The 56,437-nt window shown below is 45.7% G+C and carries 61 protein-coding genes and 2 riboswitches (2 of these 63 cut by a window edge); of the genes, 37 read left to right on the top strand and 24 right to left on the bottom strand.

Translation table 11 applies throughout. The annotated features are described in order from the left end of the window. The 7 genes from DMO16_RS13560 to DMO16_RS13530 form a co-directional block, all read left to right on the top strand. Positions 1 to 271 carry the 3' portion of an aldose 1-epimerase family protein gene (locus DMO16_RS13560; protein ID WP_129478040.1) on the top strand. It extends 743 nt beyond the left edge of the window, so 271 of the gene's 1,014 nt are visible here — the last part of the coding sequence; the start codon falls outside the window, past its left edge; the stop codon is at positions 269 to 271. Between the two features lie 12 nt (positions 272 to 283). Further along, the gene (gene rbsK, locus DMO16_RS13555; RefSeq protein WP_129478039.1) at positions 284 to 1,204 is read left to right on the top strand and encodes a ribokinase; all 921 of its coding nucleotides are present in this window, start codon (positions 284 to 286) and stop codon (positions 1,202 to 1,204) included. A gap of 129 nt (positions 1,205 to 1,333) precedes the next feature. After that, positions 1,334 to 2,353 (top strand): LacI family DNA-binding transcriptional regulator, encoded by a 1,020-nt coding sequence (locus tag DMO16_RS13550; RefSeq protein WP_129478038.1) that lies wholly within the window; start codon positions 1,334 to 1,336, stop codon positions 2,351 to 2,353. 108 nt (positions 2,354 to 2,461) lie between these two features. Next, the gene (locus DMO16_RS13545) at positions 2,462 to 3,316 is read left to right on the top strand and encodes an amidohydrolase family protein (RefSeq protein ID WP_164988924.1); all 855 of its coding nucleotides are present in this window, start codon (positions 2,462 to 2,464) and stop codon (positions 3,314 to 3,316) included. Beyond that, positions 3,313 to 4,128: an SDR family NAD(P)-dependent oxidoreductase gene (locus DMO16_RS13540; protein WP_129478033.1), complete on the top strand. Its 816-nt coding sequence runs from the start codon at positions 3,313 to 3,315 to the stop codon at positions 4,126 to 4,128. Before DMO16_RS13545 ends, DMO16_RS13540 begins: the two co-directional genes overlap by 4 nt. Positions 4,129 to 4,152: 24 nt before the next feature. After that, entirely contained in the window at positions 4,153 to 4,584 is a 432-nt protein-coding gene (locus DMO16_RS13535; protein ID WP_061974773.1) for an RbsD/FucU family protein, read from the top strand. A gap of 69 nt (positions 4,585 to 4,653) precedes the next feature. Beyond that, on the top strand, positions 4,654 to 4,905 hold the full coding sequence (locus DMO16_RS13530) for a hypothetical protein (RefSeq protein ID WP_129478031.1): 252 nt from the start codon (positions 4,654 to 4,656) through the stop codon (positions 4,903 to 4,905). Between the two features lie 133 nt (positions 4,906 to 5,038). On the opposite strand, the gene DMO16_RS13525 is transcribed toward DMO16_RS13530, so the two are convergent. Continuing rightward, entirely contained in the window at positions 5,039 to 6,568 is a 1,530-nt protein-coding gene (locus DMO16_RS13525; RefSeq protein ID WP_129478029.1) for a malate:quinone oxidoreductase, read from the bottom strand. Positions 6,569 to 7,045: 477 nt separating this feature from the next. On the opposite strand from DMO16_RS13525, the gene DMO16_RS25440 reads away from it, so the two are divergent. The 4 genes from DMO16_RS25440 (at position 7,046) to DMO16_RS13505 (ending at position 10,190) form a co-directional block, all read left to right on the top strand. Continuing rightward, positions 7,046 to 7,327 carry an immunity protein YezG family protein gene (locus tag DMO16_RS25440; protein ID WP_129480395.1) on the top strand — a complete coding sequence of 94 codons (282 nt, stop codon included), beginning with the start codon at positions 7,046 to 7,048 and terminating at the stop codon, positions 7,325 to 7,327. A gap of 160 nt (positions 7,328 to 7,487) precedes the next feature. After that, positions 7,488 to 7,592, top strand: a riboswitch (SAM riboswitch). A gap of 79 nt (positions 7,593 to 7,671) precedes the next feature. After that, positions 7,672 to 8,685: a methionine ABC transporter ATP-binding protein gene (locus DMO16_RS13515; protein ID WP_129478027.1), complete on the top strand. Its 1,014-nt coding sequence runs from the start codon at positions 7,672 to 7,674 to the stop codon at positions 8,683 to 8,685. Beyond that, complete coding sequence (locus DMO16_RS13510; RefSeq protein ID WP_090237535.1) at positions 8,675 to 9,340, top strand: methionine ABC transporter permease; 666 nt, start codon at positions 8,675 to 8,677, stop codon at positions 9,338 to 9,340. The genes DMO16_RS13515 and DMO16_RS13510 overlap by 11 nt, the downstream gene beginning before the upstream one ends. Positions 9,341 to 9,362: 22 nt before the next feature. After that, a complete protein-coding gene (locus tag DMO16_RS13505) occupies positions 9,363 to 10,190 on the top strand; it encodes a MetQ/NlpA family ABC transporter substrate-binding protein (protein ID WP_061974767.1) in 828 nt (275 codons plus the stop codon). Positions 10,191 to 10,358: 168 nt separating this feature from the next. Here DMO16_RS13505 and DMO16_RS13500 read toward each other — a convergent pair whose 3' ends face one another. The 7 genes from DMO16_RS13500 to DMO16_RS13470 all read right to left on the bottom strand — a co-directional run bounded on the left by DMO16_RS13500 (position 10,359) and on the right by DMO16_RS13470 (position 20,864). Further along, positions 10,359 to 11,870: a SagB family peptide dehydrogenase gene (locus DMO16_RS13500; RefSeq protein ID WP_129478025.1), complete on the bottom strand. Its 1,512-nt coding sequence runs from the start codon at positions 11,868 to 11,870 to the stop codon at positions 10,359 to 10,361. 22 nt (positions 11,871 to 11,892) lie between these two features. Beyond that, a complete protein-coding gene (locus DMO16_RS13495; RefSeq protein ID WP_129478023.1) occupies positions 11,893 to 13,833 on the bottom strand; it encodes a TOMM precursor leader peptide-binding protein in 1,941 nt (646 codons plus the stop codon). Then, on the bottom strand, positions 13,830 to 15,716 hold the full coding sequence (locus DMO16_RS13490) for a bacteriocin maturation protein (RefSeq protein WP_129478021.1): 1,887 nt from the start codon (positions 15,714 to 15,716) through the stop codon (positions 13,830 to 13,832). The genes DMO16_RS13495 and DMO16_RS13490 overlap by 4 nt, the downstream gene beginning before the upstream one ends. 144 nt (positions 15,717 to 15,860) lie before the next feature. Further along, positions 15,861 to 16,172: a heterocycloanthracin/sonorensin family bacteriocin gene (locus DMO16_RS13485; protein ID WP_164988923.1), complete on the bottom strand. Its 312-nt coding sequence runs from the start codon at positions 16,170 to 16,172 to the stop codon at positions 15,861 to 15,863. Between the two features lie 357 nt (positions 16,173 to 16,529). After that, entirely contained in the window at positions 16,530 to 17,966 is a 1,437-nt protein-coding gene (locus tag DMO16_RS13480) for a M20 family metallopeptidase (RefSeq protein WP_129478017.1), read from the bottom strand. Positions 17,967 to 17,978: 12 nt separating this feature from the next. After that, positions 17,979 to 19,292, bottom strand: a complete 1,314-nt coding sequence (locus tag DMO16_RS13475; RefSeq protein WP_129478015.1) for a M20 family metallo-hydrolase — start codon at positions 19,290 to 19,292, stop codon at positions 17,979 to 17,981. Positions 19,293 to 19,322: 30 nt separating this feature from the next. Continuing rightward, positions 19,323 to 20,864 carry an AbgT family transporter gene (locus DMO16_RS13470; protein ID WP_061974755.1) on the bottom strand — a complete coding sequence of 514 codons (1,542 nt, stop codon included), beginning with the start codon at positions 20,862 to 20,864 and terminating at the stop codon, positions 19,323 to 19,325. Positions 20,865 to 21,127: 263 nt separating this feature from the next. On the opposite strand from DMO16_RS13470, the gene DMO16_RS24600 reads away from it, so the two are divergent. Further along, positions 21,128 to 21,358 (top strand): hypothetical protein, encoded by a 231-nt coding sequence (locus DMO16_RS24600; protein ID WP_206738103.1) that lies wholly within the window; start codon positions 21,128 to 21,130, stop codon positions 21,356 to 21,358. Positions 21,359 to 21,716: 358 nt separating this feature from the next. Here DMO16_RS24600 and DMO16_RS13465 read toward each other — a convergent pair whose 3' ends face one another. After that, the gene (locus DMO16_RS13465; protein WP_129478013.1) at positions 21,717 to 23,018 is read right to left on the bottom strand and encodes a hypothetical protein; all 1,302 of its coding nucleotides are present in this window, start codon (positions 23,016 to 23,018) and stop codon (positions 21,717 to 21,719) included. Between the two features lie 191 nt (positions 23,019 to 23,209). Between DMO16_RS13465 and DMO16_RS13460 the strand changes: the two genes are divergently transcribed. Further along, positions 23,210 to 23,995 (top strand): SDR family oxidoreductase, encoded by a 786-nt coding sequence (locus DMO16_RS13460; RefSeq protein WP_061974751.1) that lies wholly within the window; start codon positions 23,210 to 23,212, stop codon positions 23,993 to 23,995. Positions 23,996 to 24,138: 143 nt separating this feature from the next. Next, positions 24,139 to 24,888, top strand: coding sequence for an SDR family oxidoreductase (locus DMO16_RS13455; RefSeq protein WP_129478011.1), 750 nt, complete (start codon positions 24,139 to 24,141; stop codon positions 24,886 to 24,888). A 132-nt stretch (positions 24,889 to 25,020) separates the two neighbouring features. Here the strand turns inward: DMO16_RS13455 and DMO16_RS13450 are convergent, their stop codons facing one another. Continuing rightward, positions 25,021 to 25,200, bottom strand: coding sequence for an anti-repressor SinI family protein (locus DMO16_RS13450; protein WP_061974747.1), 180 nt, complete (start codon positions 25,198 to 25,200; stop codon positions 25,021 to 25,023). Positions 25,201 to 25,461: 261 nt separating this feature from the next. Between DMO16_RS13450 and DMO16_RS13445 the strand changes: the two genes are divergently transcribed. Both DMO16_RS13445 and DMO16_RS13440 read left to right on the top strand, forming a co-directional pair. After that, entirely contained in the window at positions 25,462 to 26,763 is a 1,302-nt protein-coding gene (locus DMO16_RS13445) for an MFS transporter (RefSeq protein ID WP_129480394.1), read from the top strand. A gap of 13 nt (positions 26,764 to 26,776) precedes the next feature. Continuing rightward, positions 26,777 to 28,210: an amidase gene (locus DMO16_RS13440; protein WP_129478009.1), complete on the top strand. Its 1,434-nt coding sequence runs from the start codon at positions 26,777 to 26,779 to the stop codon at positions 28,208 to 28,210. An 87-nt stretch (positions 28,211 to 28,297) separates the two neighbouring features. Here DMO16_RS13440 and DMO16_RS13435 read toward each other — a convergent pair whose 3' ends face one another. Beyond that, entirely contained in the window at positions 28,298 to 28,915 is a 618-nt protein-coding gene (locus tag DMO16_RS13435) for a GntR family transcriptional regulator (protein WP_061975054.1), read from the bottom strand. A gap of 210 nt (positions 28,916 to 29,125) precedes the next feature. Here DMO16_RS13435 and garR point away from each other — a divergent pair, with 210 nt between their 5' ends. The 3 genes from garR (at position 29,126) to DMO16_RS13420 (ending at position 32,849) form a co-directional block, all read left to right on the top strand. Beyond that, positions 29,126 to 30,052 (top strand): 2-hydroxy-3-oxopropionate reductase, encoded by a 927-nt coding sequence (gene garR, locus DMO16_RS13430; protein ID WP_129478007.1) that lies wholly within the window; start codon positions 29,126 to 29,128, stop codon positions 30,050 to 30,052. After that, positions 30,024 to 31,460 (top strand): four-carbon acid sugar kinase family protein, encoded by a 1,437-nt coding sequence (locus DMO16_RS13425; RefSeq protein WP_061974740.1) that lies wholly within the window; start codon positions 30,024 to 30,026, stop codon positions 31,458 to 31,460. Before garR ends, DMO16_RS13425 begins: the two co-directional genes overlap by 29 nt. Positions 31,461 to 31,526: 66 nt before the next feature. Next, positions 31,527 to 32,849, top strand: a complete 1,323-nt coding sequence (locus DMO16_RS13420) for a gluconate:H+ symporter (RefSeq protein WP_061974739.1) — start codon at positions 31,527 to 31,529, stop codon at positions 32,847 to 32,849. A 44-nt stretch (positions 32,850 to 32,893) separates the two neighbouring features. On the opposite strand, the gene DMO16_RS13415 is transcribed toward DMO16_RS13420, so the two are convergent. Further along, positions 32,894 to 34,054: an ROK family transcriptional regulator gene (locus DMO16_RS13415; protein WP_129478005.1), complete on the bottom strand. Its 1,161-nt coding sequence runs from the start codon at positions 34,052 to 34,054 to the stop codon at positions 32,894 to 32,896. A 192-nt stretch (positions 34,055 to 34,246) separates the two neighbouring features. On the opposite strand from DMO16_RS13415, the gene DMO16_RS25320 reads away from it, so the two are divergent. Genes DMO16_RS25320 through DMO16_RS24340 form a run of 3 tightly spaced genes read left to right on the top strand, consistent with a single transcriptional unit; the run spans position 34,247 to position 35,417 of the window. Continuing rightward, positions 34,247 to 34,531, top strand: coding sequence for a Gfo/Idh/MocA family oxidoreductase (locus DMO16_RS25320; protein WP_347232836.1), 285 nt, complete (start codon positions 34,247 to 34,249; stop codon positions 34,529 to 34,531). Further along, the gene (locus DMO16_RS13410; RefSeq protein WP_347232835.1) at positions 34,443 to 35,237 is read left to right on the top strand and encodes a Gfo/Idh/MocA family oxidoreductase; all 795 of its coding nucleotides are present in this window, start codon (positions 34,443 to 34,445) and stop codon (positions 35,235 to 35,237) included. Before DMO16_RS25320 ends, DMO16_RS13410 begins: the two co-directional genes overlap by 89 nt. 33 nt (positions 35,238 to 35,270) lie before the next feature. Beyond that, positions 35,271 to 35,417 carry a hypothetical protein gene (locus DMO16_RS24340; protein ID WP_164988820.1) on the top strand — a complete coding sequence of 49 codons (147 nt, stop codon included), beginning with the start codon at positions 35,271 to 35,273 and terminating at the stop codon, positions 35,415 to 35,417. An 80-nt stretch (positions 35,418 to 35,497) separates the two neighbouring features. On the opposite strand, the gene DMO16_RS13405 is transcribed toward DMO16_RS24340, so the two are convergent. The 3 genes from DMO16_RS13405 to DMO16_RS13400 all read right to left on the bottom strand — a co-directional run bounded on the left by DMO16_RS13405 (position 35,498) and on the right by DMO16_RS13400 (position 36,985). Continuing rightward, the gene (locus DMO16_RS13405) at positions 35,498 to 36,244 is read right to left on the bottom strand and encodes a sulfite exporter TauE/SafE family protein (RefSeq protein ID WP_061974735.1); all 747 of its coding nucleotides are present in this window, start codon (positions 36,242 to 36,244) and stop codon (positions 35,498 to 35,500) included. A gap of 148 nt (positions 36,245 to 36,392) precedes the next feature. Beyond that, on the bottom strand, positions 36,393 to 36,551 hold the full coding sequence (locus DMO16_RS24335) for a hypothetical protein (protein ID WP_164988922.1): 159 nt from the start codon (positions 36,549 to 36,551) through the stop codon (positions 36,393 to 36,395). 2 nt (positions 36,552 to 36,553) lie between these two features. Further along, a complete protein-coding gene (locus DMO16_RS13400; protein ID WP_061974733.1) occupies positions 36,554 to 36,985 on the bottom strand; it encodes a MarR family winged helix-turn-helix transcriptional regulator in 432 nt (143 codons plus the stop codon). A gap of 417 nt (positions 36,986 to 37,402) precedes the next feature. Between DMO16_RS13400 and xylA the strand changes: the two genes are divergently transcribed. The 5 genes from xylA (at position 37,403) to DMO16_RS13375 (ending at position 43,657) form a co-directional block, all read left to right on the top strand. Beyond that, positions 37,403 to 38,734 (top strand): xylose isomerase, encoded by a 1,332-nt coding sequence (gene xylA, locus DMO16_RS13395; protein ID WP_129478003.1) that lies wholly within the window; start codon positions 37,403 to 37,405, stop codon positions 38,732 to 38,734. An 89-nt stretch (positions 38,735 to 38,823) separates the two neighbouring features. Beyond that, positions 38,824 to 40,323: a xylulokinase gene (gene xylB / locus DMO16_RS13390; RefSeq protein WP_129478001.1), complete on the top strand. Its 1,500-nt coding sequence runs from the start codon at positions 38,824 to 38,826 to the stop codon at positions 40,321 to 40,323. A 159-nt stretch (positions 40,324 to 40,482) separates the two neighbouring features. Next, positions 40,483 to 42,141, top strand: a complete 1,659-nt coding sequence (locus DMO16_RS13385; protein WP_129477999.1) for a glycoside hydrolase family 43 protein — start codon at positions 40,483 to 40,485, stop codon at positions 42,139 to 42,141. A gap of 21 nt (positions 42,142 to 42,162) precedes the next feature. Continuing rightward, on the top strand, positions 42,163 to 42,363 hold the full coding sequence (locus DMO16_RS13380) for a hypothetical protein (protein WP_129477997.1): 201 nt from the start codon (positions 42,163 to 42,165) through the stop codon (positions 42,361 to 42,363). 247 nt (positions 42,364 to 42,610) lie between these two features. Beyond that, a complete protein-coding gene (locus tag DMO16_RS13375) occupies positions 42,611 to 43,657 on the top strand; it encodes an aldose epimerase family protein (protein WP_129477995.1) in 1,047 nt (348 codons plus the stop codon). 36 nt (positions 43,658 to 43,693) lie between these two features. Here the strand turns inward: DMO16_RS13375 and DMO16_RS13370 are convergent, their stop codons facing one another. Then, positions 43,694 to 44,128 (bottom strand): Lrp/AsnC family transcriptional regulator, encoded by a 435-nt coding sequence (locus tag DMO16_RS13370; protein ID WP_129477993.1) that lies wholly within the window; start codon positions 44,126 to 44,128, stop codon positions 43,694 to 43,696. Positions 44,129 to 44,250: 122 nt separating this feature from the next. Here DMO16_RS13370 and DMO16_RS13365 point away from each other — a divergent pair, with 122 nt between their 5' ends. Then, entirely contained in the window at positions 44,251 to 44,658 is a 408-nt protein-coding gene (locus tag DMO16_RS13365; protein ID WP_129477991.1) for a carboxymuconolactone decarboxylase family protein, read from the top strand. A 29-nt stretch (positions 44,659 to 44,687) separates the two neighbouring features. On the opposite strand, the gene DMO16_RS13360 is transcribed toward DMO16_RS13365, so the two are convergent. Next, positions 44,688 to 45,203 carry a DinB family protein gene (locus tag DMO16_RS13360; RefSeq protein ID WP_129477989.1) on the bottom strand — a complete coding sequence of 172 codons (516 nt, stop codon included), beginning with the start codon at positions 45,201 to 45,203 and terminating at the stop codon, positions 44,688 to 44,690. 143 nt (positions 45,204 to 45,346) lie between these two features. Between DMO16_RS13360 and DMO16_RS13355 the strand changes: the two genes are divergently transcribed. The 3 genes from DMO16_RS13355 to DMO16_RS13345 all read left to right on the top strand — a co-directional run bounded on the left by DMO16_RS13355 (position 45,347) and on the right by DMO16_RS13345 (position 46,532). Then, a complete protein-coding gene (locus DMO16_RS13355) occupies positions 45,347 to 45,859 on the top strand; it encodes a GNAT family N-acetyltransferase (protein WP_129477987.1) in 513 nt (170 codons plus the stop codon). 98 nt (positions 45,860 to 45,957) lie between these two features. Then, positions 45,958 to 46,170, top strand: a complete 213-nt coding sequence (locus tag DMO16_RS13350; RefSeq protein WP_129477985.1) for a PhzF family phenazine biosynthesis protein — start codon at positions 45,958 to 45,960, stop codon at positions 46,168 to 46,170. A gap of 11 nt (positions 46,171 to 46,181) precedes the next feature. Further along, positions 46,182 to 46,532, top strand: coding sequence for a VOC family protein (locus tag DMO16_RS13345; RefSeq protein WP_129477983.1), 351 nt, complete (start codon positions 46,182 to 46,184; stop codon positions 46,530 to 46,532). Positions 46,533 to 46,576: 44 nt separating this feature from the next. Here the strand turns inward: DMO16_RS13345 and DMO16_RS13340 are convergent, their stop codons facing one another. After that, entirely contained in the window at positions 46,577 to 47,380 is an 804-nt protein-coding gene (locus DMO16_RS13340) for an SDR family NAD(P)-dependent oxidoreductase (protein ID WP_061974710.1), read from the bottom strand. A 94-nt stretch (positions 47,381 to 47,474) separates the two neighbouring features. Between DMO16_RS13340 and DMO16_RS13335 the strand changes: the two genes are divergently transcribed. Next, a complete protein-coding gene (locus DMO16_RS13335) occupies positions 47,475 to 48,026 on the top strand; it encodes an N-acetyltransferase family protein (RefSeq protein WP_425590039.1) in 552 nt (183 codons plus the stop codon). 41 nt (positions 48,027 to 48,067) lie between these two features. Here the strand turns inward: DMO16_RS13335 and DMO16_RS13330 are convergent, their stop codons facing one another. Beyond that, on the bottom strand, positions 48,068 to 49,129 hold the full coding sequence (locus DMO16_RS13330) for a P1 family peptidase (protein ID WP_129477981.1): 1,062 nt from the start codon (positions 49,127 to 49,129) through the stop codon (positions 48,068 to 48,070). 294 nt (positions 49,130 to 49,423) lie between these two features. Beyond that, entirely contained in the window at positions 49,424 to 49,741 is a 318-nt protein-coding gene (locus DMO16_RS13325) for an AbrB/MazE/SpoVT family DNA-binding domain-containing protein (protein ID WP_061974706.1), read from the bottom strand. 239 nt (positions 49,742 to 49,980) lie between these two features. On the opposite strand from DMO16_RS13325, the gene DMO16_RS13320 reads away from it, so the two are divergent. Continuing rightward, positions 49,981 to 50,892, top strand: a complete 912-nt coding sequence (locus DMO16_RS13320; RefSeq protein ID WP_129477979.1) for an SDR family oxidoreductase — start codon at positions 49,981 to 49,983, stop codon at positions 50,890 to 50,892. A gap of 432 nt (positions 50,893 to 51,324) precedes the next feature. Beyond that, complete coding sequence (locus DMO16_RS13315) at positions 51,325 to 52,224, top strand: DMT family transporter (protein WP_338082340.1); 900 nt, start codon at positions 51,325 to 51,327, stop codon at positions 52,222 to 52,224. Positions 52,225 to 52,416: 192 nt separating this feature from the next. Here DMO16_RS13315 and DMO16_RS13310 read toward each other — a convergent pair whose 3' ends face one another. The 3 genes from DMO16_RS13310 to DMO16_RS24330 all read right to left on the bottom strand — a co-directional run bounded on the left by DMO16_RS13310 (position 52,417) and on the right by DMO16_RS24330 (position 53,633). Next, complete coding sequence (locus DMO16_RS13310) at positions 52,417 to 52,998, bottom strand: TIGR00730 family Rossman fold protein (protein WP_129477977.1); 582 nt, start codon at positions 52,996 to 52,998, stop codon at positions 52,417 to 52,419. 21 nt (positions 52,999 to 53,019) lie between these two features. Further along, on the bottom strand, positions 53,020 to 53,307 hold the full coding sequence (locus DMO16_RS13305; RefSeq protein ID WP_241840676.1) for a VOC family protein: 288 nt from the start codon (positions 53,305 to 53,307) through the stop codon (positions 53,020 to 53,022). A gap of 173 nt (positions 53,308 to 53,480) precedes the next feature. Beyond that, a complete protein-coding gene (locus DMO16_RS24330; RefSeq protein ID WP_164988921.1) occupies positions 53,481 to 53,633 on the bottom strand; it encodes a hypothetical protein in 153 nt (50 codons plus the stop codon). Positions 53,634 to 53,855: 222 nt separating this feature from the next. Next, a riboswitch (Lysine riboswitch) is annotated at positions 53,856 to 54,045 on the top strand. A 95-nt stretch (positions 54,046 to 54,140) separates the two neighbouring features. Between DMO16_RS24330 and DMO16_RS13300 the strand changes: the two genes are divergently transcribed. From DMO16_RS13300 to DMO16_RS13295, 3 genes are all read left to right on the top strand, one after another. Beyond that, positions 54,141 to 55,592, top strand: coding sequence for an amino acid permease (locus DMO16_RS13300; RefSeq protein ID WP_061974694.1), 1,452 nt, complete (start codon positions 54,141 to 54,143; stop codon positions 55,590 to 55,592). 116 nt (positions 55,593 to 55,708) lie between these two features. After that, positions 55,709 to 55,960, top strand: a complete 252-nt coding sequence (locus tag DMO16_RS24325) for a hypothetical protein (protein WP_164988920.1) — start codon at positions 55,709 to 55,711, stop codon at positions 55,958 to 55,960. Beyond that, the gene (locus DMO16_RS13295; RefSeq protein ID WP_129477975.1) at positions 55,896 to 56,279 is read left to right on the top strand and encodes an MEDS domain-containing protein; all 384 of its coding nucleotides are present in this window, start codon (positions 55,896 to 55,898) and stop codon (positions 56,277 to 56,279) included. Before DMO16_RS24325 ends, DMO16_RS13295 begins: the two co-directional genes overlap by 65 nt. A gap of 50 nt (positions 56,280 to 56,329) precedes the next feature. Here DMO16_RS13295 and DMO16_RS13290 read toward each other — a convergent pair whose 3' ends face one another. Continuing rightward, positions 56,330 to 56,437: the 3' end of a hypothetical protein gene (locus tag DMO16_RS13290; RefSeq protein WP_129477973.1), read on the bottom strand. The gene runs 429 nt beyond the window's last position; the window shows 108 of its 537 coding nt (coding positions 430-537); the start codon falls outside the window, past its right edge; its stop codon occupies positions 56,330 to 56,332.

The raw sequence follows: 56,437 nt of genomic DNA, 5'->3' as shown, positions 1-56,437 counted from the left end.
TTTTGCTGACCGACTGGATCAATACGGGGAAGAAGTGGAATTTGAAATGCAATCCCCCGACGGCACGGCCTTTTTCACGAGATTTTCAACAGCCGAGCTTAACTATGCCACACGCTGGCTTCTGTACAACAGCGATCAGCAGGTAGGAGCTTTCGTGCTGCCAGCCACCTGCCGGCCGGAAGGGTTTAAAGCGGCAGAAAAGGCAGGAACTCAGATCAAGCTTGGTGCAGGAGAGGAACGTTCCTTTACCGTCGTTACCGGAAAGAAATAGGGAGGAAGAACAATGGATATTGCAGTGATTGGATCCAACATGGTGGATTTGATTTCGTACATTGATAAAATGCCAAAAGAAGGAGAAACACTGGAAGCGCCGGACTTTGAAATCGGCTGCGGAGGAAAAGGGTGCAACCAGGCGGTAGCCGCGGCCAAGCTCGGTTCCGACGTCATGATGGTGACAAAAGTCGGGGATGATTTGTTTGCCGACAACACGATTAATAACCTCGGGAAGTATGGCATCGATACGGAATATACCGTTAAAGTGCCCGGTACGTCCAGCGGCGTGGCGCCAATTTTTGTGGATCCGGATTCCAAAAACCGTATCTTGATCATTAAAGGAGCGAATAAGCATCTTTCACCGGAGGATGTGGACGGTGCAGCAGAAAAGCTGAAACAATGCTCACTGATCGTTTTGCAGCTGGAGGTGCCGCTGCCAACCGTTTACCGTGCAATTGAATTCGGAAACGAGCATGGCATCCCGGTGATCCTGAACCCGGCGCCTGCCTCCAAGGAACTGGACTTTGAGTATGTGTGCAAAAGCGACTTTTTTGTTCCGAACGAAAGCGAGCTGGAGATTTTAACGGACCTGCCGGTGGAAACTGATGAACAGGTTCGCTTGGCGGCCATGACGCTGGTAGAGCGTGGTGTAAAGAACGTCATCGTAACGATGGGCAGCCGCGGTGTGATGTGGGTAACGAAGGATGATGTCCAAACCGTATCCTCCCATAAAGTGGACGCGATTGATACCACAGGTGCAGGTGACGCCTTCATCGGCTGCTTCTCCCACTACTACGTTAAAACCGGAGATGTACTTGAGGCGATGAAAAAGGCCACTGCCTTTGCCGCCTTAAGTGTCACCAAGCGGGGGACGCAGACTTCGTATCCGGAATTGGATGAAGTGGAAGAGTTTTTGAAAGAGAGAGTTTGATGAGTGAAACACCAGCCTGATGGGACAGGCTGGTTTTTGTTTTTATACACGTCTCTCTTCTTCCTGATAAAAGTTTGGTAAACTAACTATAATAGATAGAACGGGAGAACAAGAAGGCAGGTAAGTAATGTGACGACGATTTATGATATTGCCAAACGAGCCAACGTTTCCTCCATGACGGTTTCCAGGGTCATTAACAACAAAGGAAACATCAGTGAAGCGACCAGGAAAAAGGTAGAGGACGCGATCAAGGAATTAAACTATATACCCAATTCGGCCGCGCAAAGCCTGAATTTGAAGAAAACCAAGCTGCTTTCTCTTGTTATTACGGACATTACCAATCCTTTTTTTACAAAAGTGGCGAGAGGGGCTACAGATAAAGCCAACCAGATGGGATATCAGCTCATTCTTTGCAATACCGATGAGGATTACGAGAAGGAAAGCGAGTATATTGATGCACTGATTGCCAAGCGGGTGGATGGGGTCATTATCGCACCAACCGGAGATTCCTCGCTTAAAAATTTAAAAAAGCTAATGAGAAACCGAATCCCTTTTACGTTAATCGACCGTAAAATTGAAAATGTACCATGTGATATGGTGCTTGGGGATAATTACGAGGGAACCCGGTATCTGCTTCAACACCTCATCAACAATGGTCACCAACGGATCGCGATGGTCCATGGACCGTTGACCATTTCGACGTCGAAGGAACGATATCAGGCATATGTGGAAACGTTGAAATTAAATGACCTAACTGTGAATCCTTTCTTTATGGTTGAAGACCATTACAAACAGGAGGATCAGTTAGCCGGAATTAATCATCTGCTTGAACTACCGGAGGACGAGCGTCCAACGGCATTCTTTGCCGTTAACAATTTTATTGCCATTAAGCTTATTAAACAGCTACGCCAGGGTGGCCTCCGGGTGCCGGAGGATATGGCGGTCGTCTGCTTTGATGACCTTGAACTGTTTATAGAACTGGATCCGTTTTTAACGGTATCCTCGCAGCCCGCCTATGACTTCGGTTACATAGGCACGCAACTGGTCATTGAACGGGTAGAAGGAAATAGTCCGACAGGTTACCGATCTATTAATTTAAAGCCGGAATTGGTAATCAGAAAATCATCAGGAACTTCTATTAAAGAATAGAGGTTCTTTTTTTGTGCATCTTTAAAAATAGTTTGACAATTCTAAATACTTTTGTTATTAATTATGTTACCGGTAACATTAAAATGAACAATCAAGGGGGGAATGCACATGATTGATAGCCATCAGCACTTTTGGAAGCTGGAGAGAGGCGATTACGGATGGTTTACCGAGGACATGGAGGTTCTCTATCAGGATTACCTGCCTGAAGACTTGGTTCCTATGCTGCGGCAATTCAATATTTCCGGAACAATCGTGGTCCAAGCCGCACCTACATACGAAGAAACCTTATTTCTCTTATCACTATATGAACGTTATGACTGGATCAAAGGGGTGGTCGGCTGGCTCGATCTTTCTTCACCTTCTTTTCAGGAGCAATTAGAAGAACTATTAACGAACCCGGGTGTGGTTGGTCTTCGTCCGATGCTGCAGGACATCGAGCAAAGTGATTGGATTCTGCAGGAGCAGGTTGTTGAAAATGTGAAGCTTCTTCATAAAAAAGAACTTCCGCTTGATTTGTTGATTAACAAAAAACATATCCCTTTTGTACTGGAGTTATTGAAAGCGCTTCCTGGGTTAAGAGCAATCGTTGATCATATGGCCAAGCCGAATATCGCAGAGGGAGAGCTGTCTGGCTGGAAGGAAGAGATGAAAGCCCTCGCCGAGTACCCGAATGTATGGTGCAAGGTCTCCGGATTCATGACAGAGGCGGTTCCGTACGAGTGGGAAACAGAAGATTTCAACCCTTACATCCAGCATGTCACAAACGTATTTGGACCGTCACGACTGCTGTTTGGCTCTGACTGGCCTGTCTGCTTATCGGCGGGAACCTATGGGGATGCCATTGACATTATTAATAAAAATCTTCCTGATTCACTTACATCAGAAGAGAGAGAAAATATCTTCACGGAGAATGCCAAGAAATTTTACCGATTAAATACCAAGACAAAGGAGAGTACAAGATGAGTAAATTCACAAACCGTACCGCACTTGTAACAGGGGGAAGCCAGGGAATTGGATCAGCTATCGTGAAACGATTGGCGGAAGAAGGAGCTAATGTTGCGATCAACTATTTTTCCTCAAGTGACCTTGAAAAAGCCGTTGACCTAAAGAAATACGTTGAAGAACAATTTGGGGTCCGTGCACTGACAGTTCAGGGGAACGTCGGCATCAAGCAGGATGTTGATCAAATGATCAGTGAAGTGGAACAGGAATTGGGGCTAGTGGATATCTTGGTCAACAACGCCGGAATCGCCCCGTTTGAACCGTTTTTAAGTCTTTCGGAAGAAATGTGGGACCGAACGTACCAGACGAATGTGAAATCGATCTTCCTAACATCGCAGCGAGTGGCGAAATCGATGATCGGAAGAAAATACGGAAAGATTGTAAATATCGCTTCGACAGCCAGTGTGATGGTCACCAGCCCGGTGGTGCCGCACTATATCTCGTCCAAAGCAGCGGCCAGCCATCTAACCAAGGCCCTGGCGATTGAACTGGGCAAATACAACATCAACGTTAATGCGGTTGGTCCAAGCACAACCGCCACACAGATGTGCGAGGAATATCTGGCAGACCCGGCAATTCTGGAAAAAGAGATTGAAGCCAACCCAATGAAACGGTTGGGAACAGAGAAGCAAATTGGGGATGCGGTTGTCTTCCTCGCATCAGATGAGGCCATGCAAATCAATGGGCACTTATTGATGGTGGATGGGGGATTAACAGTTAAAGCGGCACAGCCTGAAGATCATATGGATCATGAGCAGGAGGTTACCCTTTGATGAGAAACGAATGGGGTGCGAGCCATGCTTAAAGGCATACCTTCAATTCTGTCTCCTGAGCTGCTCAAGGTACTGATGGAAATGGGGCACGGTGATGAAATTGTCATTGCCGATGGAAATTTTCCAGCGGCAAGTCATGCCCGCCGGCTGGTTCCCGGCTATGGCCATGGCGTCTGTGACTTTTTGCGCGCTATTTTAGATTTATTCCCCCTTGATACCTATGTAGACGCTCCGGTTCTGTTGATGGATCCGGTGGAAGGTGACGACAAGAATCCGCAGATCTGGAAGGAATTCGAACGAGCCGTTCAAGCCACTAACGGGGACAAGGTGTCATTTGAAAAGCTTGAACGCCATCAGTTTTATGAAAGAAGCAAGGAAGCATATGCAGTTTTGGCGACTAGCGAACACGTTCCATATGCCAACATTATATTGAAAAAGGGTGTTTTGGATCAGTAAAATAATCGCTTAAAAAGAAAAACAGGTTCAGTATTTTTATGAGCCTCGGTTGATCTGGAACAAAGCCGCTTGAAAACGGCAAAGGAGATGGGGGTCACCCATACGATCAATCTGAGGGAAGACGATTTGGCTCAGAAGTTGAATGAATTTACCGCCGGTCGAGGTGTAGACCTGGCATTGAAACGGCGGGCAGCCCTAAATCCGTTCAGGGAACGATCGCTTCTGTCCGAAAAGGTGGAAGAGACTGCTGAGGCGTTTGAAAAAGCCATTCATGATAAAACGAATATACTCAAGATTATGATTTATTCGAGTGGAGAGTAATGAGAAAAGGACGCTGTCTGTAAGTGCAGCGCCTTCCTTATTTTTCATGCCCATCTATTTCGGCCGATATAAAAACCTCCAATCCCGAAGAGGGATCGAAGGTTCAATTGAGCTGCCAATTAAAAGTTTTCACTTAGTAGACTGTTTCTGTTGTTTTTTCGTCATTAAAGACGGGTTCTTTTTTTTTAAGACCGAGCGACTCGGCTGTGGACTGATGAATTTTTCTCAGCAGGTCAGGATTTTCCATCAAGGAAAGACCGTAGGACGGAATCATTTCTTTGATTTTCGGCTCCCACTCTTTCATGCGATCAGGGAAGCATTTGCTGATGATTTGAAGCATAACATGAACCGCTGTGGAAGCTCCCGGAGAAGCACCCAGTAATGCTGCGATGGTTCCGTTGGCTCCAGTAACCACTTCTGTACCGAACTGAAGGGTTCCTTTGCCGCCAGCTTCTGTATCTTTGATGACCTGCACACGCTGGCCGGCCACAACTAAATCCCAATCTTCAATTTTCGCGTTCGGGATGAATTCACGAAGCTCTTCCATACGCTGTTCTTTGGATAGCAGTACTTGCTGGATCAGGTATTTGGTCAATGACATTTCTTTTACACCTGCAGCCAGCATCGTTAAGATATTATCGGGTTTAACAGAAGTAATCAAATCGAACATGGAGCCGGTTTTTAAGAACTTTGGTGAGAAGCCGGCAAATGGTCCGAACAGCAGGGACTTTTTGTTATTGATAAATCGTGTATCCAGATGCGGTACGGACATCGGAGGAGCACCCACCTTGGCTTTTCCGTAAACTTTTGCGTGGTGCTGCTCAATGACTTTCGGATTGTTACATACCATGAAAATTCCGCTTACCGGGAATCCGCCAATATGCTTGCCTTCAGGAATACCGGATTTCTGAAGGAGATGAAGGCTTCCGCCGCCACCGCCGATAAAAACGAATTTTGCTTTATGGCGTTCCAAGGTACCGCTGTCATAATTCTTAATTTTCAGTTCCCAGGATCCGTCACTCGTACGCTTTAAATCATTAACACCATGTCCATAGAGAACATCAACATTCTTTGTTTTTAAATGATCAAAAAGGATACGGGTTAACGCACCAAAGTTAACATCCGTTCCGGAGTCAATTTTGGTAGCCGCAATCGGTTCGTCCATTTTACGGCCTTCAAGGATAAGTGGAATCCATTCCAGCAATTTCTCCGTATCTTCGGAAAATTCCATTCCTTGAAACAGTGGATTCTTTGACATCGCTTCAAACCGTTTCTTCAGGAACTTCACATTTTTCTCACCTTGCACTAAACTCATATGAGGCAGCGGCATGATAAATTCCTCAGGTTTTTGGATGAGCTTGCGATTTACCAGATGAGACCAGAACTGCATGGATACCTGAAACTGTTCATTTATGTTTATTGCTTTGCTAATATCAATGGATCCATCAGGCTTTTCAACCGTATAGTTAAGCTCGCACAGTGCCGCGTGTCCTGTTCCCGCATTGTTCCATTCATTGGAACTTTCCTCGCCTGGTTTTCCGAGCTTCTCAAACACTTTAATATTCCATTCCGGTACTAATTCTTTCAAGAGAGTTCCTAATGTCGCACTCATGATTCCGGCGCCAATTAAAATGACGTCTGTGTTAGTTTCTCTGTTGCTCATTTATACCAACCTTTTCGCCTAATATTTGCAGAAAAGTTGCAGTAGTCACACCAAGTCAAGGTGCAATCGAGTCACACACTTTCCTGTCTTAATGAAAACGATATCATCGCGGATTACAATAATTAATGGATTGAACTATCTCTATTATATGACAAATATCAATTATTTGAAAGCTGGTAGAAAGTGAGAAGCGCAAATAATTGCAGAAAAACCGATGATTTTTATCGATTTTTATAGGAAAGTCCGTTTCTATCGTAAAAAAACATTAAAATTTATCCAATTAAAGAGAGTTCCTTATTTTTTAGTAAGCTGGTGGGGTGTTTTATTGGGTGCCTATTTTTTACAATAAAGTTTGAACAGAAAGCATTAATAAGGAATAGCGAGGTATAATGGAAACGAAAACTATGGAGAATATTTATCATGACGCAGCCTGGCTTATAAACCAAATTATCCCAGAATTACGGGGAGACGGTATACATTTATGCTTTATTTTATTATGTTTCAAAAGAAAGCAATAAGCTTATTTATAGCCATAATATACCTAAATTATTTAATGTGGAACAGGACAATTATGATGAAATGTATCATAATCTGTATTTTCTCTTTGGTGATTTAAGATCTGAATTTATAAAGAATCAACAAGAAGTATGGACAAGTCTCACCTTTACAAAATTGACTCATAACCTCTATTTTCCTTTCAAGGATTATGACTACCATGGTTTAACTGGTGTTGAACCGAATGAACATCAAAAAAACTAACCGTTAACTTTTAATTTTCATTTTCATAAATGGTAATAAACTCTATCTTCGTATTTCTTAATGAAAGCGTTTAATCCCGACCATTCCACGCAGAATAGTATTGACAAGGATAAAAAAGAATTTTATGATTAAAAATGTTCTAATAATAATATAATAACTGTTCTTATCAAGAGAGACTGAGGGATTAGGCCCAATGACGTCCGGCAACCTCCATATGGAAAGGTGCCACTTCCTGCAGAATGAACTTCATTCTGAAAGATAAGGTGAGATTGAATGCATAATCAAAAGCCTCTTTCATGATGAAAGGGGCTTTTTTACATTGAAAGAAAAGAGGGGGCAATTTCTTGATCGAAGTCAACAACCTGGTAAAGGTGTATCGTTCAAAGAAGAAAGAAATCGTAGGGGTGAACAACGTTTCCCTTAATGTAAAAGAAGGGGAAATCTACGGCATTATCGGGTATAGCGGTGCTGGTAAAAGCTCACTTATCCGCTGTTTGAATTTGCTTGAAAAGCCAACATCGGGTCAAGTGAAAATTGATGGAGTCGACCTTACGACGCTGAAAGGTGATGGCCTGCGAAAAGCACGTTTAAAAATTGGGATGATCTTTCAGCATTTTCATCTAGTGAGCTCAAAAACGGTTTATGAAAATATTGCGTTTGCACTTAAAGCAGCAGGAAAGACGAAAGCTGAAGCAAATAAGCGTGTCTTGGAGCTTTTGGATCTGGTCGATCTGACTGATAAAAAAGACCAGTATCCGGCACAGTTGAGTGGTGGACAAAAACAAAGAGTAGGGATTGCCAGGGCACTTGCCAACAATCCAAAGGTGCTGTTATGCGATGAGGCGACCTCAGCACTAGATCCGAGTACAACCAAATCCATTCTCAATCTGTTAAAAGATATAAATAAAAAACTTGGACTGACCATCGTTCTGATAACGCATGAGATGGAAGTGGTGAAGGAGATTTGCCATAAAATCGCAGTTATGCAGAACGGGGAAGTGATCGAAGAGGGAGAGGTGTATGAGATTTTTTCCAATCCGAAAAAGCCGCTGACCCGGGATTTCATTAATAGTATCCTTCAGTTCGATCTTCCAGAGCAGCTGATTGAGAAAAGAAAGGGAACCATCATCAAGATCCAGTTTAAAGGTGAAATCGCTGAGGAGTCTGTCGTATCCGAGCTTTTCCAGCGGTATCAGGTGAAAGGAAACATCCTGCACGGCAAAATAGAATACATTCAGGATACACCTCTTGGCATTTTCATTATGGAATTGACAGGAGAAGCGTCCGAAGTAAAAAAGGCAATTGATTACATCACCAGCAAAACGAGAAGCCTGGAGGTGGTCCAGGATGCTGCTTGAATCGCTCGTCCAGCTTATGCCGGATATTAATAAGGCGTTTTTCGAGACTCTCTATATGGTGGGAATTTCGCTGCTTGTAGCAATTGTTCTCGGACTTCCGCTTGGTGTTTTGCTGTTTGTAACGGATAAAGGATTGTTTTTGGAGAATTCGGTGGTGAAAGGTGTTGCCGGATGGATCGTAAACTTGATTCGTTCCATTCCCTACATCATTCTTTTGGTGGCATTGCTTCCTCTAACGAATCTTCTTACCGGCACAACGATTGGTCCTACTGCGGCCTCTGTCTCTTTGTCGGTAGCAGCGATTCCTTTTTTTGCAAGAATGGTAGAAACGTCAATGAGAGAGATTGATAAGGGTGTCATAGAATCGGCTATTGCGGTGGGAGCCACTTCATGGATGATCATTAAGGATGTTCTTCTTCCGGAAGCCAAGCCTGGACTTGTTCAAGGGCTCACAATTACAACCATTAGTTTGGTCGGCTATTCTGCAATGGCCGGAATTGTTGGGGGCGGAGGTATTGGGGATCTGGCCATTCGATTTGGATACTATCGTTACGATAACACCGTTATGATTACCACAGTGGTGGTTTTGATTCTCCTTGTGCAGGTTATTCAGCTTGCGGGAGACTCTATCTCTAAAAAAGTAGATAAAAGATAATAATTAATAGGAGAGAGAAACTATGAAAAAGTATTTGTCTGCACTTATTTTACTGCTTGTGGTTGGCCTTTTGTCAGCTTGTGGATCTTCATCGAGTGGATCATCAGGCTCTGGTGATAAAAAGAATATTGCCATTGGCGCCACAGCCGGTCCATACAGCGACATGGTAACAAAAGCGATCAAGCCACAACTTGAGAAAAAGGGGTACAAAGTCAAAGTCGTAGAGTTTAGTGATTATGTACAGCCTAACCTGTCCTTATCCAAAGGATCCATTGATGCCAACTTGTTTCAACATAAGATCTATATGGAAAATTTCGCAAAAGAGAAGAACCTAAAACTGTCTGAGCTAATCAGTGTGCCAACCGCTCCAATGGGAGTATACTCTGAGAAATTTAAAAAAATAGAAGACATTAAGAATGGAAGCACCATTGCCATTGCCAATGATCCAGTAAACCTGGCAAGAACGCTGTTAATGTTCCAGGATGCCGGGCTTATTACCATCAAAAAAGATGTTAATCCATTAACGGCTTCTGAAAAAGATATACAAGACAACCCAAAGAAACTTCAGTTTAAGCCTTTGGAGGCTGCCCAATTGCCACGTGCAGTCGGAAGTGCGGATGTTTCCGCTGTACCGGGAAATTTTGCAATCGCAGCAAAAATGAATCTTCAGGATGCGCTATTCCTTGAGAACATGCCGGATCAATACCGAAATCGTGTGGTAGTGAATACGAAAGACGTGAAATCCCAGTTCGCTAAAGACATTAAAGCAGCGGTAGAGTCGAAAGAATTTGAACAAACAATGGATAAAGAATTTAAAGGCTTCGGCAAGCCGGAGTGGATGAAGAAGTAAATCTGAATAGAGTATTTTCATAAGAGTCGCTCCGGCGGCTCTTTGTTTTATATTCCAGGCTATCTATAGGGGGAGGGGATGGTGCGAAACCAGGGGACAGCTCGAATTACATGATGGGTGATAATAAATATACAAACGGCGGGGGATCCTAACCCGCCGTTTTATTCACTATAATGGTCCCTGTAATCTTGGCAGGGGACGTGAGCCCCCCACTGGCAGGAACAACAGGCTTGTTTTTTTCGTTTCCCTCAGTTTAAAGAGATCATCATAGGTATTCACATCAAACCCAAGGAGCGGATGTCCAGAGAGGTCCAACGCAGAAGCGGCGAGCAGCAAATGCTGGGACAAAATCCCGGCCTCCATGTGCTGGATGCGGTGGCCTCTGTATCCATAATTAGCTTGGTTATGGTCTCTTGCACCGGCAATGACAAAATGTAGTGGAACCTGGGCCAGGTTGACCGTGTCTGCCAGCAATCCATCCTGCAGCTCGGTGCGGAAATCACCTTCCTCAATAAGCGATAAATCATGGCTTGATTCATCGTAAGAATAAAATCCGTTCGGTAAACCTGCCACGCTGTATGCGTAGCAATACAGCGAAACATCCGATACATCCACATCATTTTGGTGAAAAGAGGCAGAGAAGGCTTCGTTTAGAAGAGCTGTTAATGTAGATTTACTTACCGTCTTCTGATAAAAGTCCAGCCCGGGAGAATGGCGTTTTTCACAGACAGAATAAAAGTCGTACGATAACCGCTCAGTTCGAGGAGGTTTTGGTATTTCGGTTTTCTCCCTTTTCCATGTTAACGAGTTCAGCAGGCAGGCTTCATTCATTTTTAGTATTACTGGGTATGGCCTGATTTCCCTTGATCGCACGTAATGACAATGGGAAAGTGGAGGCAGTTCGCTGGATAAGGAGGCGGCAGTGACCGATTCTTCAAGTTTCTCCTCTCTGGACCACTCCACCGCCGGATCAACGGAAAGAGGAAGTATCGCATATACACTTTCCTCTTGCCCGGATATCCCTAGAAGATGGTTAATGGCACGGTCAAGAAACTGATAATATACACGGCTTTGAAACCCGAGCCTCCTGCCCGTTTCCAGCAGCTGGCCGATCACAAATCCGGTGTCCAGTCCCTGCAGCCGGTAGGAAAAGTTATGGTATTTGAAAAAGTTTTTCCAGAAAAAAACCGAGAGAAAAACTGTGCCAAAGGCGGAAGAAACATCACAACGGCTCCCGAGAGCACGCTGGAGGTAGCTGTCAAAATTCCCTTCTCGCAAAGCGACCAATCGGTGATGTGCTGCATCATAGTGATAAATGCCATGTGGCAGGCCTTCCATTTTTAAATAAAGATACAGCTCGCTTGGATAAAGGGCGCCGCCCGAGGGGGCAAAGCGCCGGTAGGTGGTCCATTCTCCGGTCTGGTCATCAACCGGCAATGTCTGGCTGATCTGGGTAAGGCCGAATGTGAATTTTAAAAAGTGGCCGAGCTCTTCTAGGGATGGAATGGATGTTTTTTGCTCTTTGAAATGGAAAAGGGGAGAAATAGGCAGTTCTACTGACGGCAATTCCTGATACAGCTTATAGGGAAGGGGGGCGTCGTCCCAGTTCACCACCCAGTCCCCAGGCTTTACCCGGTCTGTCTCATAATGGAGTTTATATAAAAACTCATCGAGGTTCATAGTCTTCCTCCTTCGGGACGAATTATGGAAACGGATGGGGATAGGGGTTCAGGTCGCTGACGTTCAGCGGCTTTTTTGTATACCCGAGTTTCGCGGGTACGTTTAAAACACGGTCCAATCCTTTCAGGCGACTCAGATGATGGCCGAACGTCATGGGAATCATGCCAGGTATTATGACTTTGACACAATGAAGTCCGTTTCGTTTCAATTCCGGACTGGTTTGGTCCACGACAATAACTTCCATTTGAAGACGGCCAAATATGTTCAGGATATCCTTTAAATCGTCAAGCAAATCCGGCTGCTGGCGGGGCGGCGAGAATTCCTCGTCAAAGCGTCTTACGGCAGGTTGATCCAACAGGAACGACAGGCGTTCTTCTGTTTCCTTTAAGCCGTACAGCATCGAGTGGTCTTCCATTTGTTGGACGAGATAGGAATCGTGATACATGCTGACGTATTTTTCCCGGTTGTGTTCGAGCTTTTCGTCCAGGTTGAGCAGCATACCGGCAATCTCTTGTACCGCACCTTTTACTGCCCTCAAAGGATCAATGTGGGCTCCGGCGGCACAGACGACGTTCATGCCTGTGGATTTTGTACTTTTGGCAATAGCCCAAACACTTGGGATGCCGTTCTCGGTTGTTGAGTTATACAGCCGGACTTCATAGCCAGCCACCGTGCGTAAACGCTTGATCATGAGCTGGAATTCCTGATCATTGATTGATGCGGGATCAAGACACGGTAGAGGAAGCCGGCCGTACCATGTCATCAGGAAAGAATCACGCTCCACAATTTCAAAAATTCCGTAGAGGATGGCTTCCTCCAGACTGCCGCCAAGCGCACAGCCGTTAGAGGTTTCATAGACAAACCCTCCGCCGCATCCCAGGCTGTAGTAAGCAAAGGTCTCCGGTACCAATATCGGCCGTTCCTGTGTTAGCGAGTAGCCCCACACCCAATCAATCGATCGGTCAGGGGTGAGCGGCTGGAAAGGAAAATGGAGACGATTATATTGTTCCTCTGTATGAACGCCTACAGCTTTCGGGTTAAGGGCATGATCTGCCACCTCCGCATACGGAGCATAAATCGTTGTGCGTTTTCCTTTTGGCGCATAACCGCAGTATCTTTCGAGCCCCTCCAAGATGGCACCCTGTTCACTTTGAACAAAGGAATGGGTGCGTCCGGCGCATAATTCATTGCCCGTCAGCAAGGGCAGGTTCACTACCGTATCAGCGAACGGCGAAGTGAGGTCGTAGTGTTTTTGATTCAGAAGACCGGTTCGGTGGTCGATATAATTTCTGCCAAGTATCTTTTCCAGCTCTTCCAATGAGCGGCAGCGGAAGCTTTGGAGGGAGGCTTTAGGGCTGGGTTTTAAGTGAATCGTTGCTCTTTCTGCTGTATCCTCCGGCAGATTTCCGCATACCGGGCAATACGGATCAGGCAGAACGAGGTGGCTGGATAGCCGGAGCGTATTTAAGTGCAGAAGAAAGACATGTTCAAAGGTACGGCTTTTTTTCCCGGACAAGATCTGATGGACTTCCTCCTGTATAAGAAGGGAGGCATGTTTTAGACCGAGAGTGGAAGCCCAGGGATCATTTTCCGTTTGAGGATGGTCCATCATATATTCCTTCAGATGGAAATGTTCTCTCCGGTTTGAACCGGCCATAAAGCGGCGCTGGTCTGCGCACTCTGAGCAGCCCTCATGATCAGGCTCTACAAGGGGGCCGATGCAGGCTTCGCCAAAGGCAACAAAGCCCCGGAGCCAGGGAATGCCGGATGACCGAAAGACCTCTTCGGCTTTCCGGTGCTCCCCAGGTATCCAGGAATCGTGAAGCACCAGGGCGAGCGCTTGTTGATCCAAAACCGCTTCGCTCACTATAGCTGCCCTTGATAATGAGTACTGTCCGCATAGCTCCTCGTGTACCTGATCAGCCAACATTCCGCTGCCGATAATAACGATGGATTGGCTCATGTCTGTTCCACCCCGCTTAACACCACACCATAAATGTCTTTTGTATGTTCGGTGAAAAAGGATTCCGCTTGCAGCTCGTAAAATTGAGCCTTCTGGTTTAGCCGATTTAAAGCAGACAGAAAGGTTTCTTTCCATGTTTCTTCGTTAAAGGAAAACTCGGGCTGTTTCTCTTTATGGACGGTAACAGAGGAAGCGGTAACCCCATATGGGAAATGACAAATTTCCTTATCTTGAGCAGTTATCAAAGCCGTTTGCAATGCACGGCTTACCGCCATCTTTTGATTCAGTCCCACACTTCCATGCCAATTTTCGTCGCCCTTAACCCAAATCACCGGAAAACCGAGCACAGCTTCTCCAGAAAAGAGCTGAGGAGCCGGCTTGAGGGTTTTCAATGACTGCCATAAAAATTGGCACCGTTCATCTTCAAGGGAAGACAGGTTCAAAGGCGTTTCGCTGACACGGTAATCCTGCTTTTTCTGAAACACCTCGTGAAGGGCATTCTGCAGTGCCCTGCCCATGCCTTCCTCAGCCGTTTGGCCAATCCCCGCTCCCCAATAGAAGGGACGATTTTCACCAAAGAACTCATTTTCATAGTTGCTGATATATTGTTCGAGGCCAAACAGACCCGCTTCAAGGCGGGCTTCTTCATGGGTGAGACCTGAGCAAACGAGTTCGGGAAAGAGCTTGGATGGACCTTCTGAACTCGGATCAGCAACTTGAACCTTACACTGTGATAGCGGGAGCTGAGATAAATCTGCTTCCTCCCAAACATGAAAGATACCCGCATCCGTGGACGTGATTTGGAGGAAAAGGGGATGCAGATTTGTTGGCTGATGGGCGCGGGTTTCAAGACATTCAGCCGGGTTTTCAATAGGCTGTGCAGATACACGGCCGTTGACCAAAGGATGGGGAAGAAACGGCTGCCAGGTTCCTTCAAGTGTTTCAAGGTTAAGCTGGTAAAAGGATGTATCCTTTCGACCTTCATACACCCCTGTGACTTCTTTAAACCACTCAAAAACGGCCACGTTTGCCAACAGGGCACAAGCGGTTTGGGAAGGGGAAGTTGGAGTTGCTTGCCCCCGACGCTGGTGAATGCGGCGAAACGCAGATTCCCAGGAAACTTCCGATTTAGCAGTGACGACAGGGCCGGCAAAAGCAAGGCCGTTTGAAATGGTAACCGGAAGAAAGGTTTTTCCCTGTTTCTTGCAAAGGGAGTGAAGGGTACGAAGCTCGGTTAGATCACTGCCATGGGAACTATAAAGAACAGAATCATAGGGTTTTAGCTCCTTGCTCCAATCTTTGTTCGATGACTGCATAAGAATAATATTTGACTCGGAATCTTTTTTGGCGGCCTCTTCTATTATTTCTCTCAAAAACGGCTGGAGAGATTGTTGAGATTCGGTAAGAATGATCGTAAAGCCCGGTTGACCGGAGTGAATGAGAGATTGAACAAGAGAAGGAAGAAGTGAATCGGCTCCCAATACCGCGGCTTTTGTCTGACGGTAAACCTGGAACCGGTAGGCCCCTGAATTTCGGATTTGATCCAAATATTCAATTTGGGAAGCGTATTGACTAAGAACAGTGTCAGATAGCTGGTGAGGGAGGCTCTGGCTTACATCCCGGGCAAAGCCGTTTTCGTACAGAATGTGTGCAATTTTGTAGACCTGATCTTGAAAAGCCTCCGGCAGCCCATTTGTTATGGCTTGAAGTGTGCGTGTTCCGTCAAGCATCGGTGTCAATCTTTCCAGCCAGCGGTCGATGGTGCTGCCTTCCATTCGTAATGATTTTTCATTGTTCCGGACAGACACTCCCTGGTTCGAATCAGGAATGATAAACGTGTCCCTGTTCATTTTTAAGCACATTGAATCATTAACCTTTTGCATGATGGCCCTCCTTTTCAGAAAGCTCGACTATGACATCATTTAACTATATGGATCGCTGATTGTCCTTTATGTCTGTCTCCATAAAGAAAAGCCCTGCATTTTGAAAGGATGCAAGACTTTTCTTTGTGTCCCTGATTCTTTTACTTAACGGTGGCCGCCACAACCGCCGCAGCGTCCGCCGCAACCGCCGCAGCGCGCACAACCGCCGCAGCGCGCACAACCGCCGCAGCGGGCACAGCCAACGCATCCCACGCATCCCACGCATCCGCCGCATCCGCCGCATCCGCCACAGCCTCCGCATGGTCCGATACAGGACCCAACCACACAGACACCAACGACCACACACTGTCGCGCAGGATCATTCATGTCCTGATACTGCGGATAGTTCGGCTGAACATTGCTGACACTGACATCTTCCGTGTTTAATCCCTCAAGATTCCACTTGAATTCATCCAATACGATAACCTCCTTTGCCTAAAAGGTTGAACGAACAAAGACAACGCAAGGGACATCTGTCTTCCTGACAATTACCCTCACCATAAAGTATGGATTGTACTTGTACCAAGTTACGGTCAGGAGCGGAAACAAACACTTATGGGCTAAAGACTGATTGAAATTCTGTCTTTAATGATGGGGTTGTACATATAACGATTCATCAGGTGATAAAAGGGGGGATATTGTGGAGGTTAATATGGGAATCTTTCTCAGTGCTTTGGGGAGATTTCAATGATCTATCTCACCAGCCTGTCATTGTAGATTGAAATAAAAAGGCAGCCAATCCAATAGGAGAGCTGCCTTCTTTATATTGATTTTTTAAAGCGGAGAAGGTGTAATTCCTTCTGGTATCGGACACTCATACGCTTGTCCGTCTGTTTGCCCGGCAAGTTCGTCCTTGGCCTGCTTCACTATCTCAGGGTCCTGCAAAATCTCCCATGCTGTGCCTGCCAGCACTTTCGCTGCCTGCAGCATGCCTTTGTGGGCAAGGGAGGTGGCACCTTGGCTGACGAGCTGCCAGGTATGTAGCGGTGTGCCAAAAACAAAGCAGGATCCGAAGAACTGAGCGGTCGGCACCGTCCAGCTGACATCGCCAACATCGGTGGAACCGAACATCAACTCCGTCGTTTCTTCAAACGGAAGGACGGTTCCCAGGAAGGTATTATTAACCGTCTTCAGCCGGCTATTAGGCGTGAGCTTGTTGATTTCCTGGATCGTATTTTGAATATCATCTGCGGTAATCTGTTGGTGAATTTCTTCTGCAAACTTCATCTCGTTCTGGTCATAGTCAGGAATTCCATAGATTTCAAGCTGTTTATGCATAATGCTTCCGAGTGAGGTGTTTGGCAAGTAATTGGAGCACGCTTTATCGAACCGGACATCGACCTCGGTTTCTGTCATGAGTGCTGCCCCTTTGGCAATGTTCAGCACCCGGTTGTAGATGCTCTTCACATCGCTCATTTGCGGCCCTCGGATGAGATAAAGCACCTCAGCTTCCGGCTGAACGACGTTCGGTGACAGTCCGCCCGTATTGGTGATGGCATAGTGGACGCGTGCTTCGGGAATGATATGCTCGCGCAAGTAATTGACACCAACGTTCATGAGCTCTACCGCATCGAGTGCGCTTCTTCCCAGGTGGGGAGAGTTGGCGGCATGGGATGCTCTTCCTTTGAACGTAAACGAAATCTGATAGTTTGCGAGAGACGAGAATGAAAAGATGCCACTGTAGGAGCCGGGGTGCCATGTGAGGGCACAATCGGCATCCTTAAACAGTCCTTCTCTTATCATAAAAGTTTTTCCGGATCCGCCTTCTTCACCTGGACAGCCAAAATATTTAATGGTTCCTTTTACTCCTTCAGCTTCCATCTGTTTTTTTAAAGTGATGGCAGCCGCAAGAGGTGCGGTGCCAAGAAGGTTATGGCCGCACCCGTGGCCGTTGCCGTTTGGGACCACAGGATCCGGTGAAGCTGTCCTTGCGTGCTGGCTTAACCCGGGGAGGGCGTCATATTCGCCCAGAAGAGCAATGACCGGTTTACCCTGTCCGTATGTAGCGATAAAGGCCGTTTCGATCCCACCAACGCCCCGCTCCACGCTAAATCCTTCTTTTTCAAGCGCACCGGCGAGAAGGTTATAGGATTGGTATTCTTCGAATCTTGTTTCTGCAAAATCCCAAAGGGTGTCGCTGAGGTTGATATACGCATCGCGGTTTTCTTCAATGAGCTTTTCAATTTGATAGACAGACTCCGCTGTTTTCATCGTTAACACCGCCTATTTAAGAGTAAATTTCTCAACATGTGACACGAGCTTTTCAAGGGAGGCAACTGCAATTTTCATGGCGGATTCATCAATATCGAATTTCTCGTGATGATGGCCAGCAGCGAGCGTTGTACCAAAGATCAGATACGTGGCATAGCCGCCGAGATCCTTGACTCGTTCCAGCATATAGGTCGCATCCTCGGAGCCCGAGCCAAACGGAGAATCGCTGATCACTGAGTCTACACCTTCGATATCCTTTACGGTTTCCTCCACATACACTTTTAGTTCAGGGCTGGAATCACTCGTCTTCGCTTCTCCGACAACATCTGTTTTGACTTCCACATCGTGCATGGAGGCCGCTCCGTAAATGATGTTCAGCGCTTGTTTGAGGATATACTGATTAATCTCGGTCGTTTCGCCCCGGGTTTCCACTTTTAAATGAGCCGAAGAAGGTATGATATTTCGTCCGGTTCCGGCTTCAAACACGCCAACGTTAATTCTGGACTGGCCGGCGCTGTGCCTGCTGATGCCATACAGATTAAGCACAGCGGTCGAGGCAGCGAGGAGCGCATTCTTTCCGTCTTCCGGATTGCTTCCGGCATGTGCGGCTTTCCCTGTAAAGTCCACATCAATTTTCGTGGTGGACAGGAATCCATTGGCTCCGCTCACAATCTGTCCGAGCGGAATGCCTACTCCGATATGGGAGGCGAAAAAGACGTCTACGTCATCAACGACACCTGCCGCTACCATGGATTTGGCCCCGCGGACGCCTTCTTCCGCTGGCTGAAAGATAAACTTTACTTTTCCGGTCAGTTCGTTCTTATTCTCGGATAAAAGCTTGGCCAGACCGAGACCGATGGAGGTATGAGCATCATGTCCACAGGCATGCATCATGTTGTGGTTTCGCGACTGAAAGCCTTCCTTCACCGGCACGTGTGAAGCATCTGACGACTCCTTCAAATCGAGCGCGTCCATATCAAAACGGAGGCCAACGGTAGGTCCGGGTTTGCCGGTGTCCAGGAGTCCGACCACTCCGGTAAAACCTCCGGATAAGTAAGGAAGCCACTTAGGATCAGCCCCCTGTGCCAGAGCGCGTCCTTCCTGTTCTTTTAAAAAGGATTCTGAAGGAACACCCATGCGGGACTCTTCATCCACCACTTCTTTTCCTGCTTTTACCTCATATCCCCACTCTTCAAGACGGGAAGCCACAAGCGAAGCTGTACGGAATTCCACCCATCCTGATTCAGCGTGCTGGTGGAAATCCCTGCGCCATTCTACAATTTCGGGATATAAATCACGAACAGTACTTGTTTTCGTTGTTGTCATTTAAAATCACTCTCCAGGATGTTCTAAGTTTTAATTAATGTACATGCCGACTCCAGGTCCAACCGGAATACCGAGAAGTCCAAAGGCAAGAAGCAGGATAATCCAAACGACTAGAAACACAATCGTATACGGAATCATTAACGACATCAGGGTGCCGATTCCCGCTTTTTTGTCATACTCATTCATGAACGTCAGCAGAATGGCAAAGTACGGATTTAGCGGTGTGACCATGTTTGTAGAAGACTCACCGATCCGGTAGGCCACCTGAATGAAGGCGGGATTGTAATTCAGCAGCATGAGCATCGGCATGAATACAGGAGCTTCAAGTGCCCACAAAGCTGATCCGCTGATGATGAACAGGCTGAGGAAAGCTGTTACGAGCACAAAGCCTATAACGACGGGCAGCCCGGTCAAGTTGATGGAGCTCAAGCCGTCTGCTGTATTAACCGCAATCCATGTGGCCAGGTTGCTCCAGTTAAAGTAGGCAATAAACTGGGCGATGGCAAACACGAGCACAATATAGCCGGCCATGTCCCGGATGGAATCGGTCATCAGTGCAGGCACATCGCCCGTTTTCTTGATTTTTTTCATCGTGACACCAAATGTGACACCAACGGTAATGAAAAAGAGCAGGATGATTGGAACAATTCCATCCAAAAACGGTGAAGGGATAATGGTTCCGCCTTCTCCTCTCAACGGGGAGTTCGGAATAAACAACACAAGAGCCACTAGCCCGATGTAAAGAATGGCAGCGAAGAATGCGTTGCGAAGCGCCTTGTTTTCAAGGGCATTGGACGTGAAATCGAGCTCCTTTTTTCCAGTTTCTCCGTCATAGGCACCAAGGCGGGGTTCAATAAATTTCTCTGTCATCAGGCCTCCAACAATCGTCAGAACAACAGTGGAAACGCTCATAAAGTACCAATTATCCACAGGAGAGACAGACGCATTTGCATCAATGGATTGGGCCACCTCTGTTGAAATGCCGGAAAGAAGCGCATCCGTTCCTGCGATTAAAATATTGGCGGTAAATCCAATTCCCGAACTGGCAAAACCAGCAGCGAGCCCTGCGATCGGGTTCCGGCCGATGGAGTAGAAGACCACGGCAGCCAGCGGAGGAATGATAACAAAGGCCGCATCGGATGCAATATTGCCCATGATACCGATGAAAAACACGGTATAAGTGATAACCGATTTGTGTGCTTTAATGATTGTCTTTGTGATTACGCTCTCGAACAATCCGACGCGCTGGGTCAGCCCAATTCCGAGCACCATCGCCAAAACAAGGCCGAGCGGCTTAAATCCGGTGAAGTTTTCGAGCATCGATGTGAGCATGAATTTCAAGCCTTCACCAGAAATCAGGCTTTTGACTTTCAATGTTTCCTTGGTGGCAGGATGCACAACAGATACATCAAACAAGCTGACAATTGCAGATAAAACAATCATGAATAATGCCAGGTACACAAAAAGCATAAAAGGATGGGGGAGACGGTTCCCAAGCCGTTCAATGGTATTCAAGAAACCAGAAATGCCCCTTGCACTTCTTTTTTGAACACTGGCTGATAGTTCTGCCATTTCAAAATCACCTTCTTTTGCAGTATTTTTCATTTACGGAAATTGTCCGTTAATATTCCGTTAACAAAGTATTCAGCATAGTCTGACAAAATCCTTCTTCTTTTTTAATAAAAATTTAAATCATGTTAAGATTCCTTACATATAAATGGAATATAGAATATTAAAGGAGATTTAAAAATGAAAGAGAATTCATTTTATGGAGAATTTTAGTCGGATACGGAAAATTTGTAGAGAGGTGAATTGCTCTGAAACTATTTAATTTTTTGTCAAAGAACGTACCGGTTTATACCGCATTTGACCAAAGCATGTATTTTAAGGTGGCTGAACGATTTCAAAGCGAAGGTTTACATTACAAAGTGAAACGTGTGAACCAGGGCAGCTGGGCGCCAGGCTCTCACTTGAGTTCAAACGATTTTAATGGATCAACCTTCTATGAATTTTTTGTTAAACGTGGGGAAGAGCATATGGCCTATCACGCGCTGTCAAACTTATAAACGGAAGTATGGGAGAGTAGTTATGTTAAATGTAAAGCCGCTGGAAGAAAGAGATTATGAACTGATTAAAGCAGCAGAAGAAGTAATAGAAAAAATAAAAATATCGAAGTGAATTTTAAATGGATGAAAAGAATGCACTGACCGTTGAGCGGCTGTATTTTTTGCTGGCAAAAAATGAAAATGAGTGGTTCTGTGAGTAACGTACCCAAAACGGTGAGTAAGTGATCGATTTCCGTGAGTAACGTGTGCTTTTCGGTGAGTAAGCACCGGCAATTCGTGAGTAAACCCCCCAAAACCGTGGGTAACCTTGCTTAACATACCTCTTCCAAACGTAAAAGCCCTCCATGAAGGAGGGCTTTTACAGTTTCAGCTTATAGATTTTGCGTGGACGGCCACGGTATCCGGACTGCTCTTCGCCTGTGACCTCAGCCAGGTTCAATTTTTCGAGTTCTGTTAATATGCGCCTTGCGTTTCGTTCGGTTCCTTTTAGCCATTGCGATACTTCCAGGGCGGTAACGGTCTTCTTTTTATAATGCTGGGCCAACGATTGGATTTTTCCGACTACCGCCGGACTGATGTTGGCGTTTTTTAACGTTTCCTTCCACTGGTCACCGAATGTGCGTCCGTTATAGGACACCTGTTCATTCGTTTGCAGGCTTTCGGTTACGGTTTTGTCCTCATTCACCTGGATGATCACCGGCTTGTCATACCGGCGGGCGAACCGAAAGGCGAGTCTCACGTTTTGCTCAGCCTCAAGCGCCGTTAAGCCATAGCCGAGGCCAATGTTGATCTGCAAATTGCTGTGAAGTTTGGTATCCTCGATCAGCTGGTGCAGCGAATTGTCCCCGAAGTGGAGGTCCATTTCGCCACGGGTGGTATAGATGTAAAAGTGATCGTCACCAATTTGTTGAAAAGAACCGTGGACCAGTTCCGCATAATGAAGCAGAATCCGTTGCAGCTCCAGCTCCTGTTGCCTTCGTTTGTACGTATAAAAGGATTCGTCGGAAGAGGACGGAGAATCAAACACGGTGATGCCGAGAATGGCCGTCTGGGCTTTTTTATACCACTGCGACAGACCGTACTCTTTTAAATACTGGAGCATGAGCCGGATAGATGGTATACCGGGCGTTACCCGGTAACAAGGGATACCAAGTGCTTTCAGCTCAAAATACACCTCTTGGATAAATGTAATGGCAACCTCGGTTTTTCCCTCTCTGTACAGCTGGACATGAAAATCAATCAGATTCTCTGGAGGAAGGTAGCCGGTATACGGAAGGGTATACAGCTGAAAAGTCGGAATGGTTTCGCCGATATCCTTGAGTTCATCATCCTGAATACTGTCGAGGCTCATGGTCGAAAAAATTTTGTTTTCTTTCACCTGGGCTTCGAGCAGGGTTTTATACAGGCTGATGCCGTTTACCGGTGCATAGCTGCCTTCTTTTTCTTCGATGATTCCTTTGGCCAGAGCATAGTGGTAAGGGGCCTGTCCGGAAAAAAACCACTGGTCCACCCGGTGTTTGTTTTCTTCGATCAAAGCCACCGTTTCCTCGAGCTTTTTATAAACAAATGGGAGGACATCAATAGTATCGAAATGTTCTGCTGCTTTTTTGACCAATTCTACTGAATCGGACGGACCGATCACGCCTAACTGAATTCTCATGATAAAACGTCCTTTTAGGAGCTTCTGGCCTTCTTTTTTCAAGGCCAGAAGCTCCTCATGTACTGGATAACTCTATTCTTATCATAAAACAGGAAGGGAATGGTTTTCAAATCTTCCATGGAGTTTTAGCACAACGATGAAAAGGGAAGGGGAGAAGTGGAAGAGTAAATGATCAGGAGGCGTTTTATTATATGTCAAAAACCATTTTTATTACAGGTGCCGGAAGCGGACTGGGAAGAGGGACAGCCATTGGACTCGCCCAAAACGGGCATAAAGTAATTGCAACGACGGAACTGACGTCCCAGCAAAGTGACCTCATGAAGGAAGTGCGTGAAAAGAATCTCGATATTGAGGTCTTTAAGCTTGATATCACCAATGAGCGGGACCGCGAGCAAATCAAGGAGCATGATTTTGATATCTTTGTGGCCAATGCGGCGATCAATGAAGGCGGTCCGTTGTCGGAAGTTCCGTTGGATCGTTTCCGCGCGCTGTTTGAAGTAAACGTATTTGCCACGCTTGAAACGGTACAGCTTGCCGCTGCGAAGCTGGTGGAAAAAGGGTTCGGGAAAATTGTGTTTATGAGTTCCATCGCAGGAATTGCGGCTACTCCTTACGTTGGTCCGTATACGGCAACAAAACATGCCATTGAAGGCATCGCACAGACCTTGCGGAAGGAATTGGAGGAGTTCGGTGTACAGGTGGCGACCATCAACCCTGGCCCATTTGCGACTGGTTTCAACGACCGGAGTGCAGAGGAGAAGTACAAGTGGTTCGAAAAAGGAAAGAATTTCACACGGATCGAGGATATGAAAAAACAAGAGGAAAGTTTAAAAGATCAGTACGATCCGGAAGACATGGTCCGCAAGATGGTGGAAATCATTCCATTGGAGCACCACCCGTTCCGTACCGCCTATCCGGAGGAAACAGAAAAGAAAATGAAAGACTCCGAAAAGGAACATTGGGAACTGGAAATTTAAGAGCCGACATCAAAAAGCACTCATACAACGAGTGCTTTTTATCTTTGACAAAACCCATCCATTTACACAGATAGAAAGGTTCGCTAAACTTATAGACAGACAATTCAGCCAATACATACACATAAACAGAAGGAGAGTTGTTCATGTTTTCACTGGAAGGTAAGGTTGCGGCGATTACTGGTGCAACCAGGGGAATTGGCCGCGAGATGGCACTTGCCCTGGCGGAAGCTGGTGCTGACGTTGCGCTTCTACAGCGCAACACCGCCGATGAGACGGTAAAAAAAGAGATCGAAGCTCTTGGGCAGCGTGCAATGATTGTACATTGCAACCTAGAGGAGCAGACCCATGTTCGGGATGCCATCCCGACCGTGGTGAGAGAGCTTGGCAAGATCGATATTCTGGTGAACAATGCCGGCATCCAGCGCAGGTCTCCCTCGGTATCATTCTCGGAAACCGACTGGGATGATGTCATCAATGTCAATTTAAAGTGTGTCTGGCTGTTATGCCAGGAAGCAGGAAAGTTCATGGTTCCGCAGCAGTCAGGAAAAATTATTAACATGGCTTCCCTCTTATCGTTTCAGGGCGGATTGACAGTCCCGGCGTATGCGGCAGCAAAAGGTGGCGTAGCTCAATTGACAAAAGCCCTGTCCAATGAATGGGCGAAGGACAATGTCAACGTGAATGCCATTGTTCCGGGATACATCGCTACGGATATGAACTCTGCGTTGATTGCGGATGAAACGAGAAACCGCCAGATTCTGGAACGGATTCCGGCTGGCCGGTGGGGATCAGCTGAAGATTTTAAGGGCACCGTTGTGTTTCTTGCATCGGATGCGTCCAATTATATTCATGGTCATTTGCTGGCGGTGGATGGAGGCTGGCTCGGCAGGTAAGAGAGCCACAGTAAAAAGGCAGCGAGTCTGTTCGGAACAGAGCTGCTGCCTTTTTTGGGTAAATAGAGGTGTGTATGTGCTGTGACTGTTAGTAGGATGCTTAAAGTACCATAAAAGGAACGGGTGCTTAGACTATTGCTGTGACTTTTTCTCACTTAAAAACTGTGTAAATTGCTCTTTTGTTATGTTGGAATTCATGGCTTCTTCTACAAGTTTCAACCATTCGGGATCTGTTAGTTCGTCTTTTGCTGAAGAATGAACGTGATTCACTTCTTGATGTGGTACTTTTAAAATCTTAAATGTTTTATACATTATACACACTCCTTATCTAACTAAATAGTAATTTATTTGTAAACCTAAAGAAGAGTGGCAATTTGCAACAATAGTATTTAGGTTTTATAAGTTTCGTTTGATACTGTCCGTTTTAAAACCGTCATAAAAAATTAAATCGTATATTTCACAATGTGTATTGTTACAGGTTGAATTGTTAGAGAAAGGGAATAGATTAAGTGTTTTACATAACGAAGGGAGAGAATCAGAGTGAAAGGAAAGTACCGGTATTTTATCATCGGCATGATTGTATTTATGACCGTTGTAAACTACATTGACCGGGGGGCCATCTCCTATGCTCAAGAAGCGATCATCGGGGAATTCGGATTGAACCCGAAGACGTGGGGGCAAATTCTTGGGTATTTTGGCTACGGTTACATGTTTGGTGCCTTGTTCGGAGGTATGTTGGCGGACAAAAAGGGGCCGAAGTTTGTTTGGATTGTGGTCGGAATTGCCTGGTCACTTTTTGAAATGGGCACAGCTTTTGCCGGGGAAATCGGCCTTGCCTTGTTTGGCGGATCGGCTATTGCCGGTTTCGCTGTTTTCCGCATTCTTTTTGGCTTTGCAGAAGGACCGACGTTCTCAACCATTAACCGGACGATGGCCAACTGGGCGGCACCGAAAGAAAGAGGCTTTGCTGCTTCACTTGGGTTGCTCGGAACGCCACTTGGTGCTCTTTTGACAGCGCCTATTGCTGTTGCGCTATTATCGTTTACCAGCTGGAAAGTGATGTTTATTATTCTTGGTGTCATCGGATTGATTTGGATCTTTGCTTGGATGAAGGTGTTTACCGATCAGCCGGAGGACAACCCGAAGGTATCCAAGGAGGAACTGGCTGAAATCCGGAATGAAAAGCAGCTGTTAAGTTCAGAAAAACTTGTGGACGAAAAAGAGGAAGAGCAGGTACCATGGCATCACTTTTTCCGTAATCCGACGTTGATTATGAATGCGATCGGATACTTCGCGTTTCAGTATGTTAATTTCCTGATCTTAACCTGGACACCGAAATATTTGCAGGATACGTTTGACTTTAAACTTGCCTCCCTCTGGTATTTGGGAATGATTCCATGGGCAGGTGCGTGTGTTACCGTGCTGCTGGGCGGAAGAATTTCCGACGCTCTCCGAAAAAAAACAGGAAGTCTTCGCATTGCGCGCTCAGGTCTAGCGGTTGTGTCCCTGCTGTTAACGGCAATCTGTTTTATTCTTATTCCAACCGTAAATAGTGTGACCGCGGTTCTTACGCTTATGACAATCGGAAATGCGTTTAACTTTTTGCCAAACTCCGTGTATTGGACCGTCATCATTGATACGGAGCCGTCCAAGGCAGGTACGTTTGGCGGAGTCACTCACTTCTTCACCAATATTGCCACCATTGTGGCACCGACTTTGACCGGGGCTTTGGTGGCCATGAGCGGCTACGGAGCCATGTTTGTCGCGGCTGCCATCGCTTCAGCCGTGGGTATGGTCGCGATGATCTTTGTGAAACCGGGAACCTCCAAACGCAAGATTAATCCATCATCAACAGCCAGCCGGCCGTCTGTTTAAGGAGAGGGAATTGATGAATAAGAATACGGTCTTACATTTAAGTCTTTCGTCACTTTCTGAAGAAATCAAATTGAAAGAGATTTCCCCGGTAGAAGTTGTCCGTGAGTTATTGGCGAGAATTGAAGAGATCAACCCTGTAGTCAACGCCTTTATCACAGTCCTCCAAGAGCAGGCGGTAAAAGAAGCCCGGCAGGCAGAGGAGGAAATCATGGCAGGAAACTACCGGGGACCGCTTCATGGTATTCCAATTGGGCTGAAGGATCTGATCTACACAAAAGGCATCCGGACAACAATGGGTTCTAAAATCTATCAAAACTATATCCCGGACCGGGACGCAACAGTTGTACAAAAGCTGAAAAAGGCCGGAGCGATCATGATTGGCAAATGCAACACCCAGGAATTCGCCTACGGGCCGACAGGAGATGCCTCGTACTTTGGTCCGGCACGAAATCCGTACAATCCTTCAAAAATGACCGGAGGCTCGAGCAGTGGCTCGGGAGCGGCAGTGGCCTCTGGACTGTGTTTCGGAGCACTGGGAACGGATACGGGGGGATCCATCCGGATTCCTGCTTCAGCTACAGGAATTGTGGGGATGAAACCCACCTTTGGACGGATAAGCAAGGCGGGGGTTCATCCGCTTGGAAGGACGCTGGACCATATAGGGCCGATGACCCGCAGCATCCGAGATAATGCCTTGCTGCTTGGCATGCTGGCCGGTTTTGACCATGAGGATCCGTTCTCCCATAACCTTGGGAACGAAGATTTTACGCGCTGTATCGGTGAGTCCATCTCGGGAAAAGTCATTGGTATTCCAACCAGCTTCTATTTTGACCGGGTGGATGAAGAAGTGAAGGACAAGGTAAAGAAAGCGATTCACGTGCTGGAAGACTTGGGTGCGGTCATACGTGATGTGGAGATTCCTGTATTATCAAAGGTTTCCTATGCTCAGCTCAAAACCCTTCAAAGTGAAGCCTATGCTATTCATGAAGAACTTGTTCTCTCCCGTCCACAGGATTACCAGGCGCAGGTCCTGGAGCGGTTGAAGCAAAGTGCTGAAGCTCTTGGTTTTGAATATGTAAAAGCCCAGGAAATCCGCCAGGAAGCAAGAGAGGCTTTCAACACCGTGTTTGAACGGATCGATGTGATTGCTGCGCCGACAGTTGCCATTCTGCCGCCGGATATAGGACAAACAGAGATCAGCATTGAGGGAAAGACGGAGCAGGTCCGTTCTGCGCTTTTGCGATTGACGGAACCAGCTTGTGTAACAGGTCTGCCCAGCTTGTCTGTCCCTTGCGGATTCTCTGACAGTGGACTTCCAATCGGCTTGCAGTTAATCGGCAAACCGTTTAGTGAGGCCCGGCTGTATCAAGTTGGAGCGGCCTTTGAGCAGGAAGCCGCTCTCTCAACACTGAAGTGGGACGTGCCACCGCTCGTACAACAATCTTAGTTATTTAGTGAAGCATCTGAGGATTCAGGTGCTTTTTTTGTGTGCAAAAAAAACATCCCTCAATAACTGAAGGATGTCAAAGTATCGTCAGCCGATGATATGGAGGCAAAAATCCAAGTCCGCTTGCAGGTGGCTTTTCATCAGATCTGCGGCTTTTTCCCCGTTTCGTGCTTTAATGGCTTCGTAAATTTGTTCGTGTTCATCGATGAGATGAGGGCGCTGATTAAGAACAACGGTTTTGCGAAACAGATAAATCAGCGACTGCATACGATCAATCGTATCAATCATGACAGCATTATTGCTGGCCCGTACGATAATTTCATGAAACCGCTCATTGGCGTCCATGATTTCTTCATTCGTTCCTTTTCTTCCGATCTCCACACATTCATACAGTGCCTGTAAATCCTGTTCACGGAGAAAGGAGGCTGCACATTGAGCAGCATACCCTTCGAGCAGGATCCGCATTTGAAAGTTATTCCGCAGATCCTTTTCCGTCGGTTTGACCACCCGTTTATTGATAATGAGCCCTTCGTATTCCAGCTTCCGAATGGATTCTCTGATAGGTGTCCGGCTGAAGCCCAGTTCGGAGGCTATTTTTTCTTCCACGATCTTAGTACCCCCTGGGAGTTCGCCATTTAAAATCCTGTCCCGGAGGACAGCGTAGGATTGATGGGTGGCAGAGCGTGAACGATCATTTTCCAACACAATTTTCACCTCAAGTTCCTTCAACAGTCTATCTACATCTTACCAAAACCATGGAGAAAAAAATATAACCGTTCCTTGTTCAGACGAATATTTTGTATACTAATTTATTAAAAATGTATACAAAAATTAAAAAACCGTGTACAATGTCAACTGTAAGCATCACTGAAAGCGATTGCATATCGATTTCACCAAACTCAAGGAGGAATATCGATGGAACACAAGGTTGGTTTTATTGGACTAGGAATCATGGGTAAGCCCATGTCATTAAATTTGATAAATGCAGGATTTTCATTAACGGTTTTTGATTTGAATCAGGAAAGTGTAAACGCTGTCGCTGATGCAGGAGCAACACCCGCCGGCTCTCCAAAGGAAGTAGCGGAACAAAGCGATGTCATCATTACGATGCTTCCGGCATCCAAGCACGTACAGCAAGTCGTATTGGGAGAGAACGGAATTTTGGAGGGGGCCAAAGAAGGCTCCGTCATTATCGATATGAGTTCCATAACACCTGACGTATCCCGCGAGCTGGCAGAGCAGGCAGCAAAGCAAGGCGTTGAGATGCTTGATGCGCCTGTAAGCGGTGGAGAGCCAAAAGCAATCGACGGAACGCTTGCCATTATGGTTGGCGGGAAAGAGGAAGTTTTTGAAAGCGTTCTTTCTGTTTTATACGGAATGGGTAAAGACGTCACGCTGGTGGGCGGAAATGGCTGCGGGGTTACTGCAAAACTGGCCAATCAAATTATTGTAAACCTTAACATTGCGGCTATGTCGGAAGCGCTGGTGCTGGCTGCTAAAGCAGGAATTGATGTGGAGAAAATGTACAAGGCGATCCGGGGAGGACTTGCGGGAAGTGCGGTGCTTGATGCGAAAGTGCCGATGATTCTTGATCGAAACTTCGTTGCCGGAGGCAGCATTGCCATCAACATGAAGGATATTGGCAATGTGATGGATACGGCTCACGATATCGGGGTTCCACTCCCGCTGTCCAGCCAGCTTCTTGAAATCTTCCATACCTTAAAAGTGGATGGAAAAATCAATGACGACCATGGAAGCATTGTGAGGTATTATGAAAAACTTGCACAGGTCGAAGTAAAGAGGGGGATTAACCATGACGAAAAATCAGAGAGTCTCCGCTGATCTTCTCGAAAATCTTCCAACGCTTCTTAAAGATAAAGCAGATGCGCTTATACAGAAAGCTCTTGGGACATTCAATAAAAAAGTTATCGTGCTGGATGATGATCCAACAGGCGTTCAAACGGTGCATGACATTTCGGTATTCACCGACTGGTCTGTTGAGAGCATTACAAAAGGCTTTTTGGAAGAGCAGTCCATGTTCTTTATCCTGACGAACTCCAGAGGATTCACCGAAGAAGAAACAGCGAGGGAGCATATCAAAATCGCTGAAAATATTCTTGCGGTATCCAAGAAACTGAACAGGGATTTTCTAATCATCAGCCGTGGTGATTCCACGCTCAGAGGACATTATCCGCTGGAAACGACTGTGCTTAAGGAAACGATCGAATCCGCTTCCGAAAAGAAGATTGATGGAGAAGTGATTCTGCCGTTCTTTAAAGAAGGTGGACGTTTCACCGTAAATAATATCCACTACGTTCAGGATGGCAGTGAGCTTGTGCCGGCAGGCGAAACCGAGTTCGCGAAGGATCGTACCTTTGGCTATACCAAGTCGGACCTGGGTGAATGGATCGAGGAAAAATCCAGCGGAGAATATAAAGCAGCCGACACGCTCTATCTTTCGATTGAAACGTTGCGTTCCATGGACGTTGACGGGATTGCCAGCCAGTTGATGGAGGTTAAAGATTTCAACAAAGTCGTCGTGAATGCTGTGGATGAGGGGGATGTAAAAATTTTTACAGCCGCGCTCATTCAAGCGATCAATGCAGGAAAGAACTTTTTGTTCCGGAGTGCAGCAGCGCTGCCAAAAGTCATTGGCGGTGTACAGGATAAGGCATTGCTTACAAGAAACGAAATGATCCAGGAAGAAACTGGACATGGCGGACTGATCATCATCGGCTCCCACGTAAAGAAAACCACAGAACAACTGGAATGGTTGAAAGAAATAAAGGAAATCGAATTTATTGAATTCAACAGCCATCTCGTTTTGGAGCCGGAACGCTTTAAGCAGGAAACCGACCGTGTCATTGAAACGACAGAATCACTCGTACGTTCGGGTAAAACGGTGGCGGTCTATACGAGCAGGGAGCGTCTCGATCTCGGCGAGAACAAAAAAGAAGAGGAACTGAAACTATCCGTCGCCATTTCCGATGCTGTTACAAGCATTGTAACAAGGCTTCAGGTCAAGCCGAATTTCCTTATCGCCAAAGGCGGAATCACTTCAAGTGATGTCGGGACAAAAGGCTTGAGCGTAAAACGGGCAACGGTGGCCGGACAGGTCCGGCCGGGAATTCCGGTTTGGCGAACAGGAGACGAAAGCAAGTATCCTGGAATGTCCTATGTGATTTTTCCGGGCAATGTTGGCACGAAAAGCGACTTAAAAGAAGTAACTGAAATGCTTATTCATCCTTAAGAATTGAGGGGATGCACGGCAGAAGAGTGGTGCATCCCCGACTACAGAAGAAAAGAGGTAGAAATCATGCCAATCGTATATATTTGCATAGGGATTGCCCTGTTGCTGCTGCTCATGGTGGTCTTTAAGTTAAACGCTTTCATCTCATTGATTATTGTTGGAGTGCTTGTCGGGATAATGGAAGGCATGACCCCGGCGGAAGCCATGACGTCAGTAACGAACGGTCTGGGCGGAACGCTTGGAAGCCTGGCTCTGGTCATCGGGTTTGGAGGCATGCTCGGTAAATTGATGGCAGACTCGGGCGGTGCCCAGCGAATCGCTACCACATTGATCCGGGTATTTGGCAGAAACCGGGTTCAGTTTGCTGCTGTTCTTACTGCTGTCATTGTTGGAATCGCTTTATTTTTTGAAACAGGCGTGGTTGTCCTTATTCCGCTCGTCTTTGTTATTGCAGCGGAAGCAAGTGTGCCTATTCTCTATATCGGGATGCCGGTCATTGCGGCGCTCATTACGATGCACGGATTTGTTCCGCCGCATCCGGGGCCAACGGCGGTTGCCGGAATCTTTCATGCCAATCTGGGTCTGACCCTTCTATACGGGATTATCATCGCAGTTCCGGCCGTTATTTTGAGCGGGCCGATGTACACCAGGCTCTTTAAGAAAGAAGATCTGGAAGTTGAAATTCCAAAAGGCTTGTTTACACCAAAGCATTTTGAAGAACATGAGATGCCCGGCTTTGGCATCAGTGTCTTTACGGCACTTATCCCTGTTATTCTGATCGCCTTCCAGGCGGTCGTTGAAATTGCCATGCCGCATTCTTCACTGGTTCCGATGGCCCAGTTCCTCGGAAATCCGGGGGTTGCACTTTTGATCGCGGTCATCGTCGCCATTTTCACATTTGGCTTGAACCGCGGAAAGAAAATGCCTGAACTGATGAACTCGGTCTCCGAATCGGTTGCAAGCATTGCCATGATCTTGTTGATCATTGGCGGCGGGGGTGCCTTCAAGCAAGTGCTGATCGACAGCCATGTGGACAAATATGTGGCGAACCTAATGGAAGGTTCTTCAATGTCACCATTGCTGCTGGCCTGGCTGATTGCCGCCATCCTCAGGGTCGTTCTGGGATCGGCAACGGTTGCCGGGATGACCGCTGCAGGAATTGCGGCACCATTAGTCGCTGCAACCCATGTCAGTCCGGAGCTTATGGTTCTGGCTACAGGGGCAGGAAGCATGACCTTCTCCCACGTAAACGATGCCGGGTTCTGGATTTACAAAGAATTCTTTAACCTGTCCATCGGAAAAACGATCAAAACCTGGTCCGTGATGGTTACCATTGCATCACTTGTTGGTCTGGCAGGAGTATTGATTATTAACGCGCTGATCAGTTAAAAAAACACCGGTTTCAGGAATACCCTGAACCGGTGTTTTGCTGTTTAGAGGACAGTGATGCCATCGCGGATAAAGTTTTCAACTACAAAAGCGGAGACACCAAGTGCTGCTGAATAAACTGAAAGCTGAGAGAACTGCAGCTGCACTTCTTTTTGATGAAACGGAAGGGTATGGGTTTGAATGGTTTCCAAAATCGGTCCTTCAAGCCATTGTTTGGCGACCACCAGCCGATTCCCAATAATGACCTGCTCAGGGTTAAAGGCGTTAATGATGTTGTTCACTCCGATTCCGATGGATACTCCGATTTTTTCAAACAACGCAATGGCTTCCGGGTCGTTCTCTTCTGCCAGCGCAACAAGTGATTCGAGCGTGGCATCTTGCTGGGGCGCCATTTCAAGAAGTGCGTTTTCGGAAGCATAAACCTCCCAGCATCCCTGGCTTCCGCAGCTGCATTTTTTGCCGTTGGCCTGAATGATCACATGTCCGAGTTCTCCAGAGTATCCGTTCTTGCCTTGGTATAATTCTCCGTTCAGAATAATTCCGGCACCAATTCCGATTCCGGCACTGACATAAATGATGTCCTGAAAGCTTTGGCCGGCTCCCAGCTGCTTTTCGCCATATGCGCCTGCATTGGCTTCATTTTCAATAAGGACCGGCAGCTTGAACTCTTCTTCAATATGCTGTTTTAACGAAATGTTGCTCCAGTTCAGGTTTGGGGCAAAAAGAACAGTTCCTTGCTTGTCCACAATGCCTGGTACGCCGATTCCAATTCCGACTGCACCGTAGGAGCTTTCAGGCATTTCAAGGATCACAGAGCGGATCATTTCACTGACCACGTCTGTCACTGCTTCAAACGCCACATTCTTTATGGGCTGATTTTTTTCAATAAGGATGTTTCCTTTTAAATCCGTCAGCATGCTCAAGACGTAATTGACCCCGATATCAATACCGATTGCATATCCGGCGGTCTTGTTGAAGTGAAGCAGTACTGGCCGCCGCCCCCCGCTGGATTCCCCCGGGCCGGATTCAAAGATCAAATTCTCTTCCAGAATATCGTTCACAAGAGAGGAGACGGTCGCTTTGTTCAGCCCGGTAATCTGGGCGATGTCGGCGCGTGAAACGGGTTCTTTTTCGATGATCGTCTGCAATACGAGCGATTTATTGTTTCTTTTTACAACTTGCTGGTTCCAGGTAATGGTTTGCATAAAATTCTCCTAACATTTGAGCGTTTATATTAGTATAAACTTAGTTTGGTCAATATACAAACTTAGTTATTGATGCTAAGATAAGAAATAGAAAGAACACTGAATCCATTTACTTACAATTATAAAACAATACAGAACAGATAACCATGCTGTAAAACCAGACGATCACACTTTTAAAATGGAGGACAAAACATGAAAAAAGTCCGCTGGGGTTTATTAAGTACTGCAACCATCGGTTTGACTCAGGGCATACCGGCCATACAGCGTTCGGAAAATGCAGAACTCGTTGGCTTGGCAAGCAGGGGAGACAGAGGGAAGGCAAAGGCCGAAGAACTGTCGATTCCAAGGTACTATGAAAGCTATGAAAAGCTGCTGGATGACCCGGAAATTGAATCCGTTTACATTCCCCTGCCCAAATCACCTGCATCTGGAATGGGCGGTAAAAGCAGCGCGCAAGGGCAAGCATGTTCTGTGTGAAAAGCCGGCATTTCTTCATGCAGAAGATACGAAGGGAATGGCGGAGGTGTGCCGCGAACAGGGTGTTTATTTTATGGAAGCCTTTATGTATCAGTTTCATCCTCAGCACAAATGTGTGAAAGAAATTATCGCCTCCGGGGAGATCGGCGAGGTGAAGCTCATGCGCTCAAGTTTTTCTTTTTATATCAGTAACCGTGAAGAAAATATCCGGTTGAGCAAGGAAAAGGGCGGTGGAAGCATTTATGATGTTGGCTGTTTTTCCATCCATGCCGCCCGGTCGATCTTACAATCCGAACCGGTCGAGATACAGGCGTTCTCCGATCTTGATCCTTCTACCGGTGTGGATCTCTCTTCTGTTGTTCATATGAAACTGGAAAACGGCAGCCCTGTCGTGTTTGATTGCAGTTTTGATATGGCCAACCGGGAAGAGTACGAGGTGGTCGGGACAAAAGGAACGGTTACAGTGAATCGGGCTTTCCGCCCCGATGTGTATGGCGGAGAGGGTCTGATCCTGATTCGGACAAAGGAGGGGCAACGGGAAGAAAAAGTGGCAGGTGACCAGTATCGCAGCCAGATCGAACACTTTTCCTCCTGTATTCTTGAGGGGAAAGAGCCGTCTTATACGCTTGAAGAAACCTATAAAAATATGCTGGCCATTGATGCCTGCTACCAATCGATCCAAAAACGCCAGCTCGTAAATCTTTAACTACATAGTAAAAAAGAAGGCAGGGAAATACAAATGGGTAAAAATATCTTTTTTAATGCACACCTTTCACCAATGGAAGCTTTTTCAAGCTTTACCCTTGGATATCATGGCAATGGAGGAGGCTTGACTGGGGAAACGAGAAGAACGGCCCCGAATGAAGCGGAAACTGCAACAGTATAAAAAGTAAACTGCCTAATCCTAATTCGATTAAAATGGCGTGTGAACTGATATCAGTTTACACGCCATTTTTTCTGATTTATTCAGGATTTGATCAACAATAAAATACCGAGCAACACGATAAGAGTAAATACGTAACGCTCAAATTTATGAGGAGGGATTCGCCTATGTAAAAAGGTGCCAAGTAAAGTAGCAATAACTATTATAGGAAGGGAGGGCATAAAAAGGAAAAACAGATCCTTTGTCCATAATCCGCCAATTGCCTGGCCAAAAACAACCAGTACACCAGAAATAAGGAAATGGGCTTGCAAGGTTGCTTGAAACTGATCTCTTTGCCAACCCTTCATCGTTCCGTAAACCACAACGGGTACACCATTAAAGTTATAAGCACTGCCAAGCACACCGGAAGCGAATCCGAAAGGCAGGGCCCAAACAGAACGTTGTAACACCGTTTTTCTTGCCTGATTAACTAACTTCGCTTTGACTAGTGAATAAACGCCATAAACAATTAGAAAAATTCCAAGCGAAACAGTTATGATAACTGCCGGGGCAAAAGAGACCAAAATCAAGCCAACTGGAATTCCAAGAAAAGTCGATGTGGCGAGCAGAACAAGAGACGAGCGGTCAATGTGCCGCCATCCAGCAGCAACACTAAGACAAGCCACTGTAAGTCCTGCCAAGCCAATTAATGAAATTGAAGTATGCAAGTCAACGGGTAAAAGTGTTAGTAAAGGCATACTCACTATGGCTTCTCCAAATCCAAAAGTTGCCCTCATCAACGCCCCAATAAAAACTACAGTGATAATCAATATAATAAGAGTAGTAGTCATAGTTATATAACAACTCCAGAAATTGGAATTATTGCTTAAATTAAACACCAAGCCCGAGTAATATCTAACTAATAAAATAGTGTCATATCTGCTGTTTCTCTGGTTTCATTCTCCCGAATCGCAAAAAATCCAAATATTCGTAATTACTCTACACTTTCTTCGCACGTCTGTTCATTAAGATGGTAATCACAGTGGCTGCGATGACTCCGGTGATCAGGCATTTATACATATCTTTAAACAACAGACCCATGACCACTCCTGTTATTACACCGGCGGTAATGATGGTAACCCGTTCCCTTTGACTCATGTTTATCCCTCCATTTTGGTTAATAAAACATTTACTTTATGAAGCGCGAACTGCAAATCCCGTTGTTCTTCCTCGTTTAATTTCGTGAGGTTTTGGCTGAAACGGTTGTAGATTTCCGCCCATTTCTTTTCTTGAACCTCTTTACCTTTTGGAGTGAGTGCAATCAACACAGCCCGTTTGTCCTTGGGATCAGGTTTTTTTACCAAATAGCCTTGCACTTCAAGAGCGCTGACGACATTGGTCAGCTGCTGCTTGGCGATATCCAGGCCGGTGCTGATTTCTTTAAGGTTAAACGCCCGCTTGTTCATGAACAGATACTCAATGACATGGTTCTGCATATGGCTTAGTTCTGTAGCATTTTTATTTAATTCACTAAAGCTGCCAAACAGGTTGGGGATTAGTGTGATATATTCATGTGCGAGTTCTTTCTTCATCAGGTTTCTCCTTTTTAAGTGCTTATGGTAAATATATTATTACTAAATTTTATTTATTTCAACTAATTTAATGATATTTAGTAAAATTATAATTACTAAATAAAAGAGCTGAGACAGGTTTTGGATACTACGGTGTTGTTTCTCATTGGCCTGGTCGTAGTGTATGGCGCGATTATTTTTCATTAATTTCAAGAAAACAGCGACTTCTAATCCGTAAGGCAAAGGAAAAGGAATTTAGCATGCGCCTTTGGTCTAATCGATTACAAAAATAGTTCCATTTATTTAGTTTGTTTGATAGACAAACTAAGTTGCAAGGTGCTATAATCGGTGTAACAAATCAGCTGCGGGCCGATACAGCCAGTAATGTAAGCGGCTACATTATAGGTTCTGACAGCAATCAAGGGGGAAGTACATACTATGGCATATTTTGAAGGCGTGAAACAAGTTCAATTTGAAGGAGCGGATTCCAACAATCCTCTCGCGTTTCGTTATTACAATCCCGCTGAAGTGATCAATGGAAAAACAGCGGAAGAATGGCTCCGTTTTTCAGTCGCTTACTGGCATACTTTTACAGCAGATGGAACTGACCCGTTCGGAGTAGGAACTGCCATCCGTCCTTGGGATCAATTTAAAGGGATGGACCTTGCGAAAGCACGTGTGGATGCTGCTTTTGAACTGTTTGAAAAGCTCGATGTTCCGTTTTTCTGCTTCCATGATGTGGATATTGCGCCAGAAGGAAGCAATTTAAAAGAAACCAATGAAAATCAGGACGTTATCGTAAACATGATTCAGGAGTATATGAAAACCAGCAAAGTAAAATTGCTTTGGAACACTGCAAACATGTTTACCCATCCGCGTTATGTGCACGGAGCAGCCACAACCAGTAATGCTGATGTGTTCGCCTATTCCGCGGCGAAAGTAAAAAAAGCACTGGAAGTGGCCAAGCAGCTTGGCGCTGAAAACTATGTGTTCTGGGGTGGACGTGAAGGATATGAAACCCTCTTGAACACAGACATGAAGCTGGAGCAGGATAACCTCGCGCGTTTCTTCCATATGGCCAAGGATTATGCAAAAGAAATCGGCTTTAACGGACAGTTCCTTATTGAGCCGAAGCCGAAGGAGCCAACGAAGCATCAATATGACTTTGACGTGGCAACGGGTCTTGCGTTCCTGCAAAAGTACGATCTTCAGGATACATTCAAATTCAACGTGGAAGCCAACCATGCGACGCTTGCCGGCCATACGTTTGAACATGAACTGCGAGTGGCTCGAATCAACGGCATGCTTGGATCTGTCGATGCGAACCAGGGTGATACGCTTCTTGGCTGGGATACTGACGAATTCCCGACCGACCTGTATTCTGCTACACTGGCCATGTATGAAATTCTTAAAAATGACGGCCTTGGCAGCGGCGGCTTGAACTTTGATGCGAAGGTTCGAAGAGGATCCTTTGAGCCGGAAGATCTGTTCCATGCTCACATTGCGGGAATGGATTGCTTTGCTATCGGTTTGAAGGTAGCGAACAAACTGATTGAAGACCGTGTGCTGGATGCCTTCATTGAAGACCGCTACAGCAGCTATACAAGAGGAATCGGCCTTGACATTGTCGAAGGAAAAACAGATTTCCATGCTCTTGAGGCTTATGCTTATCAATTGGGCGACATCAAGAACCAATCCGGGCGCCAGGAGCGCCTGAAAGCAACAGTAAACCGTTACATCATTGAAACACTGTCCAGCGTGACTGTGTAAGAAAAGAATAACATTCATCAACCACCAAAAAGTGCTGGACATCCAAGTTGCCCAGCACTTTTTTATCAATAGAAAAGGAATGATCAAACATGAAGTATGTCATCGGTGTAGATTTAGGTACAAGCTCGGTAAAAATTTTGCTCGTGAACCAGAAGGGGGAGGTATGTTATGAGGTCTCCAAATCGTATCCTCTCATTCAGGGGAAATTTGGATACAGTGAACAGGATCCGGAACAGTGGGTAAAGCAAACGACCGAAGGCCTGAAGGAGCTGATTGCCCAAGTTGATGGAAACCCGGAAGATATTGAAGGAATCAGTTTCTCGGGTCAGATGCACGGGCTGGTTTTACTCGATGAAACCAATCAGGTGCTTCGTAACGCCATTCTTTGGAACGACACCCGTACCACCCCGCAATGCCGGGAAATCGTTGAAACGATTGGCGAACAGCAACTGTTGAAGGTAACGAAAAACCCGGCGCTGGAGGGCTTTACCTTGCCTAAAATTCTGTGGGTGAAGGAGAATGAGCCGGAGATTTTTGAAAAAGCAGCTGTTTTTCTTTTGCCAAAGGACTATTTGAGATACCGGATGACCGGCAGTTTGAACAGTGAGTATTCCGATGCGGCCGGCACTCTGCTACTTAATGTCAGCGGGAAAAAGTGGTGCGAGGAAATGTGCGGAACGTTTGGCATTGATGTGAGTCTTTGTCCTCCGCTTGTCGAATCGCATGATTGCGTTGGAAAAATTACCGAAGAATTCGCACAGGAGACAGGTCTTGCTCCTTCGACAGGCGTTTATGCCGGCGGTGCTGACAATGCATGCGGTGCAATAGGCGCTGGAATTCTGTCTGAAGGCAAAACGCTGTGCAGCATCGGCACATCCGGTGTGGTGCTGTCGTATGAAGAAAGAAATGATCAGGACTTTGAAGGCAAGGTTCACTATTTTAATCATGGCGAGGAAAATGCCTTCTACACAATGGGAGTAACATTGGCAGCGGGCTACAGCCTGAGCTGGTTTAAAGAACGCTTTGCTGCGGATGAACCGTTTGAATCGTTTTTGCAGGACATCGAAACGGTGCCTGCGGGATCCAACGGCTTGCTGTTCACGCCTTATTTGGTCGGTGAGCGGACCCCGCATGCCGATTCCAGCATCCGTTCAAGCTTTATTGGCGTGGATGCCTCTCATGAACGAAAGCATTTTATCCGGGCGGTGCTTGAAGGAATCACCTTCTCGCTGAATGAATCGATTGAGATTTTCAGGGACCATGGGAAGGCGATTGATACGATCATTTCCATCGGCGGCGGAGCGAAGAATGAGAATTGGCTGCAGATGCAGGCGGATATTTTCAATGCCACGATCGTCAAGCTTTCCAGTGAACAAGGACCGGGGATGGGTGCGGCCATGCTCGCAGCGTATGGCTCAGGCTGGTTCTCCTCTTTAAAGGAATGTGCAGAATCCTTTATCGAGTCAGCCAAAACCTATCAGCCAAACAGCGAAAATGTGGAACGCTATAAAAAAATATTTGGAATCTATCAGCAGGTGTATTCGCAAACGAAAGAAATGAACCAACAGCTGATGGAATTAAGAAACTAGTCTAACTTGCGAGATTGCCAGGTAAAACGGGTGGTAGATGGATCACTGTATCAGCCGACCCATTCTGGAATCACGGCGGTTTCAAATATCGGAAATGATTACAATTGGAAATCAAGGATGAACAAAACAGAAAAATCTATTAAGAATAGAGGAACTAGTATGTCAGAAATCGTCAATCCAATTTTACGTGGCTTTAATCCTGATCCATCCATAATACGGGTAGAAGACGATTATTATATCGCAACATCCACCTTCGAATGGTTTCCGGGAGTACAGATTCATCATTCAAAGGATTTGAGAAACTGGGAGCTGCTGCCGCGTCCATTAACGCGCAAAAGCCAGCTTGATATGCTCGGAAACCCAAGTTCTGGTGGTGTTTGGGCGCCTTGTCTCAGTTATCACGAGGGTACCTTCTATCTCATTTATACGGATGTAAAAAGCCATATTGGCCCGTTCAAGGATACGCACAACTACCTGGTAACGGCGACAGATATCCAGGGGCCTTGGTCTGAACCCATCTATTTGAACAGCAGTGGCTTTGATCCTTCTCTGTTCCACGATGATAACGGAAAGAAATGGCTGGTGAATATGGTTTGGGATCACCGCAAAAATAAAAATTCGTTTGGCGGCATTTTGCTTCAGGAATACTCTCCGCAGGAAGAAAAGCTTGTCGGGTCCATCCGTAATATTTTTAAGGGAACAAGCCTAGGGCTTACTGAGGCGCCTCATCTATATAAAAAGAACGGCTATTATTATCTTGTCACTGCCGAGGGTGGAACACGGTATAACCATGCAGTAACCGTAGCCAGGTCACAGAGTCTTTTTGGTCCGTATGAAGTGGATCCCAAAGGACCGGTGCTGACTTCAAAAGGGAAACCAGAGTTGGCGCTGCAAAAGGCCGGACATGCGAGCATTGTTGAAACTCAGGACAATGAGGTGTATATGGTGCACCTGACCGGACGTCCGTTGCCTGGCTCGGAAAATTGCAACCTTGGGCGCGAAACCTCCATCCAGAAAGCGGTATGGACCGATGATCACTGGCTGAGACTTGAAGACGGAGGTAACCGTCCCCATGAAAGAGTGGAAGCACCATCCCTCCCTGAGTTTACAATTAAACCCGTGCCTGAAACTGACGATTTTGATGGAGAAGGGCTTAGCATCCATTTTAATTCCCTGCGCGAACCGATTTGCGAGGAATGGGTATCGGTAAAGGAACGACCCGGTTATCTCAGGCTAAGGGGAAGGGAATCCATGAATTCCAACCACAGGCAAAGTTTGATCGCCAGAAGACAGCAGTCGTTTTCGTTCTTGGCAGAAACAGAGGTGGAGTGCTGTCCACAGACCTTTCAGCACATGGCGGGACTGATCTATTATTACAACAACCGAAACTATTATTATCTCTGCATCAGCAAGGATGAGGAAGCAGGAAAGTGCCTGTATATCATGAGCAATGACCAGGGTGATTATGATGAATCTTTGGATGCACCCATTTCTATTGAAGGATGGGAAAAGGTGTACTTAAAGGCGGAAATTGAGTATCATGATCTCCAATTCTATTATTCTCCCGACGGGGAAAATTGGACAGCTGTGGGTCCTGTTCTGGATGCCGGGAAAATCTCAGATGACCATGCCGAATTGAAAAAAGGCGGCACCTTGCTGGATCAAGGATTCACAGGCGCGTTTATTGGCCTTTGCAGTCAGGATTTAAGCGGACGGGATTTTTATGCGGATTTTGATTACTTTTCATACGTGGAGCGGGATGATCAATCTCAGAGCTGCTTTAGAACAACGGAAAAGCCACGGTATGTGAACCAATAATCGCATGGAGAATAGAAATGAGTGACCCAGGTGGTACAGGACATTTATTTAACGTTTGACGAAGGGCATGCCCAAAAAACGTTGTATGAATTAACAGGTGTGACGTCTCACTTGACGAGAGCCCCCTTTGGCAGCCATCCTTATATGAAAGAAGACTTGCGCCATGGGCTGGTTCAGTACATGATGAGGATGTGGGGCTGGGACGTGGATACAGCAGACTAGAAACATCACGAAACCGCTCCGGAACGGATTATTGAAAACGCCATCAAAGGCATTGATGCGGTTGCAGAGGGACCGATTGTCATTCTTCTTCACATGACGAAAGGAACAGCATCCGTTTTGTCAAGACTCATTGATCTGATCAACAAGGATGGTGTACAATTTCGTGCCTATGATCCGGAACAGTACTTTACCATGAATTTTTGGGATGACAATAGGCATTACCAGGCAGACAGAAAGGTGATGGACGATGAAAGTCATTCAAGAGAACTTTGGCACCACACAAGATCAGGACATTTTGGCCTATACGATGATCAACAGCAAAGGAATGGAAGTTTCCGCGATTAATTACGGCGCAATCATTACCTGCATCATGGCACCCGACAAAGAGGGGAACCTGGAGAATGTCGTGCTTGGCCACGATACTCTGGAGGATTATTTGAAGGACACCAATTACCTTGGAGCCATCGCCGGACGGGTCGCCGGAAGGATTCTGAGCGGTTCCTTTGAACTGGACGGACAGAAATATACCCTTGCCAAAAATGATGGAAACAACCACCTTCATGGAGGAAACAAAGGGTTTAACGCGGTGGTATGGAATGCAGAAGTGATTGAAGAGGAAGAGCAATGCGGGGTGAAATTTTCCTATGTCAGCCCTGATGGAGAAGAAGGATACCCCGGCAGGGTGGAGGTTGATGTTACCTATCTTATAAATGATGAAAACACGTTAAGCATTTCATATTCCGCCCAAAGCGACAAAAAGACACTGTTGAATCTTACTAATCATTCGTACTTTAACTTAAGCGGGAACCTGAAGCATGATATTCAGGATCACACGCTCCAGTTAAAGAGCGACCAATTCTTGGAGCTGGATAAAGAACTGATTCCCACCGGCAGGGTGCTGAATGTTCAGGGTACACCGTTTGATTTACGAAAAGGGCAAAAGGTGAAAACAGGAACAACTGCAGATTATGAGCAGAACAAGCTGGCTGGAGGAGGGTATGACCATCCGTTCTTGCTGGCCACGAATCAAAACAATGAGATCGTGCTGAAAGAGGAAACAAGCGGAAGGACCTTAACGGTTGAGACGGATCAAAAATGCGTGGTCGTTTATTCAGGGAACATGCTGGATTCCGATGGAGAGTTCCGTGATGTGCCATCTAGAAAGCATCTCGGCATTTGCCTGGAAACACAAGGTGTGCCGGATGCCATCCACCATTCACAGTTTCCATCGGTGGTTCTGGATGCAGGTGAGGAATATCAAGCCCATACGACGTACACATTTGGAGTGGAATAACCAAGAAGCAGGAGCCGGGTTGCGGTTCCTGCTTTTTTAAAGCAGTTTCGGCGCTGTATTCACCTGTGAAAAAATAAAATGGGTCACCGTGTGCGCATAGGGACTTGCTTCTTCAATGAATGTTTCCGCTTCAGAGAAGGTAGTAAATTGCAGCTTCAGCATAAAGCAGGCGTTGCCCGCAATCCGGTAGCAAAACTCTACGTTGGTCAGGCGCTCGATGTAACGCTTGAAAGCTTGGTAATCTCCATTCTTTACCGTCGCCTCCACAATACACTGGATCGGCTGGCCCAACTTTTCATAATCCACTTCCAATGTATATTTTCGGATCACGCCAAACGATTCCATTCTCCGCACACGTTCGGTGACAGAGGGAGATGAAAGTTTGATTTTTCTCCCAAGTTCGCTCATGGACAGCCGGCTGTTCTCACGCAGTTCATCAATTATTTTTCTGTCGATATCATCGATTTTCATACTTAATGTTATTCTCCTTAACTCATTAAATTTAAAAAGAAAATTGAAAGATTAGGTTTAATAGTAAATGGCAGGGGTTGGTTTTCCTTAGTACCATTAAAGGGTACAAGGAGGAATGCTTAATGGCAAGAATAAAAGAATCAGAACGTGGAGCCACACCGTTTCAGCATCTGCTCGGACATAATCAGGAGGTCATGAACAGATGGAATGACCTTGGCAGTATGCTGGCGGAGGAAGGAAGACTTTCATCCCGTCTTAAAGAGCAGGTGCGGAGAACGCTGGCCCAGGGGAACAGCTGTGAATACTGCAAGTCGAAAGGAAAGCCTGAACCTCATCTTTTTGATGAAAAAACCTCTATCTCCGTTGGTTTTGCGGACGTCTTTTTAAAAGTGAAGGGAGATATTCCTGATTCTATTTTCAAGGTGTTGAAAGAAACCTTTTCTGACGAGGAAATCAGTGAACTGTGTGCGTTTATCGCCTTTACCACAGCCTCCCAATATTTCGGGGCGATGATGGGATTGAAAGCATAAAAAAATGGCCAAGGGAAAATTTCCCTTGGTCATTTTAAATAACGCTCTTTAATGATGTTACGGTGATGAAGCTCATGGCCGGCAATGATAAAAGCGAGAGCCCTTGCTGTCACTTCCTCATTGTTTGCCGCTCCTCTTCGTTTTAACGCTTCGTCACTCAGCGTGATCAATAGTGAGAGAGTAGCCTGGCGGATGCTTGTGTAATGCTGGGTCAAGTCGGTTAATGAGTGAGCGTTAAACGCTGCGGCTTTTACATACTCCTCATCATCGTATCCCGGCAGCGTTGCCATTTCCCCTCTGGCGATACTGAGCATCCTGTAATTCATGATCCATTCGGTATCTGCCATATGCCCGATGACTTCTTTAAGGCTCCACTTATTCGGCGCATAGCGGTATTCACCATCTTCTTCAGATAACGAGTTTAACAGAGAAGCCGTTTCTTTAATTTGTTGTTTTAGCGTTTCTAAAACGTCCCCTTCAGGCACCAGCTGGATATAAGATTCAAAGTCCTCGGCATATTCATCAGGTCTTGGCCGTTCAGTCATCGTTATCCTCCTTTTTAACAATTGATGCAACCCCATAGCTATATTCCTTAAACCACTCTGGGTTTCCTGCTGTAAAAGGAAATCTATCTTCCTAAAGCGAAGAAAGGAAGATAGATAAAAAAGTATATAAAAGGGGTTCAATTATGCAATTAACAGTAACACCCATCAAACAAGAATATGCACTGCAAATTTTAAATTGGAAATATGAAGCTCCCTATGACTTATACAACATGGCAACAAGCAGAGAGTCCATGAATGAACTGATCGAAAATCACTATTCTGTTGTGCTGGATGAAGGAGATAAGCTGGTTGGCTTTTTTTGTACCGGAACGTCTGCACAGGTACCGGCCGGGGAACTGGCGGGGGCTTATGAAAAGGATGCACTGGATATTGGGTTGGGAATGAATCCGGAATTAACCGGCCGGGGCAACGGGTCTATGTTTTTTTCTTTTATACTGGGATACCTTGAGGGCCAATTCAGCAAATTTTCATATCGTTTGACCGTGGCCTCCTTTAACGAACGGGCCATTCATTTATACCAGAAGTTCGGTTTTCATGAGACCTTGGCGTTTCATAGGCAAGAAGTGGAGTTTATCGTGATGGTGAGAACAGGGACAGATGATGTTAAACACTTGTTAAAATTGGAGGACTTCTAATGAACCTATTTTTTTTGAATTCGTTTACGAGTGACCCATTTGGCGATAATCCTGCAGCGGTGTGTCTATTGGAAAAAAAAGAATAGGATGATTTGTGGATGCAAAAGGGGGCTAAACAGACCTCTCATTGCAGTTTAGGGCCATATTGGAAAAACAAATTGACTAAGAAGAAATTAGCAGCCTATCATGCTTCAGAGTGGGGAGGAGAACTAAAGAAAAAGGTTGAAGAAGAAAGAGTACTGATTTCAGGACAGGCAGTACTGGTTTTTGAAGGGGAAGCTTTTTTCGATCATCAATCTATTTCGGTTTAGGAGGAGAAATTATGAAACTTGCATTTTTATATTACCCGGTTACTAATTTGGAGGATTCACTCGCATTCTACCGTAATACTTTTGGATTTGAAGAAGCCTGGCGGGAGGGTGAGCATACGGTGGCTCTTGTGCTGCCGAATTCTGATGTTCGGATGCTGATTGAGGAGGATGAACAGGAACTGTCTGCTGGCGGGGTATTTTTAGTAGATAGTGTGGATGCATTTTATAAAGAACATAAGGAATACATGACGTTTGTAAAAGAGCCGTTGGATATTCCCCTCGGCCGCTATGCCATTTGTAGGGATATATCAGGCAACTGCTTGAGAATCATTGACTTTTCAAAAGAAAAAGCAACAGTATAAAAAAAGGCATGACCTCTATTTGGCCGTGCCTTCTTCAATTGTTCCTATAGAACGTTTCCTCCGGAGATCTTGACCGATTCCCCGACAATGTTTTCGGCTGCGCCTGTGAGCAGAAAGACTATCGTATTGGCCACCTCTTCAGGGGAACTGATCCTTCCGGAAGGAATTCCGGCTTCTGCTTTTTTTAGCTGCTCCTCATAGCTTCGACCGAATTTTCTTCCTTTTCGGGCGATGCTGTCACGGCCCATTTTTGTATCGACATATCCAGGGCATACGGCATTGACCTGAATGCCGCGCTCGGCTGCTTCAACCGCCAATGACTGAGTAAAACCGATGAGAGCAAACTTGGATCCCGCATAAGCACTGCTGCCGGGTGTTCCTCTCAGACCTGACAGGGAGGAAACATTTACGATGGTTCCTTTTTTGGGCTTTTTCTCCAGCATGTGCCGATAGACAAGTTGTGTGAAAAGGACCGTTGAAATAAAGTTCAGCTCCAACACTTTTCTTAAATCGTCTTCCTTTAAGTCTTCCAAGACGCCGCCACCGGTGATTCCAGCTGCATTCACAAGACCCGTTACCGGTCCGATTTCGTCAATGGCTCCTGTCAGCAAGCTTTCCCGTTCTTCTTCCGCATCAAGGTCAGCACTGAACAGATGAACGGAATTATTTGAATTCAATTCCTCACACTTCCCTTTGAGTGTAACGAGTTTGTCTTCGTTACGTCCGGTAATGGTTATATTGGCGCCTGCTGCTGCACACGCCAGGGCAGTTTCCCAGCCGATGCCGCCTGTCGCGCCTGTTATAATGATGTGCTGATCTTTTAGCGCGTCTTTTGAAAAAATGGTCATCTGTTTTGGCCTCCTTGTCGTACTGTTACTAATTTACATTTTCCCTATCTTGGTGGACTAAAAACTTCATTTGGAAGAGGAGAGCAAACCTACTATGCAAAAATGCAGCGTGAACGGAATGATTATTAGAAGACCGGAAAAGGCAGATCAGGAGGAATTGAATCAGCTTTTTATAACGGTCATTAAACATACGTTTAAAAAGGAAGGAATATCCCATCTGACAGAAGAGATGGAAGAGGAAATGATACAGAAGAAGGATTTCCTGCAGAGAGATTTCACCCGTAATGGAGAAGAGTATTATTTTCTGATTGCCGTTGATGTTCGCGAGAAAAAAATGATTGGAACCATCTCTTACGGACCAGCCAATGCGCTGATCATCAATTGTACAAACCGAGCGTTGAAAGATTGGCTGGAGATTGGAACAGTGTACGTCCATCCGGACTATCAAAAACAGGGAGTAGGAACAGCTTTGTTGAATCACCTGTTTGCTGACATGAAGGGAAAAGGAATCAATCAATTCTGCCTGGACAGCGGCTACAAACAGGCTCAAATGGTATGGAGAAAAAAACTAGGTGAGCCAAAGTACGTTATGAAGGATTATTGGGGAGAAGGAAGCCATCATATGATTTGGGCCGAAAATATTTAACTTCCTCATCTATCAATGGATGAGGAAGTTTTTTATGGTCCTTATAACTCAATATGAAATTGATGTAATAAATCTTTAAAAGCCGGCCGTTCGTTGCCGTCTCTGCCCACGGCATGGGTAGCGGTTACCAGCGAATTCAGCACTGCTTCTTCCACGGCTTCCCCAACTGCACGGAAGGCGGTATCCATATCCTCTTCATGTATCACGGGAATGGATAAACAATCATCCGGCTTAGTGTGTGGTATTTTTATAGCGGTTGAAAATCCAATGGCAATTTCACCACTGCCATGCGTAATAATGGATCCGGTTCTTGAAAGCCCTGCAACAGATCGCTTGATGATTCGGTTCAGCTGCCGCTCTGACACAGGCAAGTCCGTGGCAATGATGATCATGATGGAACCCTTGTCTTTTTCCTCCCACGATTGCAGAAGGGCTTCTTTTAATTCCTGGCCAATCATCCGCCCGTTGATCATAAGATCACTTAATATCCCAAAGTTGGATAATAGGAGTGCACCAATGGTGTACGTGCCATGATCGAGCTGAAAAGTGCGGGAGGAGGTGCCGATGCCTCCTTTTAAGGAATAACACAGCATACCGGTTCCCGCGCCGACACTGCCTTCCTCAAACTCCGTTGAAGCGTTATGTATCCCTTGAAACACGTGCTCCTTCGTTACATATTGAGCGCGTATGTCATTCAGCAGCATATCGTTGCATTCCCCAATGACCGGGTTCACCGTTCCTGTGGTGCGGCCAATCTCTGGGTTGTGCTCCATTGTATATTGAATCACTGCATCAGCAGCGGTTCCAATACTAAGAGTATTGGTTAATACAATCGGGGTTTCAATCACGCCCAATTCCTGCATTTGAATTGTGCCCATCGTTTTTCCAAAGCCGTTGATCACATGGCAGGATGCAATGAGCTTCTCTTTAAAAAGATTGCCGGGATGGGGGAGAATGGCTGTCACCCCGGTCTGAATGCTTCCTTCGCTGAGCGTTACATGGCCTACTGTTACTCCTTTCACATCAGTAATAGCATTGTGCTGCCCCGGTTCCAACCGTCCGATTTGAATTCCATAGTCGCGTATCCGTTTTTGATGCTGCATGTTAATTAGCCGCCCTTCATAACCAAATTCTTTCTTTACTATTATAAAACTCTTTCTGTTAAACGGTTATACGCACTTTAAGAATGGGAAGGGTTCTATGTACAAATAAGGGGAGATTTTTACGTTTTTTTAATAATTGGGATTCGGTTGTGAACACATGGGTTACTGGCGTTCTGGCCTACATTGGCCTGGTTGCCTTAGCTTGCGGCTTTACTCATGGCGCAGGAGGGGTTTGGCGAGCAAAGATTAAGTAGCAATCAAAATAACATAAAGAAAAGAGCAGCTCTGATTAAATCAGCTGCTCTTTTCTGTCGTTACTGGGACAACCAAAAAGGAATTCTCGTCCTGGTTGATGTAAAGCTGGTGCAAGCAGCATTCCAGTTCATCGTCGATGGCTTTGGGAATGGTGATGACGCCTTTTTTATTGATCTTGATGAATTTTGGCGAAAAGCCAGTAGTGTTTTTTTTCTTTGTAATGATGATCCTGTTGTTTTCTTTATGTACTGACAATAGGTCATTTTCTGAGATGTTAAATTCTTCTCGCCATTGTATAGGCAACAGCAATACACGGTTTTTTCGGGGCATATAGTATTTATCACATTCAACAATCAATTGGCATGCTCCTTTGTCAGGAAATGTTATTTAAACTTTACCATATTTTGCGAATATTCAAAAGGAATAAAAACGTTTCACTTAGCCGCATTGATTTTTATGCACAAAGTATTTTAAAGCAGCCAAGGTTTTAAAAAAAAACGGACATGGAACAGGGTGTAAAGAATAACAGTTTATATATGACAGAGGATGTCATCCTTTAGTGATAGAGTGAAGGAAAAAGCAAGGAGGCAGATACTGTGAAACCTTTGGAGGGAAAAGTGGCTCTGGTGGCAGGCGGTACGAGAGGAGCAGGACGGGGAATAGCGGTGGAACTGGGTGCAGCTGGAGCGACCGTCTATGTGACGGGGCGTACCACACGAACCGAAACTTCTGAATACGGGCGTCCTGAAACCATCGAAGAGACGGCAGAACTGGTAAATAAAGCAGGAGGAACGGGTATTGCTGTGCAAACCGACCATCTTGTGCCTGAGCAGGTGGAAACCTTGATTCATCGGATCGAAAAAGAACAGGGAAGATTGGACATTTTGGTTAATGATATATGGGGAAGCGAGCATCTGGCAGAGTGGAATACACCGGTATGGAAACACTCTTTGGAAAAAGGGTTCCGGATGCTGCGCCTGGCGATTGATACCCATATTATAACCAGCCATTATGCGTTGCCGCTGCTCATTAAAAACAAAGGAGGCTTGGTGGTTGAAGTGACAGATGGAACAGAAGACTATAACAAAAACAATTACCGTCTTTCTTTGTTTTATGATTTTGCAAAAAATGGAGTTATCACAATGGCAAAAGCATTGGCGCATGAACTTTCTCCGTATGGTGGTACGGCAGTATCGCTTACCCCTGGCTGGCTCCGCTCGGAATTGATGTTGGAGACGTTTAGGGTAACAGAGGAGAATTGGAGGGATGCCGTAAAGACAGAACCTCATTTTGTCATCTCAGAGTCACCGCGTTACATCGGACGGGCTGTTTCTGCACTTGCTGAAGATGCCAAGCGTCATCGCTGGAATGGTCAGTCTCTATCAAGCGGCCAACTGGCGAAGGTTTATCATTTTACGGATGTCGACGGAACCCGGCCGGACTGCTGGAGGTATCTTGTGGAGGTAGAGGCGGCCGGGAAGCCCGCAAATACCGAGGGATACAGATGAAAGATTGATAGTTACGTTATGGGAAAACAGCACATTTTACTCCATTATTCTCACCAACTACCAGATTTAACATACTCTATTAAGAGATTAGAAGATTCGTATCTTCGTCTCGATTTGAGAGTAAGGAGGTGATCATAATGTCATTCCTCCAGCACCGTTCTTGTGGATGTTCATCTCATAAAAAGAAATCCAAACGTTCTTCCAGTTCTTCTAGCTCTTCTAGCTCTTCTTCAGAGTATGTTCTTAAATGTAAGAAGGTAAAAAAAGAGAAAAAGAAAAAGAACAGTTGTCATAATCGTTAGAGCTTATTTTAATTGAAAGACAAGTCGCCTATTGGGCGGCTTTTTTTGATATAAAAAAAGGAGTTGTGATCGTAGAAAAGGAAATAGATAGAGTGGAGAGACGGTTCAGATTTGAAAAAATGAAGGTGAAATGATGAACGCAAAGGCTTTAAGCATGGCACTAATAACGATTATTATTTGGGGATCCACGTTTGCTGCTATCCGATATAGCCTGCACGGCGGTTACTCTGCGGGCCATCTGGTGCTTGTTCGGTATTTAATCGCCTCATTTGCATTTATTCTGTATGCAATTATGCCAGGGGTCCGATTTCGATTACCGAAAAAACAAGATATTTTGCGGCTGCTCCTGCTCGGATGGGTGGGAATCAGCATGTATCATATTGGAGTCACATTTGGTGAACAAACCATTTCAGCAGGTACGGCTGGCATGCTGATTGGAGCAGCCCCGATATTTACAGCACTTTTTGCTGTTATTGTATTGAAGGAACACCTTGGAATACCAGGATGGACGGGTTTGGCTATTGGTCTAACCGGAATTGTGCTGATCACATTAGGGAGCTCCTCGTCATTGACGGTTTCGGGCGGTGCCCTGCTCGTGTTAATGGCCGCAGTAGCGACTTCCGTCTTTTTTGTTTTTCAGAAGGCTTTTTTAACCCGCTATTCTCCTGTTGAGCTTACCGCCTATGTGACGTGGGCGGGCACACTGCCGTTTTTATGGTTTGCTCCCGGGCTTCTAGATTCCATCGGGCATGCTACACTGGAAGCCCATATTTCTACCCTGTATGTCGGCATTTTTCCGGCTGCGATTGCTTATGTTACATGGGCAATTGCTTTATCGGCAGGGAAAGCGAGCTCTGTGGCCAGCATGATCTATTTGGAACCGGGGGTTGCGATCCTGACCGCCTGGATTTGGTTAAGCGAGTGGCCAAGTACCTTATCTCTCATAGGGGGATTAGTTGCGATTGCTGGAGTACTTGTTGTAAATGGTTTTGGAAGAAAGCAAACAACAGTTGAAAAGAAATCAGCCTAAAAATAGGGGCAGCTGATCCGATCAGCTGTCTTTTTACTTTATTTACAGGTGTCGTTAGGGGAGATTGAGTTTGTTACTTGCGGTATTGGCAAATTTAATTGCGGTTCGACACGAAATAGTTGCATATCAGGTCATTTTCATAAAACCGTAATCCAAAAAGAGGCCGGACATGCCAGCCTCTTCAAAACTAATTTATGTACGATTCTCCGTCAGGTAGCTTTTAATGCTAGGCGGGGAGTAGGAGCTGAATTGATCGAGAAGATCCTTGGGTTCAGCCGATGAAAGCACCATTTTATGATGCTTCTCCTCCATGAAATTTTCACTGGTCATATGGTTAAACAGCGAAAGGAGCGGGTCATAATAGCCGTTGGTGTTAAGTAAACCGACCGGCTTTTGATGCAGTCCCAGTTGGGCCCATGTAAAAATCTCAAAAAATTCCTCAAGTGTTCCGGCCCCGCCTGGAAGAACCATAAAGCCATCGGCCAATTCGGACATTTTTGCCTTACGTTCATGCATGGAATCCACCACAACCAATTGGGTCAAGTTTTTGTGGGCAATTTCACGTTTTTTAAGAAATTCCGGCATGATGCCTGTGACCTGGCCGCCGTTCTTCATAACGGCGTCAGCGACCGCTCCCATCACGCCTGCACTTGATCCGCCATAAACGAGGCTAATGCCGCGTTCAGCGAGTTCTTTTCCCAGTCTTGCGGCTTCCTTTACGTATACTTCTGATTTGCCGCTCCTGGATCCACAAAATACAGCGATATGGTTCATATTGAAATTCCTCCTTTAGTTTTAACAGTTGCAGATCATCAGTACATTGCCGTCTTCATCTGTAAAATTGAAAAAGGCAACATCCCCGATGCGTTCCGTTTCTCTGACAATGGTAATATCGTTCTCTTTCATGAACTCGTAAGCTTCATCTACATCGGTTACCAAAAAATTAAACAGCGGGTGCTTTGAAGGGCTGAAAATAAAATCCGGGTCAAACGCGTGGTCATCCAGGGTTAAGCCTGTTTCGCCCGTAACCGGGAGATTGTATACCGGAGATTCGACGTGCTCCGGCGTTGGGAGCCCAAGCAGTCTGCTGTACCATTCTGCGGCTTTTTTTTAAATCAGTAACGTGAATAAATACGTTATTTACTTTACATGAGACGGGGGACAGAACTCGATTCAATTTCAATCGCTCCTTTCACATGATTCTCCATTTATCTATTTGACAAGAGCACTGTAAATCCTTTATAGCAGGAGAGGTTCTATTCAACCATTCTTGTATTCACATATCCAAGCAGTATGATGAATCCAATGAGAACGACAGGCATTAAAACGGTGGCCTGCAGATTTTCAATAAAGGCATAGGCCACTAATACAAGACCGGTGATTAGGTCGTAGCCACCAATTTTGGCCAATTTGTCCTGATCCCTTACCCGTTTTTAGTTAAAGCCGGATAAAAGCCACGTTTGGCCCTGTTCCCAGTCAGAAGATTTGCCTCATCTATAGAAAAGGTTCAAACGTACATTAATGCTGCAAAAGAGACCTTGGAAACAAAAAACAGTTGAACAGTTAATGTTCGTGTTTTATAATAGCAACTAGCGTCAACTAACTGGATATTTCAAAAATCCTCATCAATCCGATGAGGTAGAGGTCGCGGCTTTTATTAGTAGGACGTACGAGATGCAGAAAGACATCATAGACTCCGTGTGAAAGGAAAAGCTGCCGAAATTCATGTTTATCTCTGGAAATATGAATTGGGGCTGTTTTCGAAAAGGAACAGCACTGTCACGCTCACATTACCGGTGAGTGGGATGCGCTATCTTACGGAAGGCATGATGCGGGTAGAATAGAACTGCCGTCAAACTGCGTTTTGGCGGCTTTTTTTATTTCCCACTCCTTCCAAAATGAAAAGGAGTTTTTTTATGCAAAACACAGCAAAGAATTCAACACCAGCGGCTTCAGGAGAACTACAGCGTAAACTGAAGTCCCGCCACTTAACGATGATCTCGCTGGGTGGAACCATCGGAACCGGCCTGTTTTTGGCGAGTGGAGGCTCGATCCATACGGCCGGACCCGGGGGCACGCTTTTATCCTTCGTAGTCATTGGCATCATGGTTTTCTTTTTGATGACAAGCCTGGCGGAAATGGCATCTTACATGCCGGTGGCAGGATCGTTCAGTACCTATGCCACAAAATTTGTGGATCCTTCCGTGGGATTTGCCCTGGGCTGGAATTATTGGTACAACTGGGCGATCACCATTGCGGCAGAGCTTGCAGCGGTTACGCTCATCATGAAGTTCTGGTTTCCTGATACGCCTTCCTATATTTGGAGTGCGTTGTTTTTAGCAATTATGTTCTTATTGAACTACTTATCCGTTAAAGGGTTTGGAGAGTCAGAATACTGGTTTTCTCTTATTAAAGTGGTTACGGTTATTATCTTTTTAATTCTCGGTACGCTTATGATTTTTGGAATTCTCGGCGGAGAAGCCATTGGCTTTAAAAACTTTACTATTGGTGATGCCCCGTTCAATGGCGGATTCTTTACTACGCTCGGCGTCTTTATGGCAGCAGGTTTTTCCTTTCAGGGAACGGAGTTGCTTGGTGTGGCAGCAGGGGAGACTGAAGATCCGAAGAAGAACATTCCAAAAGCAGTCAAGAGTGTGTTCTGGCGCATTCTTTTGTTCTATATTCTTGCGATACTAGTGATCAGCTTAATCATTCCTTATACGGACAGCAGGCTGGCAAGAAGTGAAATCACCGTGAGTCCGTTTACCCTGGTATTTGATAAAGCGGGAATCGCCTTTGCCGCATCTGTCATGAATGCGATCATTTTAACCGCTGTCCTTTCTGCAGGTAACTCTGGTATGTACGCATCGACCCGTATGCTGTGGGACCTGGCACGTGACGGAAAAGCTCCCAAGTTTCTGGCAAAGCTGGATTCTCGGGGTGTTCCTGTTCCTGCGCTGATCGTGACGGCTGCAGTTGGAGCAGTAGCATTTCTTGCTTCCTTATTTGGTGACGGAGCCATTTATACATGGCTGTTGAACGCCTCGGGGATGTCGGGCTTTATAGCCTGGCTTGGAATTGCGATCAGCCATTACCGCTTCCGAAAAGCCTATGTGGCACAAGGAAGGGATTTGCGTGATCTTCCGTACCGGGCAAAATGGTTCCCGATTGGCCCGATATTCGCCTTCCTGCTTTGTTTCGTCGTTATTCTCGGACAAAATTATTCCGCTTTTACCGGCGATACGATCGATTGGCAAGGTGCGCTCGTTTCCTATATTGGTATACCCGTTTTCTTGGCCGTATGGCTTGGTTATAAGTTCAAGCACAAAACAAAAGTTGTACCTCTTAAAGAATGCGATTTTGAATAAGATAACAACAGGAGCCTGATCGATCGGTTCCTGTTTTCTTATTAAAATAAAGGATATTTTTCATTTTTGAAGAATTAACATATTAACATTTACGTCAGGCGGAAGGGGATACAAAATTGAACAAAAGCCTTACGCAGTTCACTCAACAGGAATCCATGCAAGGTCAAGGCATTCATGTCTTTTATTATTCTGATAAAGTGGAGGATTATATTCAAAACGCAGTGTCCTACATTATGGCGGGTATTGAGCAGGGGGAGTACATAGGAGTACATACTGTTTCTGGAAAACGAACGCATTTTTCCAATGATTCAAAAGGAATTGGAAAAAACTTTAACACCAAAGCAGATAGAGAGCGTGCATTTCATTAATAACTTTGATTTTTACTTCTGGAATGGCAACTTTTATCCGGAAACAATTTTATCCAAGTTCTCTGATATTGTAACCCCTTTAATCGAAAAGGATAATTCTGTCCGGACATGGGGTCATGTGGAATGGGGCTCGCAGGAGGAGCTTGAAGAGACGCTTGAAAAATTTGAAATCGAAGTCGATCAAATGCTCAAAAATGTAAAGGTCATTACGGTATGTGCCTACAATGCCGAGCGTGTTTCAGATGATCTTAAGGACAAGCTGATGAGATACCATGATTATTTTATGACTGATGAGGATGTTCGGCTTGTAGAGCAGTAACTGAATAATGAATAACAAAGAGACACGATTAGTTTTAAACGTGTCTCTTTTTATTGGTCGTGATAAAACAGCATACCGAGTACCTGAGGATAATGGTAAACGGGGTTATGCATAAATCCACGCCGTTTCACATTGCCTTTTCGATCGGATTTAAACAG

The sequence above is a fragment of the Fictibacillus sp. S7 genome, assembly GCF_004127935.1.
Classification (GTDB): domain Bacteria; phylum Bacillota; class Bacilli; order Bacillales; family Fictibacillaceae; genus Fictibacillus_C; species Fictibacillus_C enclensis.
This window is presented reverse-complemented; position numbering and strand designations above follow the sequence as displayed.

Excerpts from the sequence above, each read along its gene's own strand:
- DMO16_RS13505 (WP_061974767.1), top strand. The coding sequence starts at position 9,363 with ATGAAAAAGTATTTGTCTGCACTTATTTTACTGCTTGTGGTTGGCCTT.
- DMO16_RS13495 (WP_129478023.1), bottom strand. The coding sequence starts at position 13,833 with ATGAGCCAATCCATCGTTATTATCGGCAGCGGAATGTTGGCTGATCAG.
- DMO16_RS13375 (WP_129477995.1), top strand. The coding sequence starts at position 42,611 with ATGAAAGTCATTCAAGAGAACTTTGGCACCACACAAGATCAGGACATT.
- DMO16_RS13310 (WP_129477977.1), bottom strand. The coding sequence starts at position 52,998 with ATGAACCATATCGCTGTATTTTGTGGATCCAGGAGCGGCAAATCAGAA.
- DMO16_RS13460 (WP_061974751.1), top strand. The coding sequence starts at position 23,210 with ATGTCAAAAACCATTTTTATTACAGGTGCCGGAAGCGGACTGGGAAGA.
- DMO16_RS13370 (WP_129477993.1), bottom strand. The coding sequence starts at position 44,128 with ATGAAAATCGATGATATCGACAGAAAAATAATTGATGAACTGCGTGAG.
- DMO16_RS13300 (WP_061974694.1), top strand. The coding sequence starts at position 54,141 with ATGCAAAACACAGCAAAGAATTCAACACCAGCGGCTTCAGGAGAACTA.
- xylA (WP_129478003.1), top strand. The coding sequence starts at position 37,403 with ATGGCATATTTTGAAGGCGTGAAACAAGTTCAATTTGAAGGAGCGGAT.
- DMO16_RS13365 (WP_129477991.1), top strand. The coding sequence starts at position 44,251 with ATGGCAAGAATAAAAGAATCAGAACGTGGAGCCACACCGTTTCAGCAT.
- DMO16_RS13420 (WP_061974739.1), top strand. The coding sequence starts at position 31,527 with ATGCCAATCGTATATATTTGCATAGGGATTGCCCTGTTGCTGCTGCTC.
- DMO16_RS13490 (WP_129478021.1), bottom strand. The coding sequence starts at position 15,716 with ATGCAAAAGGTTAATGATTCAATGTGCTTAAAAATGAACAGGGACACG.
- rbsK (WP_129478039.1), top strand. The coding sequence starts at position 284 with ATGGATATTGCAGTGATTGGATCCAACATGGTGGATTTGATTTCGTAC.
- DMO16_RS13510 (WP_090237535.1), top strand. The coding sequence starts at position 8,675 with ATGCTGCTTGAATCGCTCGTCCAGCTTATGCCGGATATTAATAAGGCG.
- DMO16_RS13450 (WP_061974747.1), bottom strand. The coding sequence starts at position 25,200 with ATGTATAAAACATTTAAGATTTTAAAAGTACCACATCAAGAAGTGAAT.
- DMO16_RS13335 (WP_425590039.1), top strand. The coding sequence starts at position 47,475 with ATGCAAAAATGCAGCGTGAACGGAATGATTATTAGAAGACCGGAAAAG.
- DMO16_RS13345 (WP_129477983.1), top strand. The coding sequence starts at position 46,182 with ATGAAACTTGCATTTTTATATTACCCGGTTACTAATTTGGAGGATTCA.
- DMO16_RS13475 (WP_129478015.1), bottom strand. The coding sequence starts at position 19,292 with ATGACAACAACGAAAACAAGTACTGTTCGTGATTTATATCCCGAAATT.
- DMO16_RS13535 (WP_061974773.1), top strand. The coding sequence starts at position 4,153 with ATGCTTAAAGGCATACCTTCAATTCTGTCTCCTGAGCTGCTCAAGGTA.
- DMO16_RS13330 (WP_129477981.1), bottom strand. The coding sequence starts at position 49,129 with ATGCAGCATCAAAAACGGATACGCGACTATGGAATTCAAATCGGACGG.
- DMO16_RS13405 (WP_061974735.1), bottom strand. The coding sequence starts at position 36,244 with ATGACTACTACTCTTATTATATTGATTATCACTGTAGTTTTTATTGGG.
- DMO16_RS13360 (WP_129477989.1), bottom strand. The coding sequence starts at position 45,203 with ATGACTGAACGGCCAAGACCTGATGAATATGCCGAGGACTTTGAATCT.
- DMO16_RS13385 (WP_129477999.1), top strand. The coding sequence starts at position 40,483 with ATGTCAGAAATCGTCAATCCAATTTTACGTGGCTTTAATCCTGATCCA.
- DMO16_RS13425 (WP_061974740.1), top strand. The coding sequence starts at position 30,024 with ATGACGAAAAATCAGAGAGTCTCCGCTGATCTTCTCGAAAATCTTCCA.
- DMO16_RS13445 (WP_129480394.1), top strand. The coding sequence starts at position 25,462 with ATGATTGTATTTATGACCGTTGTAAACTACATTGACCGGGGGGCCATC.
- DMO16_RS13355 (WP_129477987.1), top strand. The coding sequence starts at position 45,347 with ATGCAATTAACAGTAACACCCATCAAACAAGAATATGCACTGCAAATT.
- DMO16_RS13525 (WP_129478029.1), bottom strand. The coding sequence starts at position 6,568 with ATGAGCAACAGAGAAACTAACACAGACGTCATTTTAATTGGCGCCGGA.
- DMO16_RS13545 (WP_164988924.1), top strand. The coding sequence starts at position 2,462 with ATGATTGATAGCCATCAGCACTTTTGGAAGCTGGAGAGAGGCGATTAC.
- DMO16_RS13480 (WP_129478017.1), bottom strand. The coding sequence starts at position 17,966 with ATGAAAACAGCGGAGTCTGTCTATCAAATTGAAAAGCTCATTGAAGAA.
- DMO16_RS24340 (WP_164988820.1), top strand. The coding sequence starts at position 35,271 with ATGGGTAAAAATATCTTTTTTAATGCACACCTTTCACCAATGGAAGCT.
- DMO16_RS24335 (WP_164988922.1), bottom strand. The coding sequence starts at position 36,551 with ATGAGTCAAAGGGAACGGGTTACCATCATTACCGCCGGTGTAATAACA.
- DMO16_RS13400 (WP_061974733.1), bottom strand. The coding sequence starts at position 36,985 with ATGAAGAAAGAACTCGCACATGAATATATCACACTAATCCCCAACCTG.
- DMO16_RS13470 (WP_061974755.1), bottom strand. The coding sequence starts at position 20,864 with ATGGCAGAACTATCAGCCAGTGTTCAAAAAAGAAGTGCAAGGGGCATT.
- DMO16_RS13500 (WP_129478025.1), bottom strand. The coding sequence starts at position 11,870 with ATGAACCTCGATGAGTTTTTATATAAACTCCATTATGAGACAGACCGG.
- DMO16_RS13295 (WP_129477975.1), top strand. The coding sequence starts at position 55,896 with ATGATTCAAAAGGAATTGGAAAAAACTTTAACACCAAAGCAGATAGAG.
- DMO16_RS13455 (WP_129478011.1), top strand. The coding sequence starts at position 24,139 with ATGTTTTCACTGGAAGGTAAGGTTGCGGCGATTACTGGTGCAACCAGG.
- DMO16_RS13540 (WP_129478033.1), top strand. The coding sequence starts at position 3,313 with ATGAGTAAATTCACAAACCGTACCGCACTTGTAACAGGGGGAAGCCAG.
- DMO16_RS13440 (WP_129478009.1), top strand. The coding sequence starts at position 26,777 with ATGAATAAGAATACGGTCTTACATTTAAGTCTTTCGTCACTTTCTGAA.
- DMO16_RS13465 (WP_129478013.1), bottom strand. The coding sequence starts at position 23,018 with ATGAGAATTCAGTTAGGCGTGATCGGTCCGTCCGATTCAGTAGAATTG.
- DMO16_RS13415 (WP_129478005.1), bottom strand. The coding sequence starts at position 34,054 with ATGCAAACCATTACCTGGAACCAGCAAGTTGTAAAAAGAAACAATAAA.
- DMO16_RS13315 (WP_338082340.1), top strand. The coding sequence starts at position 51,325 with ATGATGAACGCAAAGGCTTTAAGCATGGCACTAATAACGATTATTATT.
- xylB (WP_129478001.1), top strand. The coding sequence starts at position 38,824 with ATGAAGTATGTCATCGGTGTAGATTTAGGTACAAGCTCGGTAAAAATT.
- DMO16_RS13350 (WP_129477985.1), top strand. The coding sequence starts at position 45,958 with ATGCAAAAGGGGGCTAAACAGACCTCTCATTGCAGTTTAGGGCCATAT.
- DMO16_RS13340 (WP_061974710.1), bottom strand. The coding sequence starts at position 47,380 with ATGACCATTTTTTCAAAAGACGCGCTAAAAGATCAGCACATCATTATA.
- DMO16_RS25320 (WP_347232836.1), top strand. The coding sequence starts at position 34,247 with ATGAAAAAAGTCCGCTGGGGTTTATTAAGTACTGCAACCATCGGTTTG.
- garR (WP_129478007.1), top strand. The coding sequence starts at position 29,126 with ATGGAACACAAGGTTGGTTTTATTGGACTAGGAATCATGGGTAAGCCC.